The sequence below is a fragment of the Streptomyces sp. NPDC030862 genome, from assembly GCF_055571835.1.
In genome coordinates, this window is sequence record NZ_JBVIEN010000002.1 from 516,277 (window position 1) to 573,947 (window position 57,671).

Genomic DNA, 57,671 nt, shown 5'->3' on the forward strand with positions numbered 1-57,671 from the left:
GCTCCGCCGACTCCCAGTCCCGCGGCCGCAGTTCGTACTTCTCCGAGTCGAGGTACTCCTCGCTGCCCTCGCGCACCGGGGCGTTCTCGCACAGCTCGTACCCGGCGTACACGCCCCACGTCGGCGACATCGTCGCCGCGAGCACCGCCCGCGCCTCGAAGGCGGGCCGGCCGCCGTGCTGGAGGTAGGCGGGCAGGATGTCGGGGGTGTTCACGAAGAAGTTCGGCCGCATGTAGGCGGCCGCGTCACCGGACAGCTCCGTCAGGTACTCGGTGAGCTCCTGCTTGCTGTTGCGCCAGGTGAAGTACGTGTACGACTGGTGGAAGCCGACCGCCGCGAGCGTGTGCATCATCGCCGGGCGGGTGAACGCCTCCGCCAGGAAGAGCACGTCCGGGTCGGTGCGGCGGATGGAGGCGATGACCTTCTCCCAGAAGACCACCGGCTTGGTGTGCGGATTGTCGACGCGGAAGATGCGCACGCCGTGGGCCATCCAGTGCCGCAGCACGCGCAGCGTCTCGCGGACGATGCCCCGCATGTCCTGGTCGAAGGCGATCGGATAGATGTCCTGGTACTTCTTCGGCGGGTTCTCGGCGTACGCGATGGTGCCGTCGGCCCGGTGGTGGAACCACTGCGGGCGCTTGCGCACCCACGGGTGGTCCGGCGAGCACTGGAGCGCGAAGTCCAGCGCGACCTCCAGGCGCAGCTCGCGGGCGCGCGCCACGAAGGCGTCGAAGTCCTCCATGGTGCCGAGGTCCGGGTGGACGGCGTCGTGGCCGCCCTCGGGCGAGCCGATCGCCCACGGCACGCCGACGTCGTCGGGGCCGGCGGTCAGGGAGTTGTTGCGGCCCTTGCGGTGGGTGGTGCCGATGGGGTGGATCGGCGGCAGGTACACCACGTCGAAGCCCATCGCGGCGATCGCCGGCAGCCGCTCGGCCGCGGTGCGGAAGGTGCCGGAGACCAGCCGGCCGTTCTCGAAGCGGGCCCCCTCGGAGCGCGGGAACATCTCGTACCAGGAACCGAAGAGCGCCCGCTCCCGCTCCACGAGGAGGGGCAACGGGCGCGAGGAGGTGACCAGTTCGCGCAGTGGGTGCCGGGACAAGGCGTCCACGGCCTCCGGCGCGAGGGCGGCCCGCCACCGCTCCTGGGGTGAGCGCCGCGCGTCCCGCAGCGCGTCCACCACCGCGAGCACCGCCTCGCGGCCCTCGCTCTTCGGTACCCCCTCGGCGGCGCGCTCGTGCAGGGCCGCGCCCTCGGCGAGGACGAGCTCGGTGTCGAGGTTCGCCGGGATCTTGATCGAGGCGTGGTGGCGCCAGGTGGCGACCGGGTCGCTCCACGCCTCGACCCGATAGGACCAGCGGCCCTCGGCCGTCGGAGTGACCTCGGCGCCCCAGCGGTCGGTGCCGGGCGCGAGTTCGCGCATCGGCGTGAAGGGGCCCTCGTGGCCGGCCGGGTCCGTCAGGACGACGTTGGCGGCCACGGCGTCGTGGCCTTCGCGGAACACGGTGGCCGTAACCTGAAAGGTTTCACCGACCACCGCCTTGGCTGGCCTTCTGCCACAGTCGACCAGAGGGCGGACATCGAGGACGGGAATGCGACCAATCAGCGAGTTCACGGCATCACCTGAGGGTTGCGTACGGGGTATCGCTCTTTGTAGCTGCTCCGTTGACGAGTGGCGGGGCGCAGGCATCACCGCTCCTGTCCGGGTTCACTCGGGTGGGCGGGTACCGCAGGAGCCTTCCCACACCCTTCGGGTGGGCAATCCGGCGCGTTGTTAACTACTCCGGTGTAACAGGGAAACGGGAAACCGGCCCCGTATGGTTGATTTCGGGACCGGTTGGCCGGATTCCGTCGAATGGGTGACGCGAAGCCGTCGAGAAGCCGTCGAGGAGCTGGTGGAGGCCGGTGAGGAGCCGTCCTCACGCCCGGGACTGGGCGTTGTGCTCCTCCGGGTCGTTGGCCCACACCTGCCACGGCTGCCGGCTGACCCACTCGTCCACCGGCGCCGACCGCAGCGACAACGCCCGCGCCGAAACGCCGTCGTCACCCGCCATCAGCGTCTCGTCCGTGCCCGACGCCATGTAGTGGTAGATGCCCGCCACGCCGGCCGCCGCGGCCGGGCCGAGGACCGCCGCCAGACCCTGTTCGAAGGCGACCGGATCCAGCGCCTGGTAGCGCACCGGCCGGCCCAGGCCCCGCGCGAAGGACTGGGCCAGCTCCTCGCCCGTCAGCGTCCGCTCGCCGCCGACGTCGAACGTCCGGCCCTCCACGCCGTCCGCGGTGAGCGCCGCCAGCACCGCCTCCGCCAGGTCCCGGTGCGAGAGCCACGCCGTCGGCGTGTGCGCGGGCAGCGGGTAGGCCAGCACGCCGTCGTTGACCAGGGCGGGGCCGTTCCACGGGCTGAAGAGGTTGTCCAGGTAGACCGGCGGGCGCAGCACCACCAGCGGGACGCCGCTGTCGCGCAGCACCTCCTCGGTGATCCGCCGCGTCTCGAACGCCGCCACGTCGGTGGAGACCGACGGAACGCGCGTGTTGGCGTTGTAGACCAGGCGCCGCACCCCGGAGTCCAGGGCGGCCGCCGCGATGTTGCGCGCGTACCGGCGGACCCGCTGGGGCTCGTACACCAGCGGCATCGTCACCGCCGCGTGCGTCGCCCCGTCGAAGAGCTGCCGTACGTCCTCGGCGTCGGCCAGGTCACCGGAGGCGAAGGAGACGCCCGGCAGCGGCGGCCGGTCGCCCTCCGGGCGGCGGGTCAGCGTGCGGACGCGGTGGTGCCGCTCCGCCAGGAGACGGGCGATCGCGCCGCCCTGGAAACCGGTCGCCCCCACGACCGCGACCCGCATCGGCGCGGGTGTCTGCATGGGCTGGGAAAGGTGATCGGACATGTGCCTGAAGGGCCCTTCGATAGGGTGTCTCTGCTGCCATGACGGCACTCCACAGGCTGGCGGCGACGGCTTTGGCCGATCAATTAACAAACCGGGGCGGGGGTTGAAGGATCGTCCATGGACACCGTACGCACCGCAAAAGCAGGTACCGACAGTGACGACCTCCTCAGCGAGCTGTTGCAGCCGCTGCGCCTGACCGGGGTCTTCGACAGCCGATGGCACGTCAGCGCCCCGTGGGCCATCGAGGGCGACGCCGAGCAGAGCTGCGCGGTCCTGCACTACATCGTCCAGGGCGGCTGCTGGATCACCGCCGAGGGCCAGGCGCCGCAGGAGCTGCACGCGGGCGACCTGGCCGTCTTCCCCACGGGCACGGCGCACCGCCTCGCCGACCGGCCCGAACGGCAGGGCGTGCCGCTGAAGGCGATGCTGCCCGAGCGGGTCCCCGGCACGTCCGGCGAGATCCGCATCTCCGGGGGCGGCCCGCAGAGCCGGCTGCTGTGCGCCGGACTGCACTACGACGCCAGCGCCGCGACCGGCCTGTACAAGGCGCTGCCCTGGGTGCTCGTGCTCGACCGCTCCCAGGTGGACCGGGAGCCGCTGCTGCGCGACACGCTGCGGCTGCTCGCCTCGCCGGACCGGCCCGTCGGCCCCGGGGACCGGCTGATCACCCTGCGCGCCTTCGAGATGGCCCTCGTACTGGCGCTGCGGCCGCTGCTGCGCGAGTTCGCGGAGAACCCGGCCTCCCTGCCGGTGCTGCGGCACCCCGGGATCAGTCGGGCGCTGGTGATGATCGCGACGCGGTTCGCCGAGCCGTGGACCATCGAGTCCCTGGCCAAGGAGGTCGGCATGTCCCGCTCGGCCTTCACGGCCGCCTTCCGCGAGCTGGTCGGCGAGGCCCCCGCCCGCCATCTGACGGGCCGGCGGATGCAGGAGGCGGCGCGGCTCCTCGGTGAGACGTCACTGCCGCAGTCGGCGGTCCCCCAGCGCGTCGGCTACCAGAGCGCGGTCGGCTTCCACCTCGCGTTCCGCAAGTGGTTCGGCGTGACACCGGGGGAGTACCGCTCGGGTGCGACGGCGGCGTGAGACGGCCCGCATACGGCCCGCGTACGGCCGGTGACCGGCCTGATCCCGACGGTACGGAGGCGCGAAATCGACGGTTCGGTGGGGGGATATAAGCCGGATACCAGTCGGTATGGAGGTCAACGGCACTGGCAGGTTCTTAAGTGCGGCTGGACGGACGTTCATTGCCGCAGGCCGTTACGGCCAGACAGGCTCTGCTGCGGCAATGCCGTTACGCAAGAGGAGAACAGGTGACCAGGTCCGGTCAGGATTATCTGGCGTCGCTGCGCGACGGGCGCGAGATATGGCTCGACGGCGAGCGGGTGGAGGACGTCACCTCGCACCCCGCCTTCCGTAACACCGCGGCGTCGATCGCGCGGTTGTACGACCTGGCGAACGACTCCGAGCACACGCCCGTCCTCACCCAGGGCGGCGTCCACCGCGCGTACGCCATCCCGCGTTCGTACGAGGACCTCGTGGCCCGCCGGCGGGCGTACAAGGTGTGGGCGGAGGCGAGCTTCGGCTTCCTGGGCCGTACGCCCGACTACATGGCCGGCGGCGCGGCCGGCTTCGCCGCGGTGCCGGGGCTCTTCACGACGGACGAGTACGACGGCTCCGGCGCCGCCCTCGCCTACCACCGGCGGCTCGCCGAGGGCGACCTGTACCCGACCTTCACCATCACCAACCCGCAGATCGACCGCACCAAGTCGGCCTCCGAGCAGGAGGAGGACGACCTGGTGGTGCGGGTCGTCGCCGAGAAGGACGGCGGGATCGTGGTGCGCGGCGCCAAGATGATCGGCACCGCGGCCGTCTTCGGCAACGAGGTCATCGTCGGCACCATCGAGCCGCTCGCCCCGCAGGACGTCGAGCACGCCGTCTGCTTCTCCGTCCCGATCGACACCCCCGGGCTGAAGTTCCTGTCCCGGACCTCCTACGAGGCGCAGGCGCGCAGCGTCTTCGACAACCCGCTCTCCTCGCGCTTCGACGAGAACGACGCGCTGCTGGTCTGCGACGACGTCTTCGTGCCGTGGGAGCGGGTGCTCGCCTACCGGAACGTCGACGTGTCGTTCCGGATGTGGTGGCAGACGCCCGCGTACCTGAACTTCGTGCACCAGGCGGCCACCCGCTTCTGGACCAAGCTCGAGTTCCTGACGGGCGTCGCCATCCTGCTGACCAAGGCCAACAACACGTACCAGCTGCCGCCCGTCACCCAGGCGATCGGACGGCTGATGGGGCGGGTCGCGCAGGCGAAGGCGTTCGTGCTGGCCGCCGAGGCGTCGTACGAACAGGTCGACGGCGGGCGCGGCGGGGTGATGCCGGGCAAGGACATCTCCTTCGCGCAGCGCATCATGGCCGGCGAGCTCTACCCGCAGACCGTCCAGGACATCAAGCTCCTCGCGGGCGGCGGCCTCATCCAGCTCCCCGCCTCCGGCGAGGACCTGCTCCACCCGGAGCTCGGCCCGCTGGTCCGCAAGTACATCCGCTCGCCCGGCACCCCGGCCGAGGAGCGGATCAAGCTGCTGAAGCTGGCGTGGGACGCGCTGGGCTCGGAGTTCGCCGGCCGCCACGAGCAGTACGAGCGCTTCTACCACGGCGCGCCGCACATCTACCTGATGCAGCAGGCCTGGGAGGGCGACACCGCCGCGTGCGAGTCCCTGGCGCAGGCCTGCCTGGACGGCTACGGGCTGGAGGCGTCCCAGTGACGCGGAGGCCGTCGCTCCCTTCGAGCCCTTCCCGCCCGTCGTGCCCGTCGTCGGCGGCCGTGGCGGTGGCCGCCGCCCGGCGGCCGTACCCGGACCCGGCCCTGCCCCCGGCCGGGGCGGCGGTGCCGCGCCCGTCGCGCCTCTGTCGGCGCTCGGCGCCCGCGGCGCGGCCCGCTGCCGCCCCGGAGGTGCAGCGGTGAGCGGGACCCGGACGCGGCCGCTGCGCGGCGCGCTGGCGCTGCTCGCGGCCACGCAGTTGCTGCTGATCATGGACACGGCGATCGTCAACGTCGCGCTGCCGTCGATCGGCGAGGACCTCGGCTCCGGCTCCGCCGGGCTGTCGTGGGTCGCCAACGCCTACCTCATCACCTTCGGCGGCCTGCTCCTCCTCGGCGGGCGCACCGCCGACCTCCTCGGCCACCGGCGGCTGTTCATCGCCGGGCTCGGGCTGCTCGCCGCCGCCTCCGCGGTGGGCGCGCTCGCCGGGTCGGCCGGGGCGCTCGTCGCCGCGCGGGCCGTGCAGGGCGTCGGCGCCGCGCTCGCCGCCGCCGCCGCGTTCGCGCTGCTGCTGATTCTCTTCCCGGACGGGCCCGCGCGGCACAAGGCGCTCGGCGCGTTCGCCGCGATGGGTGGGCTCGGCGGGGTGCTCGGCACCGTACTGGGCGGTGTCCTCACCGACCTGCTGGGCTGGCGCTCCACCTTCTGGCTGAACGTCGCCGTCGCCGGGCTCCTCGCCGTCCTCGCGCTCCGCCTCCTCGACGGCGGAACCCGCGGCGCCGAACGCGGCTTCGACCTGCTCGGCGCGCTCACCGCCACCGGCGGCCTCGGCCTCGTCGCGTACGCCCTCGTCGGCCGCAGCCTCGTCGCGGGCGCGGCCGGGCTCGTCCTGCTGGCCGCCTTCGCGGTGCTGGAGACCCGCATCGCGCGGCCGCTCGTGCCGCCCGCCGTGCTCAAGAGGCCCACGCTGCGGCTCGCCAACGGCCTCAGCGCGCTCGCCCAGATGGCGCTGTTCCCGATGTTCTTCCTGGTGAGCCTGTACCTCCAGCGCGTGCTGGAACACTCCCCGCTGGGCGGCGGACTCGGGCTGCTGCCGCTCTCCGTGGTCGTCGTCGTCACCGCCCCGCAGACGGGCCGGATCATCGGCCGCCTCGGCCTGCGCGCCGCCACGACCCTCGGCTTCGTCCTGCTCTTCGCCGGCATGGTGTGGCTCGCCCTCGCCCTCAGCGCCGGCGGCACCTTCTACACCACCGTCCTCGCACCCAGCCTCCTGCTGGGTGTCGCCCTGCCGCTGGTCATGGTCACCACCAACGTGGCCGCCACCGCCGAGGCCTCGCCCGCCGAGACGGGCCTGGCCTCCGGGCTCATCAACACCAGCCAGCAGTTCGGCTCCGTCCTGGGCCTCGCCGTCCTGGTGGCCGTCGCCACGGCCCGTACGGGCACGGCGGCGTCCGGCGCGGTGACCCCCGCCGCCGAGACGGCCGGCTTCCAGGCCGCCCTGCTCGTCGGCGCCGCCTTCGCGGCGGTGGCCGCACTGCTCTCCGTACGGCTGACCCCGCCCGCGCCCGTACCGGCGCCGCCACGCCAGGACCGGGTGGGTGACCTGCGGTAACCGCGCGGCCGCCTGACCACGCGGCCCCGCCACCACCCCGACCCGAGACTGCCCGAGGGGGGCTTCCCGTTGACCTTGTACGACCTTGTCGCGCCCGGTCTGGACACCGTCGCCGAACCGCGCTACCGCATAGCCGAGATACGCGCGGCCGATCCACTCGGCGCCGATCCGCTGCTCGCCGCGCTCCCCGCGATGAACCGCGACGCCGACGTCCCGGCGCTCACCGTCGCCCTGCGCGCCCTCATCCCCGACCTCGACCGGGTCGCCGAATGGAGCGTCGTCGAGGCGCTCGCCGGGATGCGCGACATCGGCATGTTCCTCGGCTCGCTGAAACGCCACGGCACCGAACCCCTCGCCGCCGTGCCGGAGGCGCTGCCCGTCCTGGAGGAGCTGGCCCGCCGCACCGACATGATCCCGCGCGACACCGTGCACCACTACACCACCTGGAACCCGCTCGGCCGGCGCCAGCGGATGTACACCGGCCACGAGATGGAGGCCCACCTCCAGGAGGCCGTCCGGATGGTCTTCCCGAGCCTCGTCGCCGCGCTCGACACCTGCGCGCAGCTCGCCCGCCTGGAACCGTACGACCCGGGCTTCGCCCTCGCACTGGACCGCACCGCACAGCACGTCCAGTCGATGGTCGACTCCATCGACTTCACCGTCGCCAACGTCTCGCCCGCCTTCTTCGCCCAGACGCTGCGCTCCTACTTCGAGGAGATCGACGTCGCGGGCCGCGACTACCTCGGCCCCGCCGCCGCGCAGGTCCCCCTGTGGCTGGTGGACCTGACGCTCTGGCAGTGCGACCGCTCCCAGCCGGCGTACGACACCTTCCTGGACGAGTCCGTCCAGTACAGCCTGCCGTCCTGGCGCGCCTTCTACGCGGCCCACAAGGGCGGCGTCTCCGCCGTCAGCAAGCTGTCCGCCGCCCTGAGCTGGGAGACCGTACACCGGCTGCCGCCCCAGCTCATGGCCTCCGCCCGCTCGCTGGCCCGCGTGCTGCGCATCCTCAAGACGTTCCGCGCCCGGCACATCGGCATCGCGCGCAAGGCGTACAGCGACGAGCTGCGGCTGTACGACGAGGGCAGCGGCGGTGCCCCGGTGGCGCTGCTGCGCGAGGTCCTCGACCTGACGCGGGACAACGAGACGCTGGTGCGGCGCTCGGTCCAGCCCCCGCGGGCGGCGGGCGCGCACGCGGCCACCGCGCCCGCGGCGAACGCACCCGCGGCCGCGGCGCCCGCCGTCGCGCCGCACCGTCCCGCACCGGCCGCGTAAGAGGAGCGCCCCCCCATGACCCCGCACATACTCATCGCCGGCGGCGGCATCGCCGGCCTCACCGCCGCGCTCTCCCTGCACGCCGCGGGCTTCCAGCGCGTCACCGTCGTCGAGGCCGCCCGCGAGATCCGCTCCGTCGGCGCCGGGCTGAACATCATGCCCAACGCCGTCCGCGAACTCGACGCGCTCGGCGTCCTCGACCGCCTGGAGACCGACGCCGTACGCACCCGGGAGCTGCGCTACTACCACCGCTCCGGCGGCCTCGTCTCCCGCGAGCCCCGCGGCCTGCGCGCCGGCTACCGCTGGCCCCAGCTGTCCATCCACCGCGGCCACCTCCAGCTCGTCCTCGCCGAGGCCGTACGGGAGCGGCTCGGCCCCGCCGCGATCGTCGGCGGCGTCCGCGTCGCCGGCCTGGAGCTCCTCCCGGACGGCCGCCCGCGCGTCCGCCTCGAACACCGCACCGGCGCCACCCGCGGCCTCGCCTCGCTCGAACCGGACGTCCTGATCGGCGCCGACGGCATCCGCTCGGCGGTCCGCGCCGCGCTCTACCCGGGCGAGGGCGCGCCGCCGTGGAACGGCATGCTCGTATGGCGCGGCGTGTCGTCGATGCCGGCGAAGGACACCGCTTCCTTCATGCTCATCGCGGGCGACGACCGCCAGAAGGCCGTCGTCTACCCGATGACCGAGCCGACCCTGCGCAGCCCGGACGTCCTCGTCAACTGGGCGCTGGCGATGCCCGCCGACCGCATCGCCGGTGCCGGGGGCACGGACGCCGTACGCGGCGACTGGAACCGGCCCGTCCCGGTCGGCGACTTCCTCCACCACTACGAGGGCTGGGAGTTCGACGGCGTCAGCGTCCCCGACGTCCTGCGCGCCTCCGACGGAGCCTACGAGTACCCCATGGTCGACCGCGAGCCCCTCCCCCGCTGGAGCCACGGCCGCACCACCCTGATCGGCGACGCCGCCCACGCCATGTACCCCATCGGCTCCAACGGCGCGACGCAGTCCATCATCGACGGCCGCGCCCTCGCGCACGCCATGGCGCTGTACCGCGACCCGGCCGACGCCCTCGCCGCCTACGAGGCGGACCGGCGTCCCGCCATGACGGAGCTCCAGCGCGCCAACCGCAGCCTGGGCCCCGAGGTCGTCATCAACCTGGCCCACCAGCGCGCGCCCGGCGGCTTCACCGACATCGACACCGTCATCCCGCCGGAGGAGCGCGCCGAGATCGCCGCGCGCTACGCCCTGACCGGCGCTTTCGACCCGGCGGCCGTCAACGCGGGCTCACCCTACGAGGTGGCGGTGAGCGTGCTCCCCTGAGTGCGCCGTGGTTGACGGGGGCGACGTGCCACTACCGTCGAAGGGTGAAGGCGGACGCACACCGTGGTGCGTCCGCCCCGATACGTACCTGCCCTGCGAAGGTGGAACACGTGAAGGCAATCCGTCGATTCACCGTGCGCCCCGTCCTCCCCGAACCCCTGCGCCCCCTCAGCGACCTCGCGCGCAACCTGCGCTGGTCCTGGCACACCGAGACCCGCGAGCTGTTCCAGTCCGTCGACCCCGACGGATGGCGGGCGGCCGGCGGCGACCCCGTACGGCTGCTCGGCTCGGTGCCCGCCGCGCGCCTCGCCGAGCTCGCCAAGGACCGGCGGTTCCTGCGCCGTCTGGCCGCAGCCGCCGACGACCTCGACGACTATCTGCACGGCCGCCGCTGGTACCAGCAGCACCAGGGCGCCTCGGACGGCGAACTTCCCGCCGCCGTCGCCTACTTCTCGCCGGAGTTCGGCGTCACCGCGGCCCTGCCGCAGTACTCCGGCGGCCTCGGCATCCTCGCCGGGGACCACCTCAAGGCGGCCTCCGACCTCGGCGTCCCGCTGATCGGCGTCGGGCTGCTCTACCGCCACGGCTACTTCCGCCAGTCCCTCTCCCGCGACGGCTGGCAGCAGGAGCACTACCCGCTCCTCGACCCCAACGAGCTGCCGCTGAGCCTGCTGCGGCAGGAGAACGGCTGTCCCGTCCGCGTCTCCCTCGCGCTGCCCGCCGGCCGCCGGCTGCACGCGCACATCTGGATCGCCCGCGTCGGGCGCGTACCGCTGCTGATGCTCGACTCGGACGTCGAGGAGAACGGCACCTCCGAGCGGGACGTCACCGACCGGCTGTACGGCGGTGGCAGCGAGCACCGGCTGCTGCAGGAGATGCTGCTGGGGATAGGGGGAGTACGGGCCGTCCGGGCGTACTGCGCGCTGACCGGCCATCCGGAGCCCGAGGTCTTCCACACCAACGAGGGCCACGCCGGCTTCCTCGGCCTGGAGCGCATCAGCGAACTGACCGGGAAGGGACTGGAGTTCGACGCGGCGCTGGAGGCGGTGCGCGCGGGGACCGTGTTCACCACCCACACGCCCGTGCCGGCCGGCATCGACCGCTTCGACCGCGAGCTCGTCGCCCGCCACTTCGGCGACGGCGCGGAGCTGCCGGGCATCGACGTCGAACGGATCCTCCAGCTGGGCAGGGAGACCTACCCGGGCGGTGAGCCCGGCCTGTTCAACATGGCGGTCATGGGCCTGCGCCTCGCCCAGCGCGCCAACGGCGTGTCCACGCTCCACGGCGCCGTCAGCCGCGGGATGTTCGCGGGCCTGTGGCCGGGCTTCGACCCCGAGGAGGTGCCCATCACCTCCATCACCAACGGCGTCCACGCCCCGACCTGGGTCGCCCCCGAGGTGTTCCGGCTCGGCGCCCGCAAGATCGGCACCCAGCGCGCCGAGGACGCGCTGAGCGTCGGCGGCTCGCAGCGCTGGGATTCCGTCGCCGACATCGCCGACGCCGAGATCTGGGAGCTGCGGCGCGAGCTGCGCGACCAGCTGGTGACCGAGGTACGGACCCGGCTGCGCGCCTCCTGGCGGCAGCGCGGCGCGGGCTCGGCGGAGCTCGGCTGGATCGACGGCGTCCTCGACCCCGACGTCCTCACCATCGGCTTCGCCCGCCGCGTCCCGTCGTACAAGCGGCTGACGCTGATGCTGCGGGACCGCGAGCGGCTGACCCGGATGCTGCTGCACCCGGAGCGGCCGGTGCAGATCGTGGTGGCGGGCAAGGCCCACCCGGCGGACGACGGCGGCAAGCGGCTGGTGCGGGAGCTGGTGCGGTTCGCCGACGACCCCCGCGTACGCCACCGCATCGTCTTCCTGCCGGACTACGGGATGGGCATGGCGCAGAAGCTCTACCCCGGCTGCGACGTCTGGCTGAACAACCCGCTGCGGCCGCTGGAGGCCTGCGGTACGTCGGGGATGAAGGCGGCGCTCAACGGCTGCCTCAACCTGAGCGTCCTCGACGGCTGGTGGGACGAGTGGTACGAGCCGGACTTCGGCTGGGCCATCCCCACCGCCGACGGCCCGACGACGGACGAGGACCGGCGCGACGACCTGGAGGCCGCCGCGCTCTACGAGCTGATCGAGCAGCGGGTCGCCCCCCGCTTCTACGACCGCGGCGGCAACGGCCTGCCGGAGCGGTGGATCGAGATGGTCCGCCGTACGCTCGCCAACCTCGGCCCCAAGGTGCTGGCGGGGCGCATGGTGCGCGAGTACGTGGAGCGGCTGTACACCCCGGCCGCCCTGGCCCACCGCGCGCTGGACGAGGACGCGGCACGCGAACTGGCCGCCTGGAAGGCGCGGGTGCGCGCCGCGTGGCCGCGCGTCGCCGTCGACCACCTGGAGGTCGACGAGGCCAACGGCACCGCCGAGCTCGGTGCCACGCTCGCCCTGCGCGTACGGGTGACCCTCGGGGACCTGCGGCCCGAGGACGTCGAGGTGCAGGCGGTCGCCGGCCGGGTCGACACCGACGACCGGCTCCGCGACGCCCAGAAGGTGCCGCTCAAACCGTCGGGAGGGCCGGACGAGCAGGGCCGCTGGACGTACGAGGGACCGCTGACCCTCGACCGTACGGGCCCGTTCGGCTACACCGTGCGGATACTGCCCGCGCACCGGCTGCTGCCGGCGGGCGCGGACCTGGGCCTGGTGGCGCTGCCGACGGAGACGACGGGGGAGGGGGCCGGCGTGCTGATGCGCTGAGCCGGCCGGGGAGGAAGGGCCGGCCGCCCGCCGTGCGGCCGGGCCTTTTTCCCTTTCATATGCGGATCGCTTTCCGGCGCGGTATGGGCGGCGGGCGCGCCGGGCATTCATGAAGGAACCAGGGGCGGGGCCGGGGGAGGGGGGCGGATATGGAAAGGGTGCCGCGAAAGGGAAAGGGAGCCGGCGGAGCGGGGTTTCCCCGCCCGGGCCTGTTCTGGCTCGGGGTGACCGCCGGGACGGTCGGCACGGTGCTGCATCTGCCGATGTTCCTGGCCTCCCGTCATATGGGGTACCGGATGGCCGGCATGGCGCCGGACCCGGCCATGGTGGCGGGCATGGCGCTGATCGTGGGCGGTGTGGGGGCGGTGCTCGCCGGGCTGTGGCCGCCCCGGGACGAGGCCCTGCGCCGGGCGGCCGCCCTCTCCGAGGTCCGGGTGCGCCCGCAGGACGACGCCCCGCTGAGGCCCGCCCACGTCGCGCTGCTGGTGGTGCTCTCGCTCGCCGTGACGATCGACGTCATGAAGCCGCTCACCCTGTCGCTCGTCGTGCCCGGGGTCGCCGCCGAGTACGGCCTCGCGTCGCCCCTGCGCCCCGGGGGCGGCGTGCCGGTGGCCTGGCTGCCGCTGGCCGGGATCACCGGCACCATGGTGGGCTCCTTCGTGTGGGGCTGGCTGGGCGACCGGATCGGCCGGCGCAACGCGATCCTGCTGGCCGGGGTGCTGTTCGCCACGACGTCGGTCTGCGGGGCCATGCCGGGGTTCTGGTGGAACGTGCTGATGTGCCTGGTGATGGGCGCGGCGGCCGGCGGGATGATCCCGATCGCCTTCACCCTGATCGCGGAGACGGTCCCGCGCCGGCACCGCGGCTGGCTGATGGTGCTGATCGGCGGGAACGTCACGGTCGCGTACGCCCTGACGAGCTGGCTGGCGGCGGTGCTCACACCGGAGTTCGGGTGGCGGGCGCTGTGGCTGGTGGGGCTGCCGACGGGGCTGGCGCTGCTGGTGCTGAACCGCTGGATCCCGGAGTCGCCGCGCTTCCTGCTGGCCACCGGCCGCGCGGAGAAGGCCCGCGCGGTGCTGGCGAGGTACGGCGCGGCGCTGGTGCCGGTGGAGTCCCCGCCGGAGCCGGAGGGCGCGGAGGGCGGGCCCCGGCCCGGGTACGCGCGCCTGTGGGAGCGGGGCTTCGGCGGGCGCACCGCGGTGCTGACGGTCCTCGCGGCGGGCGCCGGGCTGCTGACGTACGGGTTCCAGATGTGGCTGCCCGTCAACCTGGCCCGGATCGGCTACCTGGAGGCGTCGTCGGCCCGCGTCCTGCGGGACAGCGCCCTGATCAGCCTGCCGCTCAACGTGGTGACGGCGCTGCTGTACGGGCTGTGGAGCAGCAGGCGCACGGCGGTCGTCGTCGCGGGCACCGCGGCCGCCGCCCTGGTGGTGCTCGCGGCGGCGGGCGAGGAGGTCGCCGGGAACGCGTCGCTGATGCGGCTGCTGCTCCTGGTCCCGCTGTGGGGCATCAGCGCGACCGCGGCCGTGGTCGCCGCCTACAGCTCCGAGGTGTACCCGACGGCCCTGCGGGCGCGGGGCACGGGCTGGGCGGCGGCGGTGAGCAAGGTGGGCGGGGTGCTGATCCTCGCCCTGTCGGTGGCCGCGGCGGCCGTCCCGCCGATGGAGGTCACGGCCCTGGTGGCGGCGGCGCCGCTGGCCGCGGCGGCGCTGGCGTTCCTGCTCTTCGCCCCGGAGACGCGGGGGCGGGGGCTGGACGAGGGCTGAACTCCCGGAGTTCCGAATTCCCCTGCGCGTGGCGTATTCTCGCCAATTCAAAAGGGGGCTCTTATGTAAATAGCACCACCAATTCTGCGCGCGCCCTCTGGAATCTACCGGCGCACTACCGCCCCACCCCGTATTCGTCACGCGGATGGGTGAATTGGGTCGTGAAAATGGTCCGAATGGCGGCACTCGGGAATGTCGTAAGTGCACATCACCCACTCCCCGAGTAACGTTCGGAGGTTCTTCCCGTGCCCACAACCACCATCCTGCCGTCGGTCGGCGCCGAAATCCCCTGCAGTTGCTATGCGGCGAACGTCCCGCTCAAGGTCCGTACCGCCCTGGTGAACGTCGAGTTCAAGGGCGGCATCAAGGTCCGGGTCGAGGCGCACCCGAGTGAGCCGGCCCACAAGGCCGTCGTGCTCAAGGTCGTCGGCCACAAGGTCGAGGCCGACCACCCGCAGCTCGGCAAGATCACCATCGAGCAGGAGAACATGGAGGCGACGCCGGACAGCCTCCTGAACATCGTCCAGCACTTCCCGCCGAAGCTGAGCGCCGTGATGTTCCTGTCGTTCAAGCTGACCATCGAGCGGCCCCCCGGCTCCGAGAGCGAGGGCGCGACGGCCGCCCGCGAGCCGCTGGTCCTGCGGACCAAGGAGCCCGCGAAGCTGCTGAGCCCGGAGCTCAGCAAGTTCCCGCCGGACGGGGACTTCTACCGGCTCGAGAACCCGATCAAGCTCGTCCACCCGGACACCGACCAGGTCGTCGCGACGATCGACAAGTTCCCGGTCCGGGTCGGCGGCTGAGCCACCCCGCCCGGTAGCGACGCACCGACCGGCCACCACTGACAGCGAGCGCGGGGGTGCCCCGATGAGCCATGCCCGGATTCCCAAGGTGACGCTCACCGCCGGCGTCGTACGAAGTGTGCGCGCCTGTCTCGTCCTCACGGTCCGGCTGGCCCTTCTGGGCCTCATCGTCCTGCGCTGCTCCCTGTCACCGGGCAAGGACCGCTTCGCGCCCCGGCGCGACGCCTGGCTCCTCGCCACGGTGACCGCACTCGGGCCGGCCTTCGTCAAGGCCGCCCAAATCCTCAGCACCCGCGCCGACGTGGTCCCCCGTCATGTCGCTCGGGTGCTGAGCACCCTCCACGACCAGGTGTCCCCCCTCCCGCTCGGGGACGGGACACGCCTCTTCCCACCCGCGCTGAGACGCGCCCTGAAGGACGATCCCGGTCTGCCCACCCGTGCTCCGGTCGCCGCGGGCACCATCGCCTGCGTCTACCGCGCCGAGCTCGCCGACGGCCGCACCGTCGCGCTCAAGGTCCGCCGCCCCGGCGTCGTCCGGCTGCTCACCACCGACCTGGCGATCATGCTGGCGCTCACCCGGCTCGTCGCGCCGCTGCCGCCCCTGCGCGGGGTGCCGGTGGTCGACATCGTGCGGCAGCTGGCGGACTCCCTGCGCGGACAGCTCGACTTCGAGCGCGAGCGGCGCAGCCTCCGCTTCCTGCGCGAGAACCTCGCGGAGGAGCCGGACGTCCGCGTGCCGGAGGTGTACGACGAACTCTGCGGCCCGGACGTCCTGGTCATGGAGTACCTCGACGACCTGCACGACCGGGCGCGGGAAGCGGGCGGCGCGCAGGCCGCCGTGACAGCCCTGCGCGCCGCCTTCCACATGCTCTTCCTCGACGGCTTCGTCCACTGCGACCTGCACCCCGGCAACCTCGTCTGCGGGCCCGGCCGCGCGGTGACCGTCGTCGACGCCGGCTTCACCGTGCGCCTGACCGAACAGGCCCGGGAGAAGTTCACCGACTTCTTCGAGGCCATGGCGCGAGGCGACGGGCGGACCTGCGCAGACATCGTGCTCTCCACCACGCACCCCGGGCCGCGCACCGACACCGAGGGCTTCCGGCGCGAGCTCGCCGCGCTCATCGCCTCCCGGGGGGACGCGACCGCCGCCACGTTCGACCTGATGTCCTTCGCCGCCCGGCTGTTCGCGCTCCAGCGCCGCCACGGCCTGTACGCCGACCCGCAGTTCGTCTTCCCGATCCTGTCGCTGCTCGTCCTGGAGGGCACCGTGCGGCACCTCGGCCCGGACCTGGACTTCCAGGCCGTCGCCAAGCCGTACCTGATCACCGCCCTCATGGAGCGCGCGGTCCTCACCGCCCAGAAGAAGGCCCGGAGCAACGGCCCGGGAAACGACGTCCCGAGAACACAGGAGAAACAGGAGTCCGGCTGACATGCTCTCCCACCCCTCGCCGCCCGGACCGGACACCGCCGCCTCCGAGGAGGCGACGCCGCCCCGGCCACCCCGGGCCGCCCCCGTGGTGCCGCGCCCCCTGCGCCGCATCGTCATCCCGCTGCTGCGCCAGGACACCGCGCAGGTCGACTTCGGCGTACGCCGCTTCCGCCTGCGGCCCGGACCCGCCCGCGACATCCTCCAGGCGGCCGGACAGGCGTTCCTCACCGGTTTCCACGCCGCGCTCGACACCCGCACCCCGGCCGAGCTGGCCGCCGAGGTGGAGCGCCTCCCGCCCGAGCGGCGCGGCTTCGCCTACGAAGGCGCCGGCATGGCCTGCTCCGTACTCGACCTGCTCACCGGCGCACGCGGCCGCCGGTTCGCCGCCCTCGTGTCCGGGCCCGCGGCCCCGTACCCGCACCTCGTGCACGTCGGCGCCGGATGGGCGTACGCGCGCCTGGGCCTGCGGCCCCGCAACGGCCTCCCGGCCGCACAGCCGCCCGAGCAGTGGCTCGCCTGGGACGGGTACGGCTTCCACCAGGGGTTCTTCCACCCCGACCGGGTCATCGGGCGCCGGCACGTCGAGCGCGGCCTGACCGCCGACGAGCGCGCCATCCGGGACCAGGGGCTGGGCCGCGCGCTCTGGTTCCACGAGTGCGCCGACCCCGAGGGCATCGCCCTGCGCATCGCCGAGTTCGCGCCCGACCGCCGCGGCGACCTGTGGAGCGGCGCCGGCCTCGCCGCCACCTACGCGGGCGGCGCCACCCCCGCGGAGCTGCACCGCCTCGCCGAAGCGGCCGGCGACCACCGCGCCGACCTCGCCCAGGGCTCCGCCTTCGCCTGCGCGGCCCACCACGTCTCCGGCACCGTCCCGGAGCACACCCGCGCGGCGGCACGCGTCCTGACCGGCACCACCGCCGAGGAGGCGGCCGCGTGGACCGACCGCTCCCGTGCCGCCCTCGGCCCCGCCGCCACCGGCACCGGCGACTACCAGCGCTGGCGCGCCGGGATCCGCCACCTGTACCTCCGCAGCCTCCGAGGAGACCACTGACCATGCCCGCACCCCTCGTGAGCCTCGTACGCCGCAACCTGGCGCGGGTCGCCGCGCTCCTCACCTGCCTGCTGCTGTGGCAGCTCTCCCAGCCGCCGGACGCCTCACCGGCGATGCGCGAGCGACTCGCCCAGCGGTTCTCCTTCACGCCGCACCTCGTCTCACCCGCGCGCCACCCCGCCGACCGGGCCCTGCGACCGGTCGCCCCCGCCTACCGCGACATCCCGTCGTGGATCTCCTCCGTGGGCGCCGGCGTGGCCCTGTGGTCGGCGGACGGCGGCAGTGCCGCGCGCGACCTGTGCCTCGTCGACCCGCGCACCGACACGGTCACCGTCAGCCCGGCCCCCGGCACCGGCCGGCGGTACGCCCCCTTCACCCTCAGCCCGCCCGCGCGCGACCTGCCCTCGTACGCCGCGCCCATGGGCTGCCTCCCGGCGGACCTCAACGAGGACGGCCGGCAGGACGTGGTCGTCTACTACTGGGGCCGCTCGCCCGTCCTCTTCCTGCGCCTCGCCGACCGGCCCCCGAGCGCCGCGGCCTTCCTCCCCCGCGAGCTCGTCCGCCCGCGCGCCGTGTGGAACACCAACGCCGCCACCGTCGGCGACTACGACGGCGACGGCCACCTCGACCTCGTCTTCGGCAACTACTTCCCCGACGGCGCCCGCGTCCTGGACCCCAAGGCCCACCAGCCCCGCCACCTGGTGATGAACGCCTCCCTCTCCAACGCCCGCAACGGCGGCACCAACCGCCTCCTGCGCTTCACCGGCGCCGACCGGGGCCCCGCCCCCGACGCCCGCTTCACCGAGGTGCCCGACGCCTTCGCACCGGACGCCGCGCGCGGCTGGACCCTCGCCCTGGGCACGTACGACCTCGACGGCGACCACCGCCCCGAGCTGTACGTGGCCAACGACTTCGGGCCCGACCAGCTGCTCGTCAACGAGTCGTCCCCGGGCCGCGTCCGGTTCCGCGAGGCCGTCGGGCGACGGCACGCCACCACCCCCAAGTCCAAGGTGCTGGGCCGCGACTCCTTCAAGGGCATGGGCGTCGCCTTCACCCACCTGGGCCCGGACCGCGTCCCCGACATCCTGGTCAGCAACATCGGCGAGGCGTACGCCCTCCACGAGAGCAACTTCGCCTTCACCGCCACCGGCACCCTCCGCGACGCCGGGCGGGCGCTCCACCGGGGCACCGCCCCGTACGACGACGACAGCGAGCCGCTGGGCCTGTCCCGCACCGGCTGGACCTGGGACGTCAAGGCCGCCGACTTCGACAACGACGGCGGCCCCGAGATCATGCACGCCACGGGCTTCGTCGCCGGACACACCGACCGCTGGGCGCAGTTGCAGGAGACGGCCATGTCCAACGACCTCATCCTGGACAACCCCCGGCTCTGGCCCCACTTCAAGCCGGGCATCGACCTGTCCGGCCACGACCGCAACACCTTCTTCGTCCGCGGTGCCGACGGCCGCTTCACCGACGTGGCGCGGGAGGCCGGGGTCGGCACGGACGCCGTCAGCCGGGCCTTCGCGATCGGCGACGTGGACTCCGACGGCCGCCTCGACTTCGTCGTCGCCAACCAGTGGGCGCCGTCGGTGATGTACCGCAACACCGGCCGCGCGGGCGCCTTCCTGGCGCTCCGGCTGCGGCTCCCGGCCGCCGACGGCGGCGGTCCGACCCGGCCCGCCATCGGCGCCACCGCCACCGTCACGCTGCCCGACGGCACCGTCCGCACCGAGCAGCTGTACCCGGCCAACGGCCACAACGGCGTCAACGCCCCGGACCTCACCTTCGGCCTCGGCGACGCCGCCAAGACCCCGCCCTCCACCGCCCTGCCGGTACGCCTCACCTGGCGCGACGGCCAGGGATGCGTCCACACCCGCACCACCACCCTCCGGCCCGGCCACCACGAGCTGGTTCTCACCGAGGAGACACGATGAACCGACTCGGAACCCGACTCGGCAGCCGGCTCGGTCGCACGGCGCGTTCCGTGCTCGGCGGCCCGGACGACCCGCGCAGCGCCGCTCTGCGCCGGTTCGGCCTCTCCATCACCGTCCTGACCGTGGTCGGGCACACCGTCCTCGGCTTCGAGCAGGCGTACCTCACCCCCGTCGTCGCGGTGGCCGCGGCCCTGCTCGCCGAAGGCGTCCTCGGCGCCATCGACGCCCACGCCCGCGGCGTACGCCCCTGGTACGCCGCCGGCTCCGCCGGGGCCGTCGTGGACCTGCTGCTCCCCGCCTACATCACCGCCCTGGCGTGCGCCATGCTGCTGTACGCCAACGACCGGCTGATGCCGACGGTGCTCGCCACCGTCGCGGGCGTGGCGAGCAAGTACGTCGTCCGGGTGCGCGTCGCCGGGCGGGCCCGGCACGTGCTCAACCCCAGCAACACCGGGATCGTGCTCGTCCTGCTGCTCTTCCCGTGGGTCGGGATCGCGCCCCCGTACCAGTTCACCGAGTGGACGGCCGGACCGGTGGACTGGCTGATCCCGCTGGTGGTGCTGGCCGCCGGGACGATGCTCAACGCCAAGCTGACCGGCAAGATGCCGCTCATCGCCGCGTGGTGCGGCGGATTCATCGCCCAGGCGGTGCTCCGCTGGGCCCTGTCCCTGGGCGACCTCTCGCTGGTGAGCGCGCTGCTGCCGATGACGGGCGTGGCGTTCGTGCTCTTCACCAACTACATGATCACCGACCCGGGTACGACCCCGTGGCGCCCGCGCCACCAGGCCGTCTTCGGCGCGGCGACGGCCGCCGTGTACGGCGTGCTCGTCCACCTCCACGTCGTCTTCGGCCTGTTCTTCGCGCTGGTGATCACGTGCGTGCTGCGGGCGGTCGTGCTGGTGGCCGCCGAGCGGCTGCCGCGGACCTCCGCCACCTCCAGCCCCCCTGTCGTGTCCGCTTCCGTCCCCGCGCAGGGCCGCCCCTCACTCCAGCCGGAGACACGATGAGCCCGTACGAAACGGAGGGCGCCGACGAGACCGCGCCCCCGCTCGCCATCGTCGGCATGGCCTGCCGCTACCCCGACGCCGAACGGCCCGACCGGCTCTGGGAGATGGCCCTGGAGCAGCGCCGGGCGTTCCGCCGCCTCCCCGCGGAGCGGATGGACCCGGACGACTACTACGACGCCGATCCGGCGGCCCCCGACAAGACGTACAGCCTGTACGCCGCCGTCCTGGAGGGCTGGACCTTCGACCGCTCGGCGTTCCGCATCCCCGGCCCGGTCTTCCGGGCCGGGGACCCCGCCCACTGGCTCGCCCTGGAGACGGCCGCCCGCGCCCTGGAGGACGCCGGCTTCCCCGGCGGCGCCGGACTGGCCCGCGACCGCGTCGGCGTGATCCTCGGCAACAGCCTCACCGGCGACGCCACCCGTGCCGGGACGCTGCGGCTGCGCTGGCCGTACGTGCGCCGCGTCCTCGCCGCCGCCCTGACGGACGCGCGACTGCCCGGCGACGTACGGGAGGAGGTGCTGCGCCGCGCCGCGGCCGACTACCTGGCGCCGTTCCCGCCGACGACCGAGGAGTCGCTCGCCGGGGCGCTGTCCACCACCATCGCGGGCCGGATCTGCAACCACTTCGACTTCCACGGCGGCGGCTACACCGTCGACGGCGCCTGCGCCTCCTCCCTCCTCGCCGTCGTCGAGCTGTGCCGCGCGCTGCGCGACCACAGCGTCGACTTCGGCCTGGCCGGCGGGGTCGACCTGAGCCTCGACCCCTTCGAGCTGGTGGGCTTCGCCAAGACCGGCGCGCTCGCCGCCGACCGGATGCGCGTGTACGACGAACGGTCCGCGGGCTTCTGGCCCGGCGAGGGCTGCGGCATCCTCGCGCTGATGCGGGCGGCCGACGCGCGCGCCGCCGGGCTGCGCGTGTACGCGGAGATCCGCGGCTGGGGCGTCTCCTCCGACGGCGCCGGAGGCATCACCCGGCCCGACCGGGACGGGCAGCTCCTCGCGCTGCGCCGCGCCTACGAACGGGCCGGCGCCGACCCCGCCGACGTCCTCCTCCACGAAGGCCACGGCACCGGTACGCGCGTCGGCGACGAGGTGGAGCTCACCGCCCTGGCGGCGCTGCGCGCGGGCGCCCGCCACCGCGCCGCGCTCTCCACGGTCAAGGCGAACATCGGCCACACCAAGGCGGCGGCCGGGGCGGCGGGCGTCATCAAGGCGGCCATGAGCCTGCACACCGCGGTGCTGCCGCCGACGACCGGATGCCGCGACCCGCACCCGCTGCTGCGGTCGGGCGAAACCCGGCTGCGCGTGCTGCGCCGGGCCGAACCCTGGCCGGAGGGCCCCCGGCTGGCCGGGGTCAGCTCGATGGGCTTCGGCGGCATCAACGCCCATGTGGTGCTCGCCGCGCCCGACACTCCGGCATCGCCCGCCCCCCGCAGCCCCGTACGCGTACGCCGCCCGGCGCCCGAGCACGCCGTCCTCGCCGCCGCGGCGGCCGAACCGGGCGAGCTGCGCGCGCTGTTCGAGGACATCGCCGCGGCGGCCCCCCGGCTCTCCTTCGCGGAGCTGCACGACCTGGCGGCCCAGCTCGCGCGTCGCCCGGTGACGACCGGCGGTCCGGTCCGGGCCGCCGTGGTCGCCGCCACCCCCGACGAACTGGCCCGGCGGGCCGCGTCGGTGGCCGCCCGCCTCGCCTCCGGCACCGACGCGCCCGGCTCCCTCACGCACCTGCCGGGCGTATGGCTGGGGCACGGCGTACGCGGCCGGGTCACGCTCCTCTTCCCCGGCCAGGGCGCGCCGTTCGCCTCACCCGCGTCTTCCGCCTCCACCGGCGGCACCGGGACCGCCCAGCCGGCGATCCACCGCGCCGCCCTGCGCGGGCTGCGCGCGCTGGACGCCCTCGGCGTGACGGCGACGGCCGCCGTCGGGCATAGCCTGGGCGAGATCACCGCGCTGGTGTGGTCGGGCGCGCTCCCTGTACGGGACAGCATCCGTCTGGTACGCGCCCGGGGCCGGCTCATGGCCACCCTCGGCGCACCCGGAACGGGCATGCTCGCCCTCCGCGCGGAACCCTCCGCAGCGCTCGGCCTGTGCGACGGGACCGGGCTGGTCATCGCCGCGTACAACGGCCCCCGTTCGGTCGTGCTCGCCGGGCCGGAGGAGGAGCTGCGCGAGGTGGCGGCCCGCGCCGGACGGGCCGGCATCGCCCGCACCCCGCTCCCCGTGTCCCACGGCTTCCACTCCCCGGCGGTCCTGCCCTGCGTCCCGCCGCTGCGCCGGGCCCTGGCCGACGTGGACTTCGGCCGTCCGGCGCGCCGCCTGCTGTCCACCGTGCACGGGCGGGCGCTGACCCCGGACGACGACCTGGTGGAGCTGCTGTGCGACCAGGTCACCGCACCCGTACGGTTCTGGGACGCGGTCGGCGGCGTACTCCCGGACACCGACCTGTTCTGCGCCTGCGGGCCCGGGCACGGGCTCGCCTCGCTCCTCACCGACCAGGGCTGCGGTGTCCCGGTCGTCACCATGGGGACCGGTGACCCGGACGCGGCCGACACGGCGGACGCGGTGGCCGCGCTCTTCGCGGCGGGCGCGCTTCCCCGGACCGACGCGCTGACGGCCGGGTGCGGGGCGCGGCCGATCGACCTCGGCAGGGAGCGGACGTTCCTGCGCAGCCCCTGCGCGGCGGCACCGGCGCACCCTGACACCCCGGCGCTCCCCGACACCCCGGCGGCCCCGGACGTCACAGCCCCGGTCGCTACAGCCCCGGTCGTCACCGTCCCGGTGGCGACGCAGTCGGTGGTCACGCAGCCGGTGGTGACGGCTCCGCCCTTGGGGGCCCCGCGCGCGGGGGAGTCCGCGGTCCAGGAGCCCGCCGCCGCCGTACGGGACCTGCTCGCCCGGGCCACCGAGCTGGAGCCCGAGCTCATCGGCATGGAGACGCGGCTCCTGACCGACCTGCACCTCACCTCCCTGACGGTCACCCAGCTCGCCGCGACCGCCGCGCACCGCCTGGGCCGCCGCCCCCCGGCCGCGCCGCTGTCGCTGGCCGACGCCCGCGTGTGCGACCTCGTGGAGGCCCTCGACGCCCTGCCGCCCGCCACCGCCGCCGACGCCGGGGGCGCGCCCGACACCACCGTCCCCGGCGTGGACGCCTGGGTGGAGTGCTTCACCGAGCGGCTGCGGCGCGTCCACGACGGCCCGCCGGAGCCCACCGGCGCCGGATGGCGTCTCACCGTCCTCGGTGCAGGCGACGGCGAAGGCGACCTCGCCACCCTGGCGCCACGCGTCTTCACCGGCACCGCGACCGCCTCCGCCACCGAGCTGCTGTACGCGCCCCCCGGCGCGGCCCCGCCGCCCGTCGGCCGCCTGCTGGCCGCCGCCCGGGCCGCGCTGGCCGCCGGGCGGCTGGTGGTCGTCGCGCACGACACCGCGCTCACGGGCTTCGCGCACAGCCTCCACAAGGAGCACCCGGCCCTGGGCGTCACCCTGCTGCGGGTCCCGCCGACCGCGGCCGGCCTGCGCCACGCCGCCCGCTGGGCCGCCGCCGAGCCGGGCCGGTACCGGGAGCTGGTCGTGGACGAACGCGGCAGGCCCCACACCCCGGTCGCGCAGCCGGCGCGGTTCCCCGAGCCCGGGCCCTCGCGCCCGCTGCCCCTGGGCCCCGAGGACGTGCTGCTCGTCAGCGGCGGCGGCAAGGGCATCGGCCACACCTGCGCCAAGGCGCTGGCGCTGGCCTGCGGGGTGCGCCTCGCCCTGATCGGCCGGGCCCGCCCGGAGGACGACGAGTCCCTGCGTACGCGCCTCGCGGAGCTGGCCGAAGCGGGCGTGACCGTCGCGTACGAGGCGGCCGACCTCGCCGACGCCGCCGCCGTGGCGTCGGCGGTACGCCGGCTCACCGAGCGGCTCGGCCGCCCGGTCACCGGCGTCCTGCACGCCGCGGGCGTCAACGAACCGGCCCGCTTCGCCGACCTCGACGAGGCGCGCGTCGAGGCGCACCTCGCCCCCAAGGTGACGGGGCTGCGCCACCTCCTCGCGGCGCTGCCGACGGACCGGCTGCGCCTGCTGGTCGGCTTCGGCTCGGTGATCGGCCGGTACGGGCTGCCCGGCGAGAGCCACTACGCCCTCGCCAACGGCCTGCTGCGCGCCGAGACCGAGCGGCTGGCCGCCGGACTGCCCGCCTCCTGCCGGGTGCTGACCATCGACTGGTCCGTGTGGACCGGCACCGGCATGGGCGTACGGCTCGGTGTCCTGGACTCCCTCCTGCGCGAGGACGTCACGCCCATCGCCCCGGAGACCGGCACGGACCTGTTCCTGCGCCTCCTCGCCGCCCGGACCCCGACCGCGGTCGCCGTGCACGGCCGGCTGGGCCGCGACGTACCCGCCCCCGCACCGGCGGGCCCCCCGCAGCGGTTCCTGGAGGAGGTACGCGTCCACTACCCGGCCGTGGAACTGGTCGCCGAGGCGCGGCTCGACCTGCGCGACACCGACCGCCACCTCGCCGGACACCGGCTGGACGGGGTGGTCTGGCTCCCCGGCGTCGTCGGCCTGGAGGCCATGGCCCAGGCGGCCTCGGCGGTGGCGGGCGGCCAACCGCTGTACGAGGCGCGCGACATCGTGTGGGCGCACCCCGTGACCGTGCCGGAGGAGGGCGCCCGCACCGTACGGGTGTGTGCCCTGCGCCGGGGGGACGCCGTGGAGACGGTGCTGCGCAGCGACGAGGACGACTTCTGCGTGGACCACTTCCGTGCCGTGTTCCCGCTCGCCGTACCGTCCCTGAACGGACACCGGCCCGCCCCGCCCGCGGACGCCGAGGACGACCTCCACCCCGACGAGCTGTACGGACCGCTCTTCTTCCACACCGGGCGCTTCCGCAGGGTCCGCGGCCTGGCGGCGCCCTCCGCGCGCGACTGCCGCGCCACACTGGCACCGCCGGAACGGGGCGCGGACGACCCGTGGTTCGCGGCGCCCTTCGCCGCCCCGCTGCTCGGCGACCCGGCCGCCAACGACGCCTCCCTGCACGCGCTCCAGGCGTGCGTACCGCACCGCAGGCTGCTGCCGGTGGCCGCCGGGTCGCTGACGATCCGGCCCGGCGGGGGGCCGGTGGAGCGGGTCCGCGGCACCGAACGCTCCGCCGCGGACGGCACGTACGTGTGGGACGCGGAGGGCCTCGACGCCTCGGGCCGCACCGTGCTGCGGTGGCGCGGGCTGCGGCTGCGGGACGTCGGCCCGCTGCCGCGCGGCGAGCGCCCGTGGCCGGTCCCGCTCCTCGCGGTCCTCCTGGAGCGGGCGACCACGGCACTGGGCCTGGACAGCCGCCTCGGCGTGACGATCCGCCCCGCGACGGGCCCCGCGTCGGCCCGCCCACCGGAGCCCGGCGTCTCCCGCAGCCACCTCGACGACCGGTGGGTGCTCCAGGTCGAGGACACGGCGTCCAAGGAGCCCCTCGCCTGCGACTGGGAGACCGTTGCGGCGCGCCCGGAGAGCGAGTGGCGGCGGATCCTCGACCCGGAGCAGCGGGCCCTGGCCGACGTACTGCGCCACCAGTGCGGGGAGCCCTTCGACGCGGCGGCCAGCCGGGTGTGGACGGCCGCGGAGTGCCTGGCCAAGGCGGGCCGCCCGGCGCGCGCGCCGCTCACCCTCGGCGGGGTCTTCGACGGCGGCTGGGCGCTGCTGCGCTCGGGCGACGCGCTGATCGCCTCGGCGGTGGTGCGGGTGGCGGGCGTCGGGCGGCCGGTGGCGGTGGCGGTGCTGAGCGGACCGGAGGAGAACCGATGACAACCGAGACCCGCACGCGGACGTACGCGTACGAACACCTCGTCACCTTCGAGGAGACCAACCTCGTCGGCAACGTGTACTTCACCAACTACCTGCGCTGGCAGGGCCACTGCCGGGAGCGGTTCCTCGCCGAGCACGCTCCCGGGGTGCTCCGGGCGCTGCACGGCGACCTCGCCCTGGTGACCGCGTCCTGCCACTGCGAGTACTTCAGCGAGCTGTTCGCCCTCGACCGGGTCACCCTGCGGATGTCGCTGACCGCGGCCGACGAGCACCGCGTGAGCATGGGCTTCGACTACTACCGCGTCAACGGCGCGGTGCCCCAGCTCGTCGCGCGCGGCGGCCAGACCGTGGCCTGCATGCGCCGCACCGGCGACGGCGGCGCACGGCCCGTTCCCGTACCGGAGGAGCTGCGGGCTGCGCTCGCGCCGTACGGTCCGCCGGGGAGCGGCACATGACCGACGCCGCGGCCTTCCGGGCCGCGATGGCCCACATGCCCACCTCGGTCACGGTGGTCACCGCGTACGCCGCGTACGCCGCCGACGGCTCCCGCCACGGGCCCGTCGGCTGCACGGCCAGCGCCGTCCTGTCGCTCTCCCTGCGCCCGCCGAGTCTGCTGGTCTCGCTGGCGACCACCGGCCGTACCGTCCGCGCGATCCGGCGCGCCGGCGGGTTCGCGGTCAACCTGCTGAGCTGGGAGCAGCGCGACCTGACGCGCCGGTTCGCCGAGGAGCCCCCCTGCCGCCGCTTCGACGGGGTGCCGTGGGCGTACGAGCAGGGGCAGCCGGTCCTGATCGGGGCCGCCGCCAGCGTCGTGTGCGCCGTCGACAGCTGCTACGACGTGTGGGACCACACCCTGCTGGTGGGACGCGTCCTGCACAGCGCCCACCACCCCGACCGCACCCCGCTGGTCTACCACCGCCACACGTGCACGACCGCCCGGTGGCGGTCGGACTACCACCGGGCGGTCGCGGACAACTCCTGAGCCGAAGCTCGGCAGGACTTACGGGAAGGTCAGCTTCCAGCTGTTGATGTAACCGGTGTCCTGCGCGGCGACGTCTTGCACGCGCAGCTTCCAGCTGCCGTTGGCGACCTCGCTGGAGGCGTTGACCGTGTAGGTCGCCTTGACGTTGTCGGCCGAGTCGGAGGAGCTGGAGTTCTTCAGCCGGTACGCCGTGCCGTCGGGCGCCACCAGGTCGACGACCAGGTCACCGCGCCAAGTGTGGACGATGTCCACGTCCACCTTGAGGGTGGCGGGGGCGTTGCCCGCGATGCCGGTGACGCTCACGGCCGAGGTGACGGCCGCGCCGTTGTCGGGGATGGCGACGTCGGCGGCGTTCTCGAAGACCTTGCCGGTGCCCGGGTCGCCGCCGCCGGGACGCGAGCCGACGTTGACGCCCGCCCACGCGTGCTCGACGGCCTTCACCTCGGCGCTGCCGGCGCCGTACAGCTCGGTCGCGACGGCGACGGTGCCGGCGCGGGCACCCGCGTAGTCGGTCCGCGAGTTGAACTTCGTGGTCAGCGCCTTGTACCAGATCAGCGCGGCCTTGTCGCGGCCGATGCCGGTGACGGGGAGCCCGTCGGAGGTCGGCGAGTCGTACGCCACGCCGTTGACGGTCTTGGCGCCGCTGCCCTCGGAGAGCAGGTAGAACCAGTGGTTCGCCGGGCCGGAGGAGTAGTGGACGTCCACGCCGCCGATGCCGGAGTACCAGTAGTCCTTGGACGAACCGTCCTTGCTGGGCTTGTCCATGTAGCGCAGCGGGGTGCCGTTGCCCCGGATGTCGATCTTCTCGCCGACGAAGTAGTCGCCCGGGTCCTTGGGGTTGTTGGCGTAGAACTCGACGGCGGCGCCGAAGATGTCGGACGTCGCCTCGTTGAGGCCGCCGGACTCGCCGCTGTAGACCAGGCCCGCGGTGTTGGAGGTGACGCCGTGCGTCATCTCGTGCGCGGCGACGTCGATCGACGTCAGCGGCTTGGCGTTGGCGGCGCCGTCGCCGTACGTCATGCAGAAGCAGCTGTCCTGCCAGAAGGCGTTGACGTAGGCGTTGCCGTAGTGGACGCGGGAGTACGCGCCGACGCCGTCGCCCTTGATGCCGCTGCGGCCGTGCACGTTCTTGTAGTAGTCCCAGGTGAGCGCGGCGCCGTAGTGGGCGTCGGCGCCCGCGGTCTCCAGGTTGGACGGGGTGCCGTCGCCCCAGATGTCGTCGGCGCCGGAGAAGAGCGTGCCGGTGCCGGAGGTGCCGCGGTTGAGGTTGTACGTCTTGTGGTTACCGCGCGCGGTGTCGGTCAGGGTGTACGAGGGCGCGGTGCCCAGCGTGACCTGGCCGCTGTACTGGGTGTTGCCGGTGCCGGTGTGCACGGCCTGCCACTCGTACAGCTTCTTGCCGGTGGTGGCGTCGGTGATGACGTGCAGCTCGTTCGGGGTGCCGTCGTGCTGGAGCCCGCCGACGACCGTCTCGTACGCGAGGACCGGCGTGCCCTGGCCCATCCAGACCACCTTGCGCGGGGCGCGCTCGGCGTCCGTCGCCTTGGAGCCCTCCGCCCGGGCGGCGCCCAGCGCCTGCTTCTCGGCGGCGGCCGGGGTGACGTCCGCGGTGGTGTCGACGCCCTTGAGCTGCGCCGGGGACGCCTTGCTGACGCCTTCCGTCTTCCCCGCCTTCGTCTCGGTGACGACGAGGTCGCCGCCGAGGACCGGGAGCCCGCCGTAGGTGCGCTCGTAACGGGTGTGGGTGGTGCCGTCGCGGTCCTGGACGACGTCGCGGACGACGAGCTTCTCCTGGGCGCCGAGGCCGAGTTGCTTGGCGGTGGCCGCCTTGTCGGCGTCGGCGGCGCGTATCAGCGCGGTGCGCTGGGCGGGGGAGAGGTCGGCGGGCAGGGCGCCGGGGTCGGCCTTGCCGGCGGCCTGGCCCTTCGGGGCGACCGGGCCCCACTCGTCGTCGGCGGCGGCGGTACCGGTCTGCACGCCCACGGCGAGCATGGCGGCGGCGGCGATGAGAGCACCGGTCGCGGTGGCGCGACGGCTTGGCGTGGATCTCACGCAGACTCCTTTTGCGAGGGGGGTACGGGCGGCTGGGTGGGCCGCTCGGCGGAGCAAACAGAGCTGGTGGAACGGGTGGGAACACGGTGGTGACCGTGGGGCGAACAGCTGTGCGCAAGAACGGTGGAAGAGTGGCAGCAGTGGGGGGTTGCTGTCAGGACCGCGTCAACAACTTGGCCGGAAATCGTCCGGTGCTCGCATCGTCATGTTCGTTAAGCGGACGTTTCGTCAGATGCGCCGGGAGCGCCGGGGCGCGTGCCCTGGAGCACCTCCCGCGCCGGTGTACGCGCCCCCGTGGGGGCGGCCGGGCGGAAACTCTGGCTCGTTCCGCCCCGCCCGTCTTCCGGCCGCACCGCGTCAGTCGTTCGGTCGCCGCCCGCCCCGCGTGTCGGTGGGTGCGATGTCTTAATGGTCCCGAATGCCCCATCAGAACGTCGGAACAGAAGGCAGGGATCAAGGTGCGGATCTTCTCCAGAGGCCCCGGGCGTACGCCCAGCGGACGGCGCCGGCGGCGGTGGCTCCTCGCCGCCGCCGTGACGTCCGCGCTCACCGCCTCCGCTTCCCCGGCGCACGCCGACGGCGGCGACTGGGTGCCCGTCCCCGACATGAAGCTCGCCCGCACGGGTCACGGCACCACCACGGCGCCCTGCCCCGACACCGTCGCCGGCCTCGGGGACGGACAGTGCGTGTACGTCGTCGGCGGCCACCCCCTCGAAGCGGCCCTCTCGCTCCACGCGTACAGCCCCGAAAAGCGCACCTGGGCGAAGCTGCCCTCGATGACCGTGGGCCGCTCCGGCCTCGCCGCCGCCACCGCGCCCTGCCCCGAAGGCGTCAAGGCGCTGCGCGGCACCTGCGTGTACGCGGTCGGCGGCACCAACGGCGGCGGCTCCCTCACCACGGTCGAGGCGTACAGCCCGGCCACCAACACGTGGGCGACCGTACCCGGGATGAAGAGCGCCCGCGCCTTCCTCGGCGCGGCGACCGCAGCCTGCCCGCCCGGCGAGACGTCCCTGCGCGGCCTGTGCGTGTACGCCGTCGGCGGCGCGGCCCGCAGCGGGTCGGCGGCCGGCGGCACGAGCGCGGCCGGCCACGCCGCCGCCCAGGCCGCCGCCAAGGGCACCGGCACGGGCACGGCCCCCGCGAAGACCCCGGCCAAGGACCAGGCCCCCGCGAAGGCCCCGGCCAAGGACCAGGCCCCGGCCAAGGACCAAGCCCCCGCGAAGGCCCCGGCATCCTCGTCCGCCAAGGACCCGGCCCCGGACAAGGACCCCGCCCCGGGCACAGGCACCGGTTCCGGTCAGGGGGCCCACGTTCCCGGCACCGGCTCCGGCAGCACCGTCACCACCCTCGCCACCGTCGAGGCGTACAGCCCCGCGACCAACACCTGGACGACGCTGCCTCAGCTGCCCAGCCCCCGCCGCAGCCTGGGCGTCACCGCCGCGACCTGCCCCCGCGCCGTGATCTCCACCGCGCCGTCCTGCGTGTACGCCGTCGGCGGCACCGGCGCCGACACCGCCGAGCCCCTGAACACCGTCGAGGTCTTCGACCCCGAGTCCCGCGCCTGGGTGAAGCTGCCCTCGACCCCGACCGCCCGCCGCGCCATGGGCGTGACGTCCGGCCCGTGCCCGGGCTCCACCTCGATGGTCGGCACCACGTGCGTGTACGGCATCGGCGGCTCGCCCTCCACCCAGATGACCGCGGTCGCCACCACGGAGATCTTCGCCCCCCGCACCAATAGCTGGTCGGCCGTCCCGTCCCTCCCGGAGGCGCGCTTCGGCTTCGGCGCCACCGCCGCACCCTGCTCCGACGACGTCGCGCGCACCTGCCTCTACGCCCCCGGCGGCATGGCCGGCACGACGCCGAGCGCCCACACCTCGGCCTTCGACGTGTCGCGCCTCTGAGCGACGACGGAGACGGGCGGGGTCCTCACCCCACCACGCTGTCCCGCCACGCGCGGTGCAGGTCCGCGAAGCGGCCCTCGCCCGCGATGAGTTCGGCCGGCGGGCCGTCCTCCACGATGCGGCCCGCCTCCATCACCAGCACGCGGTCGGCGATCTCCACCGTGGAGAGGCGGTGGGCGATCACCACCGCCGTGCGGCCGTTCAGCACCGTGTCCATCGCGCGCTGCACGGCCCGCTCGCCCGGGATGTCGAGGGAGCTGGTCGCCTCGTCCAGGATCAGCACCGCCGGGTCGGCGAGCAGGGCGCGGGCGAAGGAGACCAGCTGCCGCTGGCCCGCCGAGATGCGCCCGCCCCGCTTGCGTACGTCGGTGTCGTAGCCGTCCGGCAGGGCCGCGATGAAGTCGTGGGCGCCGATCGCCTTCGCGGCCCGCTCGATCTCCTCGCGGCTCGCGTCCGGGCGGCCCAGGGCGATGTTCTCCGCGACCGTTCCGGAGAACAGGAACGCCTCCTGCGTCACCATCACCACGCCGCGCCGCAGTTCGGCGTTGGCCAGCCGGCGCAGATCGACGCCGTCGAGGAGGACCCGGCCGTCCGTCGGGTCGTAGAAGCGGGCCAGCAGCTTCGCGAGCGTCGACTTGCCCGCGCCCGTCGCGCCGACCACCGCGACCGTCTGCCCCGCCGGGATCGTCAGGTCGAAGCGCGGCAGCACCTCGCCGCCCGTGCGGTACGCGAACCGGACGCCGTCGAAGACCACCTCCCGGCCCGGGCTTTCCGACCGCGACGGCGGCAGGGCGCGCGGCGCGGCGGGCTCCGGGACCGCCGGGGTCTGGGCGAGCAGCCCGGCGATCTTCTCCAGCGACGCGGCCGCCGACTGGTACGAGTTCAGGAACATCGCCAGCCGGTCGATCGGGTCGTACAGCCGGCGCACGTACAGCACGGCCGCCGCCAGCACCCCCAGCGCCAGCGTGCCGTCCGCCACCCGGTACGCGCCCCACAGGACCATGCCCGCGACCGCCGTGTTGGCGACCAGGCGCGAGCCGACGACATAGCGGGCCATCTCCAGGATCGCGTCGCCGTTGCGCCGCTCGTGGCGGTGGTTCAGCTCACCGAAGCGCGCGTCGTTGGCCCGCTCTCGGCGGAACGCCCGCACCGGCCGGATGCCGTTCATCGTCTCGGCGAACTGCACGATCACCGACGAGATCGCGGTGGACCGCGCGCTGAACGCGACCGCCGCGCGCCGCTGGTAGAGCCGTACGAGCAGGTACAGCGGGACGAAGGAGGCGACGGCCACGGCGCCCATGCCCAGGTCCAGCCAGAGCAGCAGCAGCGCGATGGAGACGAAGGACACGAGGACGCCGACCAGCTCCTGCAGCCCCTCGCTGAGCAGCTCGCGCAGCGCCTCGACGTCGGTCGTGGCGCGCGAGATCAGGCGGCCCGAGGTGTACCGCTCGTGGAAGTCGACGCTCAGGGCCTGCGCGTGCCGGAAGATCCGGCCGCGCAGGTCCAGCAGCACGTCCTGGTTGACCCGGGCGGACGCCCGGATGAACGCGTACTGGAGCAGCCCGGCCCCCACCGCGCACGCCGCGTACCCGGCGCCGACCGCGACCAGCGGCCCGTACGCCTCGCGCCGCAGCGCCGGTACGGCGGTGTCGATGGCGTACGCGACGAGCAGCGGTCCCGCCTGCACGGCCGCCTGCTGCACCAGCAGGAGCAGCGCGGCGACCGCGACCCGCCCGCGCAGCGGCCGCAGCAGCGACCGCAGCAGTGCGCCCGTCGCCCCGCGCGCGGCGGGCAGCGCGTCCCGGTCGAACGCGTCGCCGCCACCGGCCGCCGACGGCGCCGGAGCCGCGCCCGGGGCCGCCCCCGGGCCCTTCGCGTCCTCACGGCTGCCGTCCGCCGGCCCCGCGCCGTCGAGGCCCGCCTCCGTCTCCGTCACCGCGTACCGCCCCTCGTCGTCTCCGCACCCGACATCAGCCACGCGTACTCCGCGTTCGTCCGCAGCAGCTCCTGGTGCGTGCCGACCGCCGCGACGCGGCCCTCCGACAGCAGGGCCACGCGGTCGGCGAGCAGCACCGTGGAGGGCCGGTGCGCCACCACCAGGGCCGTCGTGTCGCGCAGGACCTCGCGCAGGGCCGCCTCGACCAGGCCCTCGGTGTGCACGTCCAGCGCGGACAGCGGGTCGTCCAGCACCAGGAAGCGCGGGCGGCCCACCACCGCCCGGGCCAGGGCGAGGCGCTGGCGCTGGCCGCCCGACAGGCTCAGGCCCTGCTCGCCGACCTGCGTCGCGGTGCCGTGCGGCAGCGCGCCCACGAAGTCCGCCTGGGCCACCTCCAGCGCCCGCCGCAGTTCGGTCTCGCCCGCGCCCGCCGGGCCGGCGCCCATCAGGACGTTCTCGCCGACGGTCGCCGAGAAGAGCGTCGGCTCCTCGAAGGCGACCGACACCAGCTCGCGCAGCCGCTCCCGGGGCAGGGCCGCCACCTCGACCCCGTCGAGCAGGATGCGGCCGCCCGTCACCTCGTGCAGCCTCGGCACCAGCGCGGTCAGCGTGGTCTTCCCGGAGCCGGTCGCGCCGACCAGCGCCATCGTCTCGCCGGGCCGCACCCACAGGTCGACACCGGCCAGCACCGGCGGTGCGTCGGGCGGCGCGTCCGGATAGCGGAAGGAGACGTTCTCGAAGCGCAGTCCCCCGGACGACGGGGAAGCCGGCGCGGTACCGCCGCCGTCCTCCTCGGGCTCGTCCATCACCTCGAAGTACCGGTCCGACGCCGTCGCCGCCTCCTGGCTCATCGCCAGCAGGAAGCCGATCGACTCCACCGGCCAGCGCAGCGCCAGCGCCGTCGACAGGAACGCCACCAGCGTCCCCGCCGACAGCTCCCCGTCCGCCACCCGTACGCTGCCCAGCACCAGCGCCGCGCCGATCGCCAGCTCCGGTACGACGGTGATGACGGCCCAGATGGCGGCCAGCAGCCGCGCCTTGACCAGCTCCGTACCGCGCAGCCGCCGCGCCAGCGTGCGGAACGCCCGGGCCTGGCTGCGGTGCCGACCGAAACCCTTGATCACCCGGATGCCGAGCACGCTCTCCTCGACGACCGTCGTCAGATCGCCCACCTGGTCCTGAGCGCGCCGCGCGGCGACCGAGTACCGCGTCTCGAACAGCGCGCACACCACGATCAGCGGCACCACCGGCACCAGCAGCACCAGCCCCAGCACCAGGTCCTGCGCCAGCAGCACCGCGCAGCCCACCAGTACCGTCACGCCGTTGACGAAGAGGAACGTCAGCGGGAACGCCAGGAACATCCGCAGCAGCGACAGGTCCGTCGTCGCCCGCGACAGCAGCTGCCCCGACGCCCACCGGTCGTGGAACGCCACCGGCAGCCGCTGCACATGCCGGTACAGGTCGGCGCGCATCGCCGCCTCCACCCCCGCCAGCGGCCGCGCCACCAGCCACCGCCGCAGCCCGAACAGCGCGGCCTCCGCGATGCCGAGCCCCAGCACCACCAGGGCCCCCAGCCACACCCCGTCCGGATCGCGCTCCGTCACCGGACCGTCCACGATCCACTTCAGGACGAGCGGGATGACCAGGCTCAGACAGGACGCCACCACGGCGACGAGGGCGGCGACGGACAGCCGCGCCCGGACCGGCCGGACGTACGGCCACAGGCGCAGCAGCGAGCGAATGCTTGAACGGTCAGTCATCAGCACCGAGCCTACGGTTCACCACTGACGTCGCTCGCGCGGTTTTCGGCCGACCGGCCCCGCGATCCGCCCTATTCCCGGACGCGCAGCAGCAGCACCGACCTCGGCGGCACCGTCAGGACGCCGCCGCCCTCGTGCACCGTCCCCGGCGCCCGCGCCTGGTCCTCCCGCGAGGTGTCCACCACCAGCTCGTACGACGCGGCCCACGGCGGGCCGGGCAGCCGGAAGTCCAGCGGATCGGCGGCGGCGTGCAGGACCGCCAGGAAGCTGTCGTCGGTGACCGGCTCCCCGCGCGCGTCGCGGCCCGGGATGTCCCGGCCCGACAGGTACAGCCCGAGCGTCGCCGTCCGCGCGTACCAGTCCCCCTCCGTCATCTCCTCGCCCCGCGCGGTGAACCACGCCAGGTCCCGCAGCCCGTCCGCCGCCTGCGGGCGGCCCGAGAAGAACGCCCGGCGCCGCAGCACCGGATGGGCGTGGCGCAGCTCCAGCAGCCGGGTCGTCAGCTCCAGCAGGCCGCGCGGCCCCGGCTGCTCCGGCAGCGACCAGTCGACCCAGCCGAGCTCGTTGTCCTGGCAGTAGGCGTTGTTGTTGCCCCCCTGCGTGCGGCCCATCTCGTCGCCCGCGACCAGCATGGGCACGCCCGTCGACAGCAGCAGCGTGGTGAGCAGGTTCCGCAGCTGCCGGCGCCGCAGCGCGTTGACCCCCTCGTCGTCGGTCTCGCCCTCCGCGCCGCAGTTCCAGGACCGGTTGTCGTTCGTGCCGTCCCGGTTGCCCTCCCCGTTCGCCTCGTTGTGCTTGTGCTCGTACGAGACGAGGTCGCGCAGCGTGAAGCCGTCGTGCGCGGTGACGAAGTTGATGGAGGCGTACGGGCGCCGCCCGCCCCACGCGTACAGGTCGCTGGACCCGGACAGCCGGTAGCCCATCTCCCGCACGTCCGGCAGGGCGCCGCGCCAGAAGTCCCGCACCGCGTCCCGGTAGCGGTCGTTCCACTCCGCCCACAGCGGCGGGAAGGCGCCCACCTGGTAGCCGCCGCTGCCCACGTCCCACGGCTCGGCGATCAGCTTCACCCGCCGCAGCACCGGGTCCTGGGCGATCGTCGCGAGGAACGGCGACAGCATGTCGACGTCGTGCATGGAGCGGGCCAGCGCCGCCGCCAGGTCGAAGCGGAAGCCGTCCACGCCCATCTCGGTGACCCAGTAGCGCAGCGAGTCGGTGATCAGGCGCAGCACGTGCGGCTGCACCACGTGGAGGGTGTTGCCGCAGCCCGTGTAGTCGGCGTACCGGCGGGGGTCGGCGGCCAGCCGGTAGTAGCCGCGGTTGTCGATGCCGCGCAGCGACAGCATCGGGCCCAGCTCGCTCGCCTCGGCGGTGTGGTTGTACACCACGTCGAGGATGACCTCGATGCCCGCGGCGTGGAGCGCCTTCACCATCCGCTTGAACTCGCCGACCTGCTGCCCGGCCGTACCGGACGCGCTGTACGCGGCGTGCGGCGCGAAGTAGCCGATGGAGTTGTAGCCCCAGTAGTTCCGCAGCCCCCGCCGCAGCAGGTGGTCCTCGTGCGCGAACTGGTGCACCGGCAGCAGCTCCACCGCCGTCACCCCGAGCCGTACGAGGTGCTCGATCGCGGCCGGATGGGCCAGGCCCGCGTACGTGCCGCGCAGCTCCTCCGGGATGCCCGGGTGGCGCCGGGTGAAGCCCTTCACGTGCAGCTCGTAGATGACCGAGTCCGCCCACGGCGTCTTGGGCCGCCGGTCGTCCGCCCAGTCGTCGTCATCGTGGACGACCACGCCCTTGGGCACGTGCGGCGCGGAGTCGCGGTCGTCGCGCACGGTGTCGGCGACGTGCTGGTCCGGCCAGTCCCGGACGTGCCCGTACACCTCCGCCGGCAGGGCGAAGTCACCGTCCACCGCACGCGCGTACGGGTCCAGCAGCAGCTTCGCCGGGTTCCAGCGCGCCCCCGTCCACGGGTCCCAGCGCCCGTGCACCCGGAAGCCGTACCGCTGCCCGGGCCGTACGCCCGGCACGAAGCCGTGCCAGATCTGATGGGTCAGCTCGGTCAGCGCGGAGCGCCGCTCCGTGCCGTCCTCGTCGAACAGGCAGAGTTCCACCGCCTCCGCGCCGCCCGCCCACAGGGCGAAGTTCGTTCCGGCGACGCCGTCCGGCCCCACCCGGAACCGCGCGCCCAGCGGCGTCGGCGCCCCCGGCCACACCGGTGGCCCCGGGGCCGTCCTATGGCGCCCGTTCAGCTCGCGTACCACTCGCGGCGCACCGTGCGCGCTCCGCGCACGCCGCACCGCCTCCTGCTCCGCTGCGCTCGACACCTGCGGCCTCCCGCGGCTCCCCTGTGAAGAGCCGCGGCGTCCCGGCCGCGGCTCGTCCGCACATGGTCCTCCACCTGTTCTGCCCGCAGGGCCCGGCTCCCAACATGGCCCGCACCGACGTTTCCCCTGGAGGGCCGCACTCGTTGGGCGCATCGTGAAACACGTACTGAGACGGGCAGGGCTCGGCACGGCCGCGGCCGTGGCATGGGCAGGACTGGTGGCGGGGCTGGTGGTGGGCCTGGCGGCCTGCACCGCAGGCGCCTCGCTGGACCTCGGCGTCGGGGACAAGGCCCGGGCGCCCGGTGACACCATCCGGGTGACCCCGGAGGACGGCGCCAAGGGCGTCGCGCCGGACGGCCGGCTGGAGGTGCGCGTGCCCAGCGGCCGGCTGGAGCGCGTCCGGGTGAGGAAGGTCGAGGACGACCGGCCGGCCGAGGTCCCCGGCTCGCTCTCCGAGGACGGGCTGCGCTGGCGCCCCGCGCCCGGCACGCGCCTGGCGCTGGCGGCCAAGTACAGCGTGGACGCCGTCGCGCTGGACGGGCACGGCCGCCGCTCGGCGCGGCACTCCACCTTCACCACCCTGGTCCCCGAGCACCGCTTCATCGGCTACTTCAAGCCCGAGAACCGCTCCGTCGTCGGCACCGGGATGATCGTCTCCTTCGGCTTCAACCGCCCCATCGAGAACCGCGCCGCCGTCGAGCGGGCCATCCGGGTCACCGCCCGGCCGCCGGTCGAGGTGGCGGGCCACTGGTTCGGCAAGGACCGGCTGGACTTCCGGCCGCGCGCGTACTGGAAGCCGGGCACGCGGGTCACCGTCGAGCTGCGGCTGCGCGACGTCGAGGCGGCGCCCGGCGTGTACGGCATCCAGCACAAGACGGTGGCCTTCACCATCGGCCGCTCCCAGGTGTCCCGGGTGGACGCCGAGGAGCACACCATGGAGGTGCGGCGCGACGGCCGGCTCGTCACCACGCTGCCCATCACGGCCGGGGCGCCCAAGACGACCACGTACAACGGCAAGATGGTGGTCAGCGAGCTCTTCGACGTGACGCGGATGAACGGCGCCACGGTCGGTTTCACGGACAAGAAGACCGGCAAGGGCGAGTACGACATCAAGGACGTGCCGCACGCGATGCGGCTGACCGACTCGGGGACCTTCCTGCACGGCAACTACTGGGCCCCGGCGGCGACGTTCGGCGCGGCGAACGTCAGCCACGGCTGCGTGGGCCTGCGCGATGTGAAGGGCGGCAGTCCGGACACCCCGGCGGGCTGGTTCTTCGACCGCACCCTGATCGGCGACGTGGTGGAAGTCGTCAACTCCCGCGACCGCACGGTCGCCGCCCACAACGGTCTGGGAGGCTGGAACATGGACTGGAAGCGCTGGAAGGCGGGCTCCGCGCTGTCCTGAGTGCTCCCTGCACCCCCGACTTCACCCCCGACCGCCCGAGCGCGCCCCGCATGGCACGTGTTCGTCCTGGACAAGTTGGGACTGAACGGTGACATTCGAGGGCGCTTCGTGGCGCCTGCGATGTGATTATCTAACGCGGTGCGCGCGGTGGAAGCGCGCGGGGGTGCGGGCCGTGGCGACGCCAGGCCGTGCGAGGGGAGAACACCACAGTGAACGGGCAGCCGATATCGGGGGCATCGGCCGGAGCGGGCGGAACACGCGGCGCGGGCACGGGCAAGCGCAGGGGCACGGCCCTGCTCATGGGGGCGCTGCTGCTGCTGGCGACGGCGTGCGGGGGCGGCGGCTCCGACAGCGGCGGCGGCAAGGGCGGGGACAGGAAGCAGGACGCGGCCGCGGTGGGGAACGCGGCCTCGCAGGCGGTCGTCACCATCACGCCCAAGGACGGCGCCGCGTCGGTCGCCACCAGCGGGGCCCTGAAGGTCACCGCCGAGAAGGGCAAGCTGACCACGGTCACGGTCGCCGACTCCAAGGGCAACCAGGTCGAGGGCAAGCTGGCCGCCGACGGCACCAGCTGGGAGCCGGTCCGGCACCTCGCCTCCGGCACCAAGTACAAGGTGCACGCGATCGCCAAGGACGCCGACGGCCGGGAGTCCGCCAAGGACACCACGTTCACCACCCTCGTCCCGAAGAACACCTTCCTCGGCCACTACACGCCGGAGGACGGCTCGACCGTCGGCGTCGGCATGCCGGTCTCCATCAACTTCACCCGCGGCATCACCAACCCGGAGGCCGTCGAGAAGGCCATCAAGGTGACCGCCGTGCCGTCCGTGCCCATCGAGGGCCACTGGTTCGGCAACGACCGCCTCGACTTCCGTCCCGAGAACTACTGGGCCGCGGGCACCAAGGTGACCGTGAAGCTGGACCTGGACGGCGTCGAGGGCCGCCCGGGCGTGTACGGCAAGCAGTCCAAGACGGTGACCTTCACCATCGGCCGCAGCCAGGTCTCCACGGTCGACGCGAGCGAGAAGACCATGAAGGTCGTCCGCGACGGCAAGCTCATCAAGACCATCCCGATCACCGCGGGCGCGCCGTCGACGACGACGTACAACGGCCAGATGGTCATCAGCGAGAAGTACAAGGTGACCCGGATGAACGGCGCCACCGTGGGCTTCGGCGGCGAGTACGACATCAAGGACGTGCCGCACGCCATGCGTCTGTCGACGTCCGGCACCTTCGTCCACGGCAACTACTGGGCGTCCAGCTCCACCTTCGGCTCGGCCAACGTCAGCCACGGCTGCGTGGGTCTGCGCGACGCACGCGGCGCGGGCGACCCGAACACCCCGGCGGCCTGGTTCTACGACAACTCGATCATCGGTGACGTGGTCGTCGTGAAGAACTCCAAGGACAAGCAGATCAAGCCGGACAACGGCCTCAACGGCTGGAACATGTCCTGGTCGGAGTGGATCAAGTAAGCCCGATCGGGTAACCCCCGCCCCCTGGGGCCCGGTGCCGCGGAAGTGACCGACGGCACCGGGCCCCTTGCCGTTAACGGGCACTAACCTTCCCTGCATGACAGTCACTCTCGAAGTCTCCGAAGGCGTCGGCACCCTCCGCCTGGGCCGCCCGCCGATGAACGCGCTGGACATCGCCACGCAGGACCGCCTGCGCGAGCTCGCGGAGGAGGCCGCCCGCCGCGACGACGTGCGGGCGGTGGTGCTGTACGGCGGCGAGAAGGTGTTCGCTGCCGGCGCGGACATCAAGGAGATGCAGGCGATGGACCACGCGGCCATGGTGCTGCGCTCCAAGGCCCTCCAGGACTCCTTCACCGCCGTCGCCCGCATCCCCAAGCCCGTCGTCGCCGCCGTCACCGGGTACGCGCTCGGCGGCGGCTGCGAGCTGGCGCTGTGCGCCGACTTCCGGATCGCCGGCGAGAACGCCAAGCTGGGCCAGCCCGAGATCCTGCTCGGCCTCATCCCGGGCGCGGGCGGTACGCAGCGCCTGGCCCGGCTCGTCGGCCCGTCGAAGGCCAAGGACCTGATCTTCACGGGTCGTCATGTGAAGGCGGACGAGGCGCTGGCGATCGGGCTCGTGGACCGTGTCGTCCCGGCGGCCGAGGTGTACGAGCAGGCGCACGCGTGGGCCGCGAAGCTCGCGCAGGGCCCGGCGCTGGCGCTGCGCGCCGCCAAGGAGTCCGTCGACGCGGGTCTGGAGACGGACATCGACACCGGCCTGACCGTCGAACGCAACTGGTTCGCCGGGCTGTTCGCCACCGAGGACCGGGAGCGCGGTATGCGCAGCTTCGTGGAGGAAGGTCCCGGTAAGGCCAAGTTCCTCTGAGCACAGGCCTGTTGCGGCCTGCCGTCGCCCCCGGGCCTCGCGTGTCAGCCGTGTGGGTGGTTTGACGGAGCGGCGGACGGGCCCGGGTGTATGCCCCGGGCCCTCTTCGCCGGGCGGGTGTGACCTGCGTCACCGCAGGTCACGCGCCACATGGGGACTCTTCATGCCGCAGGCATATGCCAGAAGTGGCCTCCGGGGCCGCCGCCGGGAGCGGACCGATTCCCCCGGAACGCCCCCGCGGCGGCGGCCGGGCGGCCATGATGGGGGCATGGCGGGGTTGGAAGGTGTGGAGCAACCACGGCAGCGCGGCAGCGCCACCGCCGCGCGGTGGGTGCCGGTCGCGGACGACGAAGAGGCGCTCAAGGCGCTGGAGCTGTTCGGCAATCCGACGGAGGACGAGGTACGGCTGCCGTCCCTGCCGGAGTCGGCGGCCACGGCCCGCCGTCTCACGCAGTGCGTCGTCCTGCGGCAGTGGGCGCTCGGCCCGCAGATCGCCGAGCACGCGATCCTGCTCGTCTCCGAACTCGTCGGCAACGCCGTCCGCCACACCGGGGCCCGCGTCTTCGGCCTGCGGATGCTGCGGCGGCGCGGCTGGATCCGGATCGAGGTCCGCGACCCCTCGCGCGGCCTGCCCTGCCTGATGCCGGTGCGCGAGATGGACACCAGCGGGCGCGGGCTCTTCCTCGTCGACAAGCTCTCCGACCGGTGGGGCGTCGACCTGCTCCCGCGCGGCAAGACCACCTGGTTCGAGATGCGCGTCTCGGACCGGTGAACACCGCGAGCGCACACGAGGAAAGCCCCCTCGCGCCGTGATGTGGCGCCGCGGGGGCTTTCTCGTAGGGCGCCGTGAACGGGGAGTGGGGTGTGCCCACGGCGCTGATGCGACCTCGCCCGGGTCAATGGGGGTCGTGTGCACCGACTATGGCAGACGGGGGGCCTTGTCGCCAAACGACCCTACCGGCCCAATAGTGTGCAAATCGGGCCATGGGGCGACGGAAATGCAGGTGAGGTAGGCCACGCGCCTTCCAAACCATGAATAAATATGGGTCACGTCGTTTGATTCCTCGGTGACTCGCCCGCGTTTCGGCTTTCCCCCGTCGTTACGACCCGCCCCGCCCGCGCCATACATGTCGCGTGACGACCCTCTCGCAGCGATCGAAGAGCCTCCTCGCGGCCGCCGCGCTCGCCGTGCTCGCGGCCCTCGCCGGCTGTGCCGGCGCCGGCACCGACCGCACCGAGGCGCGGTCCACGAAGGCCGCCCCGCCCGCCGCCGTACCGAAGGCCAAGGCGAAGGCCGCGGGCGGACTCCCCGGCATGCCGCCGCTCCTCGACCCGAAGGACGTCTACGCGGCCGACCGCCCGAACCGGCTCTCGCCGGTGGTCAAGGGCTTCCCGTCCCGCGTGTACGTGCCCAACACGAACTCCAACACGGTCTCGGTCATCGACCCGAAGACGTACAAGGTCATCGAGACGATCAAGGTCGGCGTCCAGCCGCAGCACGTCGTGCCGTCCTGGGACCTCAAGACGCTCTGGGTGAACAACAACCGCGGCCACACCCTCACCCCCATCGACCCGCGCACCGGCGTCGCGGGCAAGCCGGTCGAGGTCCACGACCCGTACAACCTCTACTTCACGCCGAACGGCAAGTACGCCGTCGTCATGGCCTCCCTCGACCGCGAACTCGTCTTCCGCGACCCGCACACCATGGAGCGCGTCCACACCGAGCCCGTCTCCTGCTACGGCGTCAACCACGCCGACTTCTCCGCCGACGGCCGGTACTTCATCGTCTCGTGCGAGTTCTCCGGCGAGCTCCTCAAGGTCGACACCGAGAAGATGAAGGTGATCGGCCAGCAGCGGCTGCCCTTCCGGGGCGCCATGCCGCAGGACGTGAAGCTCTCCCCGGACGGCAAGACCTTCTACATCGCCGACATGATGGCCCACGGCATGTGGGTGCTGAACGGCGACACCTTCGCCCCGCCCAGGCTGCTGCCCACCGGCAAGGGCTGCCACGGCCTCTACGTCTCGCGCGACTCCAAGGAGATGTACGTCTCCAACCGGGGCGAGGGCTCCGTCTCCGTCTACGACTTCGCGCGCGGCACGCTCACCAAGAAGTGGCACCTGCCGGACGGCGGCTCACCCGACATGGGCGGTGTCTCCGCCGACGGCAAGGTGCTGTGGCTGTCCGGGCGGTACGACTCCGAGGTGTACGCGATCGACACGACGACCGGCAAGCAGCTCGCCCGCATCCCGGTCGGCGGCGGCCCGCACGGCCTCGCGGTCTACCCGCAGCCCGGCCGCTACTCGCTCGGCCACACCGGCGTCTTCCGCTGACCGCCTCTCAGGCGGCGATGAACAGCGCCTCCGAGCCGACCGGGCGGTAGCCCGCCGCCTGGAAGGCGCGCACGCTGCGGGCGTTGCCCGGCGACTGCTGGGCCCACACCGCCGCGTCCGGCACCAGATGGCGGGCCGCGACGGCGAGGGCCGTGCCCAGGCCGCCGCCGCGCGCCTCCTCGTCGACCTCGACCGCCGCCTCCCAGCGCCCGGCGACGCCCCGCCCGAGGATCACCACGCCGCCGTCGGCCGCCCAGACACGGACGTCGTCGCGGAACTTCCACGCGCGTGCGACGCGAGGGTGGTCGGGGTCGACGATCTCCCGCAGGGCGAGCTCCGGGGCGCCGGGCAGGGCGGGGGCGACCGTCAGCAGGTCGACGGTGTTCATGTGGCGGCCGGTACGGGCCAGGACCGCCGCCAGGAACACCGGGTTCATGGTCGCGGCCAGCGGGTCGCTCGCGGTGGCCGCGAGGGTGGCGCGTATCCAGTCCGGATCCTCGTCCGTGAAGATCACCGAGTGCGCGGTGAAGGCCAGCACCCCGGCGTCCCGGACGTTCGGCTGCGGGACCACCGTCACCGAGCCGTCGGCCGGCGGGAAGTGCCCGCGTGCCGCCGCCGCCAGGATCTCCGCCACTGCGTCGTTCATGCGTTCCATGGTGCCGTACGGCCCCCGGACCGGGCCCACGAGCCGCCCCGATAATCTGACCGGCGTCAGTTATGCACCAAGAAGGGGTGGACCTGTGGCGGACATCGAGTCGGCGCGCAAGGCATTCGAGCGGTTCGACGTGAACGGGGACGGGCTGATCTCGGCCGCCGAGTACAAGAGCGTCATGGCGCAGCTCGGCGACTTCAACGTCACCGAGACCGTCGCCCAGGCCGTCATCAACAACCAGGACGGCGACGGCGACGGCCTGCTCACCTTCGACGAGTTCTGGGCGCACCTCAACAAGGCGTGACCGTCCGCTCTCCCGACGGCGCCGTCCGGCGATCCGGGCGGCGCCGCACGCGTACGGCGCTCCTCGCCGGCGCGGGCACGCTCGTCGCGCTCGCGGTCGCCCTGTACGGCGCCCGCGTCGCCGCGCACGGCACCGGGGAGCTGCGCATCCCGGCCCCCGGGGCCACCACCCTGCTGCGCGCCGTCGTCTTCGCCGCCCTCGCCGTGCACCTCGGAGAGCTCGCCGGTGCCCGGCTCGTCGGAGAGGGGCCCCGGCCCCGGCCGTGGGCGGTGTGGGCGGCGCTCGGCGGGGCCGCCGCCTCGGCCGGGCAGATCGTGCTGCTGGCCGCGGTGAGCGACCTCGACCTCACCGCCGCGTACGGCACCCGCGAGGGCGGGCTGCTGCTCCTCATGGCGAACGGCTTCGCCCTGGCGGCCGCCTGTGCCGCCCCCGGCCGTGCCCGCGCCCGGCCCCTCTGGGCGCTCGCGCCGCTCGCCTTGGTCGTCGGCGCCGAAGCGCTGCGCGCGCACCCGGAGCCGTACACACCCGAGCTCGGCACGGCGCTCACCGTCGTCCACCTCACCGCCGGGTCCCTGTGGGTCGGCGGTCTGCTGTACGTGCTGCGCGTGGCGCACCTGCGCGGCGGTGGCGTACGGGGCGCCCGCGAGGCCCTGACGCGGTACGCGCGGCTCGCCGGCTGGCTCTACGCGGCGCTCGCCGCCACCGGCACCTGCTCCACGCTGCGGCGCCTGCCCGCCGACGTCGTGCTCTCCAGCGCGTACGGCAGGGTGCTGATCGCCAAGCTCGCCCTGGTCGCGGTGGCGAGCGCCCTGGCGCTGACCGCCCGCCGCCGCATGCTCCGCCGCCGGGCCCGGCACGGCGGGGACGCGACGGGCCCCGCCCGCGCCGAGCTGGCGGTGCTCGCGGCGGTCGTGGTGGTGTCCGCGCTGCTGACGGTGGTGCCCGACCCGCACTGGATCAGCACCCGGCTCACCCTGCAGTGAGCCACGTGCTCCGCGTGCGGCTCAGCACTCGATGATGTTCACCGCGAGACCGCCGCGCGCGGTCTCCTTGTACTTGACCGACATGTCGGCGCCCGTCTCCTTCATGGTCTTGATGACCTTGTCCAGGGAGACCTTGTGGCTGCCGTCGCCGCGCATCGCCATCCGCGCCGCCGTGACCGCCTTGACCGCCGCCATGCCGTTGCGCTCGATGCACGGGATCTGGACCAGGCCGCCCACCGGGTCGCAGGTCAGGCCCAGGTTGTGCTCCATGCCGATCTCGGCGGCGTTCTCCACCTGCTCCGGGCTGCCGCCCAGCACCTCGGCGAGCGCCCCGGCCGCCATCGAGCAGGCCGAGCCGACCTCGCCCTGGCAGCCGACCTCGGCGCCGGAGATGGAGGCGTTCTCCTTGAAGAGCATGCCGATCGCGCCCGCCGCCAGCAGGAAGCGGACCACGCCCTCCTCGTCGGCGCCCGGCACGAAGTTCATGTAGTAGTGCAGGACCGCCGGGATGATGCCGGCGGCGCCGTTCGTCGGCGCGGTGACGACGCGGCCGCCCGCGGCGTTCTCCTCGTTCACGGCCATCGCGTACAGCGTGATCCACTCCATGGAGAGGGCCTGCGCGTCGCCCTCGGAGCGCAGCTTGCGCGCGGTGTTCGCGGCGCGGCGGCGCACCTTCAGGCCGCCCGGCAGGATGCCCTCGCGGGACATGCCGCGGTCCACGCACGCCTGCATGACGCGCCAGATCTCCAGCAGGCCCGCGCGGATCTCGTCCTCGGTGCGCCAGGCCTTCTCGTTCTCCAGCATCAGCGCGGAGATCGACAGGCCGGTCTCCTTGGTGAGGCGCAGCAGCTCGTCACCGGTGCGGAAGGGGTACTTCAGCACGGTGTCGTCGGGGACGATCGGGTTCTCGCCCTCCACCGCGTCCTCGTCGACGACGAAGCCGCCGCCCACCGAGTAGTACGTCTTCTCCAGCAGCGTCGCGCCCTCGGCGTCGTACGCCCACAGGGTCATGCCGTTGGCGTGGTACGGCAGCGCCTTGCGGCGGTGCAGGATCAGGTCGGCGTCGAAGTCGAAGGCGATCTCGTGGACGCCCAGCAGGCTGATGCGCCCGCCGTTCTTGATCCGCTCCACCTGCTCGTCGGCGGTCTCGACGTTCACCGTGCGCGGCGAGTTGCCCTCCAGGCCCAGCAGGACCGCCTTGGGGGTGCCGTGGCCGTGGCCGGTGGCGCCCAGGGAGCCGTACAGCTCGGCGCGTATCGAGACCGTGTGGGCGAGCAGGCCCTCGTTCTTCAGCCGGCGCGCGAACATCCGGGCGGCGCGCATGGGGCCGACCGTGTGGGAGCTGGACGGGCCGATGCCGATCGAGAACAGGTCGAAGACCGAGATGGCCACGGGGGACTCCTTGTGGGGAAGACGTCGCTGTCTGCCGGGGTGATGCAGGGACAACGCGGGGTGGGGCGGGTGGTGCGGTGAGCGGGGGGCAAGAGACGGGGCACCGCACTCACTGTTCAGTGTGCGCGGTGCCCCGCAGTTCAGTCTGTTGCGTACGTTACGTAACGCTTGAAGAGTTTACAGACCGGGGTAAAGCGGGTGCTTCTCGGCGAGCGCGGTGACCCGGGCCTTGAGCGCGGCCGCGTCGTAGTCCGGCTTCAGCGTCTCGGCGATGATGTCGGCGACCTCGCGGAAGTCCTCGGCCTGGAAGCCGCGGGTGGCCAGGGCCGGGGTGCCGATCCGCAGGCCCGAGGTGACCATCGGGGGCCGCGGGTCGTTCGGGATGGCGTTGCGGTTGACCGTGATCCCGACCTCATGGAGCCGGTCCTCGGCCTGCTGGCCGTCCAGCTCGCTGTTGCGCAGGTCGACCAGGACCAGGTGCACGTCCGTACCGCCGGTCAGGACGGAGACGCCGTGCTCGGTGACGTCCGGCTGGACCAGGCGCTCGGCCAGGATGCGGGCGCCGTCCAGGGTGCGCTGCTGGCGCTCCTTGAACTCCTCGCTCGCGGCGACCTTGAACGCCACGGCCTTGGCGGCGATCACGTGCTCCAGCGGACCGCCCTGCTGGCCGGGGAAGACCGCGGAGTTGATCTTCTTGGCGAGCTCGGCCGTCGAGAGGATCACGCCACCGCGCGGGCCGCCCAGCGTCTTGTGCGTCGTCGTCGTGACCACGTGGGCGTGCGGCACCGGCGAGGGGTGCAGACCGGCCGCGACCAGGCCCGCGAAGTGCGCCATGTCGACCATGAGGTACGCGCCGACCTGGTCGGCGACGCGGCGGAAGGCGGCGAAGTCCAGCTGGCGCGGGTAGGCCGACCAGCCGGCCACGATCAGCTGCGGCTTGTGCTCCTTGGCGAGGCGCTCGACCTCGGCCATGTCGACCTGGCCTGTCGCGTCGTCGACGTGGTACGCGACCACGTTGTAGAGCTTGCCGGAGAAGTTGATCTTCATGCCGTGGGTCAGGTGCCCGCCGTGCGCGAGGTTCAGACCCATGATCGTGTCGCCCGGCTTGAGCAGCGCGAACATCGCGGCGGCGTTCGCCTGGGCGCCGGAGTGCGGCTGCACGTTGGCGTGCTCGGCGCCGAAGAGCGCCTTGATGCGGTCGATGGCGATCTGCTCGACCACGTCGACGTGCTCGCAGCCGCCGTAGTAGCGGCGGCCGGGGTAGCCCTCGGCGTACTTGTTGGTGAGGACCGAGCCCTGGGCCTCCATGACCGCGACCGGAGCGAAGTTCTCCGAGGCGATCATTTCCAGGGTGGACTGCTGACGGTGGAGCTCGGCGTCGACGGCGGCGGCGACGTCCGGGTCCAGCTCGTGGAGAGGGGTGTTGAGAAGCGACATCGGGAGGGGTTCCTTACTCGCCGGAGAACGCGGTGTACTCGTCGGCGGAGAGCAGGCCCTCCGGCTCCTCCGCGACGCGTACCTTGAAGAGCCAGCCGCCCTCGAACGGTGCGGTGTTCACCAGCGAAGGGTCGGCCACGACGTCCTCGTTGATCTCCGTCACCTCACCGGTCACCGGCGAGTACAGGTCGCTGACGGACTTGGTCGACTCCAGCTCACCGCAGGTCTCGTTCGCGGTCACGGTCTCGCCGACCGGCGGGAGCTGGACGAACACCACGTCACCGAGCGCGTTCGCCGCGTGCTCCGTGATGCCGACCGTCGACACGCCGTCCTCGGCGGCCGACAGCCACTCGTGCTCCTTGCTGTAGCGCAGCTGCTGGGGGTTGCTCATGACTGGGATTCTCCTGTACGCGGGGGAGTGCTGGTGAACGGGGGACTGGTCCGGAAGGCGCCGGAGGTCACTTCTGGCGCTTGTAGAAGGGGAGCGCCACGACCTCGTACGGCTCATGGGTACCGCGGATGTCGACACCGACGCCCGCCGTCCCCGGCGCGGCGTACGCGGCGTCCACGTACGCCATGGCGATCGGCTTGCCCAGCGTCGGAGACGGGGCGCCGGAGGTGACCTCGCCGATGACCTCGCCCTCGGCGACCACCTGCATCCCGGCGCGCGGGATGCGGCGGCCCTCGGCGACCAGGCCGACGAGCTTGCGCGGCGGGGCGATCTGCGCCCGCTCGGCGGCCGCCTCCAGCGCCTCCCGGCCCACGAAGTCACCCTCCTTCTCGAACTTGACCACCCGGCCGAGGCCCGCGTCGAAGGGGGTGAGGGCGGTCGTCAGCTCGTGCCCGTACAGCGGCATGCCCGCCTCCAGGCGCAGCGTGTCGCGGCAGGACAGGCCGCAGGGGATCAGGCCGGCCGGGGCGCCGGCCTCCGTCAGCGCCTGCCACAGCTTCTCCGCGTGCTGAGGCTCCACGAACAGCTCGAAGCCGTCCTCGCCCGTGTAGCCGGTGCGGGCGATCAGCGCGGGCACGCCCGCGACGGTGCCGGGCAGCCCCGCGTAGTACTTCAGCCCGTCCAGGTCCGCGTCGGTGAGCGACTTCAGGATGCCGGGGGACTCCGGGCCCTGGACCGCGATCAGGGCGTACGCGTCCCGGTCGTCACGTACGACGGCGTCGAAGCCCGCCGCGCGCTCGGTGAGGGCGTCCAGGACCACCTGGGCGTTGGAGGCGTTGGCGACGACCATGTACTCCTGCTCCTGGAGCCGGTACACGATCAGGTCGTCGAGGATCCCGCCGTCCTCCTGGCAGATCATGGTGTAGCGGGCGCGGCCGACGCCGACGCCGCCGATGTTGCCGACCAGCGCGAAGTCGAGGAGGGCGGCGGCCTGCGGGCCCGTGACCGTGATCTCGCCCATGTGGGACAGGTCGAAGAGGCCGGCCTTCGTACGGACGGCGTTGTGCTCGTCGCGCTCGCTGCCGTACCGCAGCGGCATGTCCCAGCCCGCGAAGTCGGTCATGGTCGCGCCGAGCGCCCGATGCGTGGCATCGAGGGCAGTGAGGCGGGGGGCAGTGCTCATGGATAGGGCTCCCAGGGCATGGCTCGAAGACGGTCCTCCCCATCTGTCATCGGAACCTGAGAGGTTCACCGTGACCGTACGGGGACGGTCTTCGGCTTGCACCTTGGGTGGAGCCGCCGCGGCGGCCCGCTTTTCAGATCTGCCTCATCCACGCGGTACGGGGCCTGAGAGATTCAAGGGAGGAACTTGCTCCTTCGGCGCCCGGGCGGGACCCGGGACTCTCCCGCGCGGATTCAAGCGGCCGGTATGCGGTTGTACGCACCTGCGTGCGGTGGCGCGCACATCATTGCACGCGGGGTCTCATCGGCAAATCGCTTGTGCCTTATTACCCTTTCTTTACACTTCTTGGGCAAGGGTCGGGGAAGGCCGAGCCCGAGCAGGGGGAGTACGCGATGACGTTCCAGCGGACAGGTGCCTGCGCGGCCACCGGTGCGGTGAGCGGCGCGATGACCGGCGCCGTGCCCGGCGCGGTGAGCGGCGCCGTGACGGGCGCCGTGACCGGTGTGGGCGCGGTCGCCGTGCCCGCGCCCGCCCGCCCGCCCGCGCCCGTGCTGCGCGACCTGCGGGACCGCGCCGGGCGCTGCCCGCGCGAGCTGGGCTTCGCCGCCGGGGACCTGGTGGTCGTCTCCGGCCTGCCCGGCAGCGGCAAGTCCACCCTGATCGCCCGCGCGGCCGAGGGGCGCGGCATAGATTCCCAGGACGCCCGCGAGCGGTGGGAGCTCCGCATGCCGCGCCTCCTGCCGTACGCGGTCTACCGCCCCCTCGTCCGGATCGCCCACTACGCCGGCCTGTGGCGCGCCCTGCGCTCCGGCGAGAGCGTCGTCGTCCACGACTGCGGCACCCAGGCGTGGGTCCGGCGCTGGCTGGCCCGCGAGGCCCGGCGGCGCGGGCGCGCCCTGCACCTGATCCTGCTGGACGTCACACCCCGGGCGGCCCGCGAGGGCCAGCGGGAGCGGGGCCGGGGCGTCTCCGGATACGCCTTCGCGCGGCACCGCAGGGCGGTGGGGCGGCTGGTGCGGGACGCCGAGAAGGGCGTGCTGCCCGGCGGCTGCGCGTCCGCCGTCCTGCTCGACCGGCCGGCGGCGACGGCGCTGACCCGTATCACGTTCGGCTGAGCCGGGCGGTTAGGGTGCCCTGAACAAGCGCCGCACGGGTGGGAAGGACGAGGGGGCACCAGTGGACACCGCATGGCCGGCCAATGAGCTCGAAGAGGTGCTCGCCGCCTCGCTCGGCAACCCCGCCGCCGGACCCCGGCTCGTCGAGGTCCTGGGCCGCAGCCCCCTGTGGATCCCGCTCCCCAAGGGCGGCGGCCCCGACAGCCCGGACCTCGACCTGCCCACGCTGGAGCTGGACGGCCAGGCGTACGTCCCCGTCTTCAGCTCCGAGCAGCAGTTCCTGCGGTGCGTCGGGCCCCACATGTCGTACACCGTCGCCCCCGCCGTCGAGTTCGCGCGCGGTCTGCCCCCGCAGCTCGGCATCGCCGTCAACCCCGGCGGAGCCGTGGGCGCACCCCTGCCGCCGCCGGCCGTCGCCGAGCTGTGCCGGGTGGGCCGTACGCCGCTGGACGGGCCCGCGAGCGGCGCCCGGGTGCGGCTGTTCGAGCCCGACTGGCAGGAGGACCCGGTCGACTTCCTCGCCGCGGCGGCCGCCGAGTTCGAGGCCACCGGCACCGTGCTCACCGCCCGCCGGGCCCTCGCCTCCATCGAAGGCGGCGCCCCCACGCTCTTCGTCGGCGTCCAGCTCTCCTCCTGGGAGGGCGCGGACCGCACCGTACCGATGGACGCCCTCGGCCGGGCGCTCGGCCGCGTGGCGGTGCCCTGGCCGGTCAACCTGGTCCTGCTCGACATCGCGCAGGACCCGGTGGGCGACTGGATGCTGGACAAAGTACGGCCGTTCTACCAGCGGCCTTAGCTTGTTCTTCATCGGGACTGGGGGCGTGAGGCGAGAGCTCGCTGCGCGCGGTGTGAGCCGGTGGTCCGCCACGGGCAGCAGATTCAGTTCCCGGTCGGCTCGGACTTGTTCCACACCCTCTTCATGCCGCCTTCGAGCAGCCTCCGGACCTCGATCAGGGAAGGTCCTCCGCGGAGGCACCACAGGGCGATGACCGGATCACAGACGGCACATGCCAGGGATGCGTCGTGGTAGAACGGCAGGATCGGATTGCCCTTGAGGTGGTGGGCCACGTCCCAGGCCGTGTGGAGCAGCCAGCCGACGCCGATGAAGGCCCAGGAGTCCAGGCCGCGGTAGGCGACATAGGCCATGAGTGCGACGAAGGGGATCTCCCACGGGCCGAATCCGCCCCCGCTCAGATAGGCAGCGCCGGCTCCGCCCACCATGATCGCGCTGAAGCGGCGTCGGTGCGGTTCTCTGATCAGGGACATCAGCAGGCAGTAGATGATGCCGACGATCACCGGTGTCACGAGGTTCATGAGGGGATGACTTCTTCCTTCACGTCGGCTGCTCCGGGGTGGTCTGGCGTTCGCCGGTGACCTTCGAAGACGGAAGGCGGCCGGCCTTGGAGGTGCCCTGGAGGGTTTCCGCCGTGCACTGTCACGTCGTCACCGCGCCGTCCGTCGCCGAGCCGCCGGCGTACGGCACCTCGTAGGGGGCGATGACGTCGAGCGGTTCGAAGCCATCGAACAGGACGACCTGGATGTGCATGGGGTGTTCCTTCGGCGTCGATTTCCATCGCGATGCTCCGAAGTCAACCGGCTTCCCGGATCCTCGCCCAGTGGCACTGGTGACACGTTTCGACGGAATAGTGCCAACACCTTCTCGAAGGGCGTGAACTGCGATGACATGGAGCTTCCGGAAGGGCGGCCCAGGTCCGTCAGGCTGATGGGGAGGTGGGTACCGGCCATGCACACGGTCGCCGTTCTCGCGTTGGATCAGGTGATCCCGTTCGACCTGTCCACCCCGATCGAGGTCTTCTCCCGGACCCGCCTGCCCGACGGGCGGCCCGGCTACCAGGTCCGGGTGTGCGCCGAGCGCGACGAGGTCGACGCCGGAGCCTTCGTCCTGCGTGCGCCCTGGGGTCTGGAGGGCCTCCAGGGCGCGGACACGATCATCGTGCCGGGCGTCACCGATCCCGCCGCCCCGCTCTCTCCCGCCTTGCACGACGCGCTGCGGTCGGCCGCTGCCGTCGGCACCCGGATCGCGTCCATCTGCGTGGGCGCCTTCCCCTTGGCCGCCACCGGGCTCCTCGACGGGCTGCGCGTCACGACCCACTGGCGCGCGGCCGGTCTTCTGGCCGCCACTCACCCGGACATCGACGTCGACCCGGACGTCCTCTACGTCGACAACGGCCAGTTGCTCACCTCGGCCGGTGCCGCGGCGGGTATGGACCTGTGTCTGCACATGATCCGCCGCGACTACGGCTCGGCCGTCGCCGCCGACGCCGCACGCCTGTCAGTGATGCCTCTCGAACGGGAGGGCGGACAGGCGCAGTTCATCGTCCACGATCACGCACCCACACCGCAGGGCTCCGAACTCGAGGTGCTGCTCACCTGGCTACAGGAGAACCTGGCCCGCGACCTGCCCCTTGCCGACATCGCCGAGCGGGCCGGGACCAGCACCCGAACCCTGATCCGGCGCTTCCGCGACCAGACCGGCACCACCCCGCTCCAGTGGCTCCACCGAGCCCGCATCCGCCAGGCACAGCACCTGCTGGAAACCACGGAGCACTCCGTGGAGCACATCGGCCGCCAGGTCGGCTTCGGCTCTCCGACCACTTTCCGTGACCGCTTCAAACGCACCACCGGCGTCAGCCCGCAGACCTACCGACGCACGTTCAGCCGGACAAGCACCGGGGAGCGTGCCCCCAGACGCCGCCAGGCCCGCCCTCCGGGCGGACGACGCTACTTTGCGGACACCCCCTAAGGGCGTCGTTGGTCCCCGCCGGGCTCGGCCCGATCCGCGAGACACCCCCTAAGCTGGTGCGGTGGACCGAAGAGGGGGACCCAGGGTGAGCGTGCAGAGCACCACGGCGGCGGGGCCGATCGAGCAGCTGCTGAGCAACGTCACGCCCGGACGCTACGACGCGTACGAGGCGTTGCTCGCGGCCCTCGCCGAGGCCCCGCTCATGATGCTGCTCTGGCACGGCCAGGCCGGCTCGCCCGACGCCCAGTACGGCAACATGGAGGTCGACGGGCTGGGCTACGCGCCCTGCGTCACCTCCGCCCAGGAGCTCGCCGTCTCCGGCTGGAACCGCGCCCACGAGGTCATCACCGGCCGCGACATCGCCCGCGCGCTCTACCCCGACCGCTGGGGCGTCTGGCTCAACCCGCACGCCCCCGGTGGCGGCGTCGGCATCCCCTGGCCCGACCTCCGCCGCATCGCCACGGGCCTCGACCGGATGCCCGCGGGGCCGCTCAAGCTGTCCGAACCCGGCATCCAGATCCCGCAGTTCTACGCCCTGCTCACGCAGAACGCCCACCGCACCCCGGCCGTCCGCTCCCTGCGCCGCGCCTGGGTCCAGCCCGCGCTCGGCTCCCCGTACCTCGCCATCGGCCTCGACCTGTACGACACGAGCCAGGCCTCGGTCGACGCGGTCCGCGCGATGATGCGCGAGTCGATCGTGGCGGTGCCGGACGGGCTGCCCGTCTCGACGGTCGCCATGTCCGACGAGTACGACCCCGTCACCCTGTGGCTGCGCGCCAACGCGCGCCCCTTCTACGACCGCGAGGCCCACGCGACGGCGCCGATGCTCCCGGGCGGCGGCTACGGCTACCCCCCGCGCGGCGCCTGACGGCCACCGCACGCGAGGGGCACCGCGCCGGGCGGGGGGAGGCCCGGCGCGGTGCGACACGTCCGGCTGTCAGGTGCCGGGCTTGGGGTAGAGCAGGTTCAGCACGCCGAAGTCGTCCGAGGACGGGTGCTGCGGGAACTCGGGTACGGACAGGCAGCTGTTGGTCGACCCGTTGTGGTCAAGGCCGAGCGCGTGCCCCATCTCGTGGCAGGCGACGCTGCGCCGGGCCGCGTAGGTGTTGGGGGTGACCTGGTCGTTGAGCTTGACGGTGACCGACCCGTCGACGAAGTAGCCGCCGGACGTCGTCGCCTCGGTCAGGCCGTACCAGTCGCTGCCGTAACTGCCGCTGTACACGTGGACGCAGTGACGGCCGCCCCCGGGGCACCCTGCCGTGTGCCAGCGGTAGTACGCGTCGATGCCGGGCGCCTGGTACCAGTCGACCCGGGCGTCCGTCACCGGCCAGGAGTCGCCGGTGTGGTCGAGGAAGTACACCTGCGGGTCGTTGAACGGCCCGTAGGCCCATTTGGCCCCGCACCACGCGGACGCGGTGCCGACGTAGGGCGCGCAGCCGAACGTGCCGATGCCCGCCTTGCCGGCCTTGCTGTCGGCGTCCTGTACGCCGCGGACGCCCTGCCGCCGCAGGGTGGACCGCAGCTGGTCCGCGCTGACGCCGGGCGCGGGGTCGTACACCGCCGTGTAGGTGGTCCCGTCCGCTCGCGGCTGGACGACGTAGACGGCGTCGTCGTGGGACGCCTGGGCGGCGGCCCGCTCCGCGGGGGCGCTCGGCCGGGCCTGCCCGACGGGTGCGGAGAGCGCCATGACGAGCGTGGTCACGGCCAGTGCGAGGGCAGCTCTCGATCTTCGTAACACGTCACGTTCCCCCTGCTGCCGACGACCGGCCCCACCGCCCGGTGCGGCGGGGGCGTGAACGGCCACCGGGCAGGACGCAAGCGTGGCATGCTCTCGTCAAATAGGCGCCTGTCTGATCGCGCCACATTCCGCCGGCGTTCACGGCCGGTGGGGCGGCCCGCCGAACCGCCCCACATGTCACGGGTGTTACGCCTCCCCGCGTGCTTGTCCCGGAACTGACCGGTTTGGCGAGTGTCCGGGTCTCAGGTAGGTATCACCGCTATGCGGACTGTTCTCCGCCGAGGTACGCGTGGGTAGTGTTCGGCCGGTCAAGACCACCACTCTCCCGTCACGGCGGAACCCCTGGGGGGACCCATGCGAATATTCAAGTCCCGGTCCGTCCGGGCGATCACGGCGGCGCTGGCCGTCGGGATGATCGCCACGGGCTGTGCCAGTGAGCGCGGCAAGGGCGACGACAAGGCCGGTGACAAGGACACCTTCGTGTTCGCCGGCGCAGGTGACCCCTCTTCCCTCGATCCCGCCCTGGCGACCGATGGAGAGACGTTCCGAGTGACCCGGCAGGCCTTCGAGGCGCTGCTGGAGCACGAGTCGGGAGGCAGCGAGCTCGTCGGTGGCTTGGCTGAGAAATGGTCGAGCGACCCGACCGGCAAGGTCTGGACTTTCAACCTCCGCAAGGGCGTGAAGTTCCACGACGGCGAGGCGTTCAACGCTGCTGCGGTCTGCGCCAACTACGACCACTGGTTCAACTGGAAGGGCACCTACCAGTCCAGCGCGGTCTCGTACTACTGGCAGACCATCATGGGCGGCTTCGCGAAAAACGAGGACAAGGAACTCCCGAAGCCCAACTACAAGTCCTGCACCGCGAAGGACGAGAACACCGCGGTCATCGAGGTCCACGAGTCCTCCGCCAACCTCCCGGGCGGCTTCTCCCTCCAGGCCCTGGCCATCCACTCGCCGAAGGCCCTCAAGGAGTACGAGAAGCAGGAGGCCACCGCAAAGGGCGACGCCATCACGTACCCGAAGTACAGCCAGGAGGCCGGCACGGTCGCCGGCACCGGCCCGTACAAGATCGTGAAGTGGAACAAGGGCAACAAGGAAGTCACCCTCCAGCGCTTCGACGACTACTGGGGTGACAAGGCCAAGGTCAAGAACCTGGTCTTCCGCACCATCGACACTGAGGACGGCCGCCGTCAGGCCCTCCAGGCCGGTGACATCGACGGCTACGACCTCGTCGCCCCGGCCGATGTGAAGACCCTGGAGAACGCGGGCTTCAAGGTCCCCACCCGTGACGTCTTCAACATCTTCTACGTCGGCTTCTCCCAGGAGAAGAACCCGGCGCTGCAGAAGCCCGAGGTCCGCCAGGCCATCGCGCACGCCATCGACCGCGACAACATCGTCAAGACGCAGCTCCCCGAGGGCGGCAAGACGGCCACGCAGTTCATGCCGGACACGATCGCCGGCTACTCGGACAAGGTGAAGAAGTACCCGTTCGACACCAACAAGGCCAAGCAGCTCCTCGCCGCCGCAGGCGAGTCCGGTCTGAGCATCGAGTTCTGCTACCCGACCGAGGTCACTCGTCCCTACATGCCCGCTCCGCAGGACATCTTCGAGCTGATGAAGTCCGACCTGGAGAAGGCCGGCATCAAGGTCACCCCCAAGCCCATGAAGTGGGCCCCGGACTACCTGGACGCCACCGAGGCCGGTGCCTGCGCCCTGCACATGCTCGGCTGGACCGTCGACTTCAACGAGGGCTACAACTTCATCGGCACCTGGTTCGCCGAGTACGACAAGCAGTGGGGCTTCAAGGAGGCCAAGCTCTTCGACGCGGTGACGGCCGCTTCCAAGGAGCCGGACATGGCCAAGCGCGTCGAGGCGTACAAGAAGGCCAACGAGGTGATCATGGAGTACCTGCCGGGTCTCCCCGTCTCCTCCTCGCCGCCCGCCATCGCGTTCGGCAAGAACGTCAACCCGCCGAAGGTCTCCCCGCTGACGCAGGAGAACTTCGCCGAGGTCTCCTTCAAGTAATCGCATCCCACGCGGGCTCCGCCCGGCCACAGCATCGTTGGTGGCCGGGCGGACCCGCATCTCACGCACGTTAAGAAAGGGGCATGCGGGGTGCTGCGACTCGTCGTACGAAGACTGCTCCAGCTCATACCCACCCTGCTCGGCCTGTCGGTTCTGCTCTTCCTCTGGCTGAACCGGCTGCCCGGCGGACCCGCCTCAGCGATCCTGGGCGAGCGGGCGACCGAAGCCGAAGTGGCGCGCATCAACCGCATCCTGGGCCTCGACCAGCCGGTCTGGGTGCAGTACGGGCGCTTCCTCAAGCGACTCTTCGAGCTC

The 57,671-nt window shown here is 73.2% G+C and carries 41 protein-coding genes, 1 pseudogene and 1 riboswitch (2 of these 43 only partly in view); of the genes and pseudogenes, 29 read left to right on the forward strand and 13 right to left on the reverse strand.

Annotated elements, in window-relative coordinates:
* Positions 1–1,603, reverse strand: partial view of an alpha-1,4-glucan--maltose-1-phosphate maltosyltransferase gene (locus tag ACZ42X_RS06660; protein ID WP_468285652.1) — the 5' portion only. It extends 383 nt beyond the left edge of the window; the window shows 1,603 of its 1,986 coding nt (coding positions 1–1,603); it begins with the start codon at positions 1,601–1,603; its stop codon lies beyond the left edge, outside the window.
* Positions 1,604–1,916: 313 nt separating this feature from the next.
* Positions 1,917–2,882 (reverse strand): SDR family oxidoreductase, encoded by a 966-nt coding sequence (locus ACZ42X_RS06665; RefSeq protein WP_468284928.1) that lies wholly within the window; start codon positions 2,880–2,882, stop codon positions 1,917–1,919.
* 117 nt (positions 2,883–2,999) lie between these two features.
* On the opposite strand from ACZ42X_RS06665, the gene ACZ42X_RS06670 reads away from it, so the two are divergent.
* The 15 genes from ACZ42X_RS06670 to ACZ42X_RS06740 all read left to right on the forward strand — a co-directional run bounded on the left by ACZ42X_RS06670 (position 3,000) and on the right by ACZ42X_RS06740 (position 27,329).
* Positions 3,000–3,965, forward strand: coding sequence for an AraC family transcriptional regulator (locus ACZ42X_RS06670; protein WP_468284931.1), 966 nt, complete (start codon positions 3,000–3,002; stop codon positions 3,963–3,965).
* Positions 3,966–4,192: 227 nt separating this feature from the next.
* Positions 4,193–5,644: a 4-hydroxyphenylacetate 3-hydroxylase family protein gene (locus ACZ42X_RS06675; protein WP_468284934.1), complete on the forward strand. Its 1,452-nt coding sequence runs from the start codon at positions 4,193–4,195 to the stop codon at positions 5,642–5,644.
* A gap of 196 nt (positions 5,645–5,840) precedes the next feature.
* On the forward strand, positions 5,841–7,253 hold the full coding sequence (locus ACZ42X_RS06680) for an MFS transporter (RefSeq protein WP_468284937.1): 1,413 nt from the start codon (positions 5,841–5,843) through the stop codon (positions 7,251–7,253).
* Between the two features lie 69 nt (positions 7,254–7,322).
* Positions 7,323–8,525, forward strand: coding sequence for a monodechloroaminopyrrolnitrin synthase PrnB family protein (locus tag ACZ42X_RS06685; protein ID WP_468284939.1), 1,203 nt, complete (start codon positions 7,323–7,325; stop codon positions 8,523–8,525).
* A gap of 15 nt (positions 8,526–8,540) precedes the next feature.
* Positions 8,541–9,845: a flavin-dependent oxidoreductase gene (locus tag ACZ42X_RS06690; RefSeq protein ID WP_468284942.1), complete on the forward strand. Its 1,305-nt coding sequence runs from the start codon at positions 8,541–8,543 to the stop codon at positions 9,843–9,845.
* Between the two features lie 110 nt (positions 9,846–9,955).
* On the forward strand, positions 9,956–12,586 hold the full coding sequence (gene glgP, locus ACZ42X_RS06695) for an alpha-glucan family phosphorylase (protein ID WP_468284945.1): 2,631 nt from the start codon (positions 9,956–9,958) through the stop codon (positions 12,584–12,586).
* Between the two features lie 224 nt (positions 12,587–12,810).
* Complete coding sequence (locus tag ACZ42X_RS06700) at positions 12,811–14,352, forward strand: MFS transporter (RefSeq protein ID WP_468284947.1); 1,542 nt, start codon at positions 12,811–12,813, stop codon at positions 14,350–14,352.
* Between the two features lie 245 nt (positions 14,353–14,597).
* Complete coding sequence (locus ACZ42X_RS06705; protein ID WP_468284950.1) at positions 14,598–15,152, forward strand: hypothetical protein; 555 nt, start codon at positions 14,598–14,600, stop codon at positions 15,150–15,152.
* 64 nt (positions 15,153–15,216) lie between these two features.
* Complete coding sequence (locus ACZ42X_RS06710; protein ID WP_468284952.1) at positions 15,217–16,581, forward strand: ABC1 kinase family protein; 1,365 nt, start codon at positions 15,217–15,219, stop codon at positions 16,579–16,581.
* Between the two features lies 1 nt (position 16,582).
* Entirely contained in the window at positions 16,583–17,632 is a 1,050-nt protein-coding gene (locus ACZ42X_RS06715; protein WP_468284955.1) for a DUF1702 family protein, read from the forward strand.
* A 2-nt stretch (positions 17,633–17,634) separates the two neighbouring features.
* Positions 17,635–19,569 carry a CRTAC1 family protein gene (locus ACZ42X_RS06720; protein WP_468284958.1) on the forward strand — a complete coding sequence of 645 codons (1,935 nt, stop codon included), beginning with the start codon at positions 17,635–17,637 and terminating at the stop codon, positions 19,567–19,569.
* A complete protein-coding gene (locus ACZ42X_RS06725; RefSeq protein ID WP_468284960.1) occupies positions 19,566–20,576 on the forward strand; it encodes an enediyne biosynthesis protein in 1,011 nt (336 codons plus the stop codon). The genes ACZ42X_RS06720 and ACZ42X_RS06725 overlap by 4 nt, the downstream gene beginning before the upstream one ends.
* Entirely contained in the window at positions 20,573–26,347 is a 5,775-nt protein-coding gene (locus tag ACZ42X_RS06730) for an SDR family NAD(P)-dependent oxidoreductase (protein ID WP_468284963.1), read from the forward strand. The genes ACZ42X_RS06725 and ACZ42X_RS06730 overlap by 4 nt, the downstream gene beginning before the upstream one ends.
* The gene (locus ACZ42X_RS06735) at positions 26,344–26,802 is read left to right on the forward strand and encodes an acyl-CoA thioesterase (RefSeq protein ID WP_468284966.1); all 459 of its coding nucleotides are present in this window, start codon (positions 26,344–26,346) and stop codon (positions 26,800–26,802) included. Before ACZ42X_RS06730 ends, ACZ42X_RS06735 begins: the two co-directional genes overlap by 4 nt.
* Positions 26,799–27,329, forward strand: a complete 531-nt coding sequence (locus ACZ42X_RS06740; protein ID WP_468284969.1) for a flavin reductase family protein — start codon at positions 26,799–26,801, stop codon at positions 27,327–27,329. Before ACZ42X_RS06735 ends, ACZ42X_RS06740 begins: the two co-directional genes overlap by 4 nt.
* An 18-nt stretch (positions 27,330–27,347) precedes the next feature.
* On the opposite strand, the gene ACZ42X_RS06745 is transcribed toward ACZ42X_RS06740, so the two are convergent.
* Positions 27,348–29,381: a M4 family metallopeptidase gene (locus tag ACZ42X_RS06745; RefSeq protein ID WP_468284972.1), complete on the reverse strand. Its 2,034-nt coding sequence runs from the start codon at positions 29,379–29,381 to the stop codon at positions 27,348–27,350.
* 458 nt (positions 29,382–29,839) lie between these two features.
* Between ACZ42X_RS06745 and ACZ42X_RS06750 the strand changes: the two genes are divergently transcribed.
* Entirely contained in the window at positions 29,840–31,282 is a 1,443-nt protein-coding gene (locus ACZ42X_RS06750) for a hypothetical protein (RefSeq protein ID WP_468284975.1), read from the forward strand.
* A 25-nt stretch (positions 31,283–31,307) separates the two neighbouring features.
* On the opposite strand, the gene ACZ42X_RS06755 is transcribed toward ACZ42X_RS06750, so the two are convergent.
* Positions 31,308–34,940 (reverse strand): ABC transporter ATP-binding protein, encoded by a 3,633-nt coding sequence (locus ACZ42X_RS06755; RefSeq protein WP_468285655.1) that lies wholly within the window; start codon positions 34,938–34,940, stop codon positions 31,308–31,310.
* Between the two features lie 109 nt (positions 34,941–35,049).
* Complete coding sequence (gene glgX / locus ACZ42X_RS06760; RefSeq protein ID WP_468284978.1) at positions 35,050–37,299, reverse strand: glycogen debranching protein GlgX; 2,250 nt, start codon at positions 37,297–37,299, stop codon at positions 35,050–35,052.
* A 154-nt stretch (positions 37,300–37,453) separates the two neighbouring features.
* Here glgX and ACZ42X_RS06765 point away from each other — a divergent pair, with 154 nt between their 5' ends.
* From ACZ42X_RS06765 to ACZ42X_RS06785, 5 genes are all read left to right on the forward strand, one after another.
* Positions 37,454–38,704, forward strand: a complete 1,251-nt coding sequence (locus ACZ42X_RS06765; protein WP_468284981.1) for a L,D-transpeptidase — start codon at positions 37,454–37,456, stop codon at positions 38,702–38,704.
* Between the two features lie 209 nt (positions 38,705–38,913).
* Entirely contained in the window at positions 38,914–40,176 is a 1,263-nt protein-coding gene (locus tag ACZ42X_RS06770) for a L,D-transpeptidase (RefSeq protein WP_468284983.1), read from the forward strand.
* Between the two features lie 97 nt (positions 40,177–40,273).
* Positions 40,274–41,041, forward strand: coding sequence for an enoyl-CoA hydratase/isomerase family protein (locus ACZ42X_RS06775; RefSeq protein WP_468284986.1), 768 nt, complete (start codon positions 40,274–40,276; stop codon positions 41,039–41,041).
* Positions 41,042–41,309: 268 nt separating this feature from the next.
* Positions 41,310–41,813, forward strand: coding sequence for an ATP-binding protein (locus ACZ42X_RS06780; protein ID WP_361418749.1), 504 nt, complete (start codon positions 41,310–41,312; stop codon positions 41,811–41,813).
* A 362-nt stretch (positions 41,814–42,175) separates the two neighbouring features.
* Positions 42,176–43,372, forward strand: a complete 1,197-nt coding sequence (locus tag ACZ42X_RS06785) for a YncE family protein (RefSeq protein ID WP_468284989.1) — start codon at positions 42,176–42,178, stop codon at positions 43,370–43,372.
* A 7-nt stretch (positions 43,373–43,379) separates the two neighbouring features.
* Here the strand turns inward: ACZ42X_RS06785 and ACZ42X_RS06790 are convergent, their stop codons facing one another.
* Entirely contained in the window at positions 43,380–44,018 is a 639-nt protein-coding gene (locus ACZ42X_RS06790; RefSeq protein WP_468284992.1) for a GNAT family N-acetyltransferase family protein, read from the reverse strand.
* 94 nt (positions 44,019–44,112) lie between these two features.
* On the opposite strand from ACZ42X_RS06790, the gene ACZ42X_RS06795 reads away from it, so the two are divergent.
* On the forward strand, positions 44,113–44,328 hold the full coding sequence (locus ACZ42X_RS06795; RefSeq protein WP_355358579.1) for an EF-hand domain-containing protein: 216 nt from the start codon (positions 44,113–44,115) through the stop codon (positions 44,326–44,328).
* Complete coding sequence (locus ACZ42X_RS06800) at positions 44,325–45,311, forward strand: CopD family protein (protein ID WP_468284995.1); 987 nt, start codon at positions 44,325–44,327, stop codon at positions 45,309–45,311. Before ACZ42X_RS06795 ends, ACZ42X_RS06800 begins: the two co-directional genes overlap by 4 nt.
* A 21-nt stretch (positions 45,312–45,332) precedes the next feature.
* Here the strand turns inward: ACZ42X_RS06800 and ACZ42X_RS06805 are convergent, their stop codons facing one another.
* From ACZ42X_RS06805 to gcvT, 4 genes are all read right to left on the reverse strand, one after another.
* Positions 45,333–46,703, reverse strand: a complete 1,371-nt coding sequence (locus ACZ42X_RS06805; protein ID WP_468284998.1) for an L-serine ammonia-lyase — start codon at positions 46,701–46,703, stop codon at positions 45,333–45,335.
* 177 nt (positions 46,704–46,880) lie between these two features.
* Entirely contained in the window at positions 46,881–48,140 is a 1,260-nt protein-coding gene (gene glyA, locus ACZ42X_RS06810) for a serine hydroxymethyltransferase (RefSeq protein ID WP_468285001.1), read from the reverse strand.
* 13 nt (positions 48,141–48,153) lie between these two features.
* Positions 48,154–48,531, reverse strand: a complete 378-nt coding sequence (gene gcvH / locus ACZ42X_RS06815; protein ID WP_468285003.1) for a glycine cleavage system protein GcvH — start codon at positions 48,529–48,531, stop codon at positions 48,154–48,156.
* A 67-nt stretch (positions 48,532–48,598) separates the two neighbouring features.
* Positions 48,599–49,714, reverse strand: coding sequence for a glycine cleavage system aminomethyltransferase GcvT (gene gcvT, locus ACZ42X_RS06820; protein ID WP_468285006.1), 1,116 nt, complete (start codon positions 49,712–49,714; stop codon positions 48,599–48,601).
* A gap of 143 nt (positions 49,715–49,857) precedes the next feature.
* Positions 49,858–49,950: riboswitch (glycine riboswitch) on the reverse strand.
* Positions 49,951–50,106: 156 nt separating this feature from the next.
* On the opposite strand from gcvT, the gene ACZ42X_RS06825 reads away from it, so the two are divergent.
* Positions 50,107–50,829, forward strand: a complete 723-nt coding sequence (locus tag ACZ42X_RS06825; RefSeq protein WP_468285008.1) for an AAA family ATPase — start codon at positions 50,107–50,109, stop codon at positions 50,827–50,829.
* 61 nt (positions 50,830–50,890) lie between these two features.
* Complete coding sequence (locus tag ACZ42X_RS06830; protein ID WP_468285011.1) at positions 50,891–51,625, forward strand: enhanced serine sensitivity protein SseB; 735 nt, start codon at positions 50,891–50,893, stop codon at positions 51,623–51,625.
* Between the two features lie 83 nt (positions 51,626–51,708).
* Here ACZ42X_RS06830 and ACZ42X_RS06835 read toward each other — a convergent pair whose 3' ends face one another.
* Together ACZ42X_RS06835 and ACZ42X_RS06840 are read right to left on the reverse strand one after the other, a co-directional pair.
* Positions 51,709–52,143: a DUF6010 family protein gene (locus ACZ42X_RS06835; RefSeq protein ID WP_468285014.1), complete on the reverse strand. Its 435-nt coding sequence runs from the start codon at positions 52,141–52,143 to the stop codon at positions 51,709–51,711.
* Between the two features lie 127 nt (positions 52,144–52,270).
* Positions 52,271–52,375: pseudogene (locus ACZ42X_RS06840) on the reverse strand (DJ-1/PfpI family protein); the annotation flags it as partial.
* A gap of 198 nt (positions 52,376–52,573) precedes the next feature.
* On the opposite strand from ACZ42X_RS06840, the gene ACZ42X_RS06845 reads away from it, so the two are divergent.
* Complete coding sequence (locus ACZ42X_RS06845; RefSeq protein WP_468285017.1) at positions 52,574–53,593, forward strand: GlxA family transcriptional regulator; 1,020 nt, start codon at positions 52,574–52,576, stop codon at positions 53,591–53,593.
* 85 nt (positions 53,594–53,678) lie between these two features.
* Positions 53,679–54,461, forward strand: a complete 783-nt coding sequence (locus ACZ42X_RS06850; protein WP_468285020.1) for an enhanced serine sensitivity protein SseB C-terminal domain-containing protein — start codon at positions 53,679–53,681, stop codon at positions 54,459–54,461.
* A 69-nt stretch (positions 54,462–54,530) separates the two neighbouring features.
* Here the strand turns inward: ACZ42X_RS06850 and ACZ42X_RS06855 are convergent, their stop codons facing one another.
* A complete protein-coding gene (locus tag ACZ42X_RS06855) occupies positions 54,531–55,295 on the reverse strand; it encodes a zinc metalloprotease (RefSeq protein WP_468285023.1) in 765 nt (254 codons plus the stop codon).
* A gap of 390 nt (positions 55,296–55,685) precedes the next feature.
* Between ACZ42X_RS06855 and ACZ42X_RS06860 the strand changes: the two genes are divergently transcribed.
* Complete coding sequence (locus ACZ42X_RS06860) at positions 55,686–57,356, forward strand: ABC transporter substrate-binding protein (protein WP_468285026.1); 1,671 nt, start codon at positions 55,686–55,688, stop codon at positions 57,354–57,356.
* Positions 57,357–57,446: 90 nt separating this feature from the next.
* On the forward strand, positions 57,447–57,671 hold the 5' portion of the coding sequence (locus ACZ42X_RS06865) for an ABC transporter permease (protein WP_468285028.1). It continues 780 nt past the right edge of the window; the window shows 225 of its 1,005 coding nt (coding positions 1–225); the start codon lies at positions 57,447–57,449; the stop codon falls past the right edge of the window.

Bases quoted from the DNA above. Each gene is read 5' to 3' on its own strand.
- ACZ42X_RS06665 (WP_468284928.1), bottom strand. From the start codon at position 2,882: ATGTCCGATCACCTTTCCCAGCCCATGCAGACACCCGCGCCGATGCGG.
- ACZ42X_RS06670 (WP_468284931.1), top strand. From the start codon at position 3,000: ATGGACACCGTACGCACCGCAAAAGCAGGTACCGACAGTGACGACCTC.
- ACZ42X_RS06690 (WP_468284942.1), top strand. From the start codon at position 8,541: ATGACCCCGCACATACTCATCGCCGGCGGCGGCATCGCCGGCCTCACC.
- ACZ42X_RS06710 (WP_468284952.1), top strand. From the start codon at position 15,217: ATGAGCCATGCCCGGATTCCCAAGGTGACGCTCACCGCCGGCGTCGTA.
- ACZ42X_RS06715 (WP_468284955.1), top strand. From the start codon at position 16,583: ATGCTCTCCCACCCCTCGCCGCCCGGACCGGACACCGCCGCCTCCGAG.
- ACZ42X_RS06720 (WP_468284958.1), top strand. From the start codon at position 17,635: ATGCCCGCACCCCTCGTGAGCCTCGTACGCCGCAACCTGGCGCGGGTC.
- ACZ42X_RS06725 (WP_468284960.1), top strand. From the start codon at position 19,566: ATGAACCGACTCGGAACCCGACTCGGCAGCCGGCTCGGTCGCACGGCG.
- ACZ42X_RS06730 (WP_468284963.1), top strand. From the start codon at position 20,573: ATGAGCCCGTACGAAACGGAGGGCGCCGACGAGACCGCGCCCCCGCTC.
- ACZ42X_RS06735 (WP_468284966.1), top strand. From the start codon at position 26,344: ATGACAACCGAGACCCGCACGCGGACGTACGCGTACGAACACCTCGTC.
- ACZ42X_RS06740 (WP_468284969.1), top strand. From the start codon at position 26,799: ATGACCGACGCCGCGGCCTTCCGGGCCGCGATGGCCCACATGCCCACC.
- ACZ42X_RS06775 (WP_468284986.1), top strand. From the start codon at position 40,274: ATGACAGTCACTCTCGAAGTCTCCGAAGGCGTCGGCACCCTCCGCCTG.
- ACZ42X_RS06780 (WP_361418749.1), top strand. From the start codon at position 41,310: ATGGCGGGGTTGGAAGGTGTGGAGCAACCACGGCAGCGCGGCAGCGCC.
- ACZ42X_RS06790 (WP_468284992.1), bottom strand. From the start codon at position 44,018: ATGAACGACGCAGTGGCGGAGATCCTGGCGGCGGCGGCACGCGGGCAC.
- glyA (WP_468285001.1), bottom strand. From the start codon at position 48,140: ATGTCGCTTCTCAACACCCCTCTCCACGAGCTGGACCCGGACGTCGCC.
- gcvH (WP_468285003.1), bottom strand. From the start codon at position 48,531: ATGAGCAACCCCCAGCAGCTGCGCTACAGCAAGGAGCACGAGTGGCTG.
- gcvT (WP_468285006.1), bottom strand. From the start codon at position 49,714: ATGAGCACTGCCCCCCGCCTCACTGCCCTCGATGCCACGCATCGGGCG.
- ACZ42X_RS06825 (WP_468285008.1), top strand. From the start codon at position 50,107: ATGACGTTCCAGCGGACAGGTGCCTGCGCGGCCACCGGTGCGGTGAGC.
- ACZ42X_RS06835 (WP_468285014.1), bottom strand. From the start codon at position 52,143: ATGAACCTCGTGACACCGGTGATCGTCGGCATCATCTACTGCCTGCTG.
- ACZ42X_RS06845 (WP_468285017.1), top strand. From the start codon at position 52,574: ATGCACACGGTCGCCGTTCTCGCGTTGGATCAGGTGATCCCGTTCGAC.
- ACZ42X_RS06860 (WP_468285026.1), top strand. From the start codon at position 55,686: ATGCGAATATTCAAGTCCCGGTCCGTCCGGGCGATCACGGCGGCGCTG.